The organism is Saccharopolyspora indica (assembly GCF_027853965.1).
Lineage (GTDB): Bacteria > Actinomycetota > Actinomycetes > Mycobacteriales > Pseudonocardiaceae > Saccharopolyspora > Saccharopolyspora indica.
Map to the genome: position 1 here is coordinate 111,479 of NZ_JAQGLB010000007.1, position 55,922 is coordinate 167,400.

Below are 55,922 nucleotides of genomic sequence, written 5' to 3' on the forward strand. Positions count from 1 at the left end.
CTCCGAAATCGCCTCGACCTCGTCGGTCAACTCGTTCAGATGCACGGCGGCACGCTAGCCGCGCGCCCCGACGGCTAGTGGCAGCAGTCGAGGACCTGCGGAGTCCAGTCGCGGGCGAGGACGTCCACCAGGCCCAGATCGGTGATCTTGACGCTGGGCGAGACCGCCAGGGTCAGCGTCGACACGCTCATGAACGGGTTCGCGTGCCGCCACCCCCACGCTTCGAGCGCTTCGCGCACTCGACGGCTGCCCGCCACCGCCTTCGGCGTCGGCTCCGCCGACATGACGCCACCGACGGCCAGCGGCAATCGCGCGACCACGCCTTCGGCGTGCGCGACCGCCACGCCGCCGTCGTCGGCCAGGACCGCTTCCGCGGTGGCGCGCATCGCGCGCCGGGAGGTGCCCAGGGTGACGAAGTTGTGGCTGTCGTGGGCGTAGGTCGTGGTCAGCGCGCCTTCGGCGAGACTCATGCCGAGCACCGGAACGCACGAGGTGTTCGGTCGTCCGTGGCGGTTTCGCACCCAGAGGAGCGCGACTTCGCCCTCCCACCGGACTTCGCCGCCGACGACGTCGAGCGAGACCTCGGCCGCCTGCGTGTAGGTGTCGACCGGATTCACCTGGAGGGCGCGGAACCGGTGCGTGCCGTCCGGCAGGTCGAGGCGCCAGCGGAACTCGTCCGGCTCGATCTCGGCGATCTGCACCGAGCCCGCGAACGGGTGGACGACTTCGGGTTCGGGGTAGGTCGGGATGCCGCCGCGCGCCACCACCGCACCGCCCGCGATCACCGCGTGCACCGCGAAGTCCGCGAGTTCTCCGTCGAGCAGCAGCAGGTCCGCGCGCTTGGACGGGGCGACCACGCCGCGGTCGTACTTGCGCAGGCGTTGAGCGGGGTTCCAGGTCAGGGCGCGCAAGGCGTCCAGCGCGGGGAGCCCGGCTTCAACCGCTCTCCGCCCGATGTGGTCGAGGTGGCCCTTCTCCGCGATGTGGTCGGCGGCGAGGTCATCGGTGACCAGGCACAGCGGCGGAAGTTGCGGCAACGCCGTCAACGCGCCGACGACCTCCGGGAGCAGGCACTTCTCCTGCAGCATCACCGTCATGCCGAGGCGGGCCTTCTCCACCGCGACCTCGGGGGTGTTCTTGGTGTGGTCGGAGTCGATGCCGGTGGCCAGGTAGGCGCTGAGCTCCTCGCCGGAGAGGTTCGGGCAGTGGCCGTCGAGGATCGTGCCGCGCTCCCGCGCGACGCGCACGATGTCGTGCATGCGCCGGTCACCGGCCACCACGGCGCGGTAGTCCATCACCTCGGCGAGCGCGGAAACCCCGTCCCAGCCGAGGAGCTCGTCGATGTCCTCGGGGTCCAGGTGCGCGCCGGAGTACTCCATCCCGGCCAGCGCGGGAACGCACGACGGCACGCCCCACAGCTGGGTCTGCGGGCTGCGCGCGCCCTCCTCGATCATCCACCGCATCGCGGCTTTGCCCGCGACGTTGACGATCTCGTGCGGGTCGGCGAGGACCGTGGTGGTGCCGCGCGGCAGCGTCAGCCAGGCGAACGCGGCCGGGGTGGTGAACGAGCTCTCGACGTGCATGTGCGCGTCGATGAACCCGGGGACGACCAGCCTGCCGCCCGCGTCGATCACCTCGGCGGCCTCCGGCCCGGCCCCCGGCGGCACGACGCCGCTGATCACCTCGCCGGTGACCAGCACATCGGCCTCGAAGACCTCCCCGGTGAACGTCGACACCACGCGTCCACCGGAAATCCGCAGGTCAGCCATATCTCTCCCTCCGGTCAGTGGGCGTTGGTCGCGAAGAAGAACACCAGGAACGGCAGCAGGACCCACATGCCCAGGTGGATGTCCCGGAACCGGCCGGCCACCACCTTGATCAGCACGTAGGCGGTCAGCGCCGCGGCGATGCCGTTGCCGAAGTTGCCCCAGAAGATCGTGCCCGCCACCAGCAGCGTCGCCGGGACCGCCTCGGTCAGGTCGCTCAGGTCGACCTTCTGGAAACCGCGCATCATGCCCAGCCCGACCACCACCAGCACCGGCGCGGTCGCCGCCGACGGGATCATGGTGGCGAACGGCGTCAACAGCAGCAGCACCAGGAACAGCCCGGCGGTGGTCAGCGACGTCAGCCCGGTGCGCCCGCCCGCGTCGGACCCGGCCGCTGACTCGGCGTAGGTCGTGACCGACGGGGCGCCGACCAGCGAACCACCGGTGATGGCCAGCGAGTCGACCAGGAACGTCCGGTTGATGTCGGACTTCTGCCCGGCGCGCTCGGTCAGCCCGATCCGCTCGGTGACCGCGAGCACCACGCCCGTCGCGGAGAACAGCTCCGAGGCGAAGAACGCGAACAGGTACTGCAGGTACTCCGGTCGCAGCGCACCCCAGAGATCGATGTCGAAGGCGACCGGGCCGATCCCGGCCGGGGCCTGGAACCAGTGGTCCGGCAGCTCCGTGACGCCCAGCGGGATGCCGATGACGGTGAGCGCCACGATGCCGATCACGAACGCGCCGGGCACCTTGCGCGCCTGCAACGCCGCGACCAGCACGATGCCGCCCAGCGCGAGCAGCACCTCCGCCGAACCGAGGTCGCCGATCTCCAGGCCGCTCTTGGTCGGTTCGAGCATGCCGGAGAGCTTGAAGCCGACGTAGACGATGAACAGGCCGATCGCGGTGCCGATGGCCTTGCGGATGTTGTCCGGGATGACCTTGGCGAGCAGGCCGCGCAGTCCGAGCAGCGACAGCACGAGGATCGCCACGCCGGACCAGAACACCATGCCCATCGCCACCGGGTAGGGCACGTGCTCCTGCTGGATCAGCGTGGCGGCGACCAGCGCGGTGCCGCCCAGGCCCGGTGCGAGCACGAACGGCATGTTCGCGAAGAAACCGACCGCGGCCGTGGCCAGCACGATCGTCAGGATCGTGCCGGTGGTGGCCGCCTCGTGCGGCACCCCGGCCTTGGCGAGCATGCCGGGGATCACCACGACCGCGTAGGCCGAGGCGAAGAACATGCTCAACCCGGCCAGCAGTTCGGCGCGCACCGTGCTGCCCCGCTCGGCCAGCCCGAACCAGCGGTCCAGCCGCGCCTGCTTCACATCGACCATCGGCCGTGACTCCCTGGTGAGGATTGCAAGCGCTTGCAGTGCAAGCGATTGCAGGGAGGTTAAGCAGCACGGTATGAAGGTGTCAAACGACGTGAGGGAGGACTCGATGGCGCGGCTGGCCGACGTGGCCCGCAAGGCCGGGGTGTCGGTGGCGACCGCGTCGCGCGCGCTGGTGCGGCCGGAGATGGTCGCCGAGCGCACCCGGCAGCGGGTCCGGGACGCCGCGATCGAGCTCGGCTTCCGCTACCACCCGTCGGCCCAGGCCCTGGCGACCGGCCGGAGCCGACTGCTCGCACTGCTGGTGCCGGACCTGACGAACCCCTTCTACGCACCGATCATCGCCGGTGCCCAGCGCGCCGCCGAAGGATCCGGCAACGACCTGCTGGTCGTGGTCACCGAAGAATCACCGGAGCGCGAACGGCTGCTGATCGACCGGCTGCGCGACCGGGTGGACGGCTTCCTCGCGATCGCACCGCGCGGCGCGAGCTCGCTGTTCACCTCGCTGGACGTGCCCATGGTGCTGGTCGACCGGCGAGTGCGCGGAGTGCCGTCGGTGGTCGTCGACACCCCGGGCGGGCTGGGCGAACTGGGCGCGCACCTGGCCGAGCTCGGGCACCGGCGGATCGCCTACCTCGGTGGACCGCGCGGATCGTGGGCCGATCCGCGGCGATTGGAGGGCTTGCAGCGCGGACTGGCCCACGAGGTCGTCGCCTTCGGCCCGCTGCCACCGACTTTCGAAGCCGGCAGCGACATCGTCGACGAACTGCTGGCCAGCGATTGCACCGCGGCGGTCGCGTACAACAGCGCGCTCTTCCTCGGTCTGCTGTACCGCTTGGCGCAGTTGGGCGTCCAGGTGCCGGAGGCGTTGAGCGTCTGCTGCGCGGACAACCTCGCCGGTCTCGGCCTGGCGGTTCCGGAAGCGACCGCGCTGCACGTCCCGGCCGAAGAAGCCGGCTCGGCGGCCGTGGAGATGGTGCTCGCCACCGTCGACGGTCGATCGCCCGAACCGAGGCATCGATCGGTACCGGTGCAGCTGGTCATCGGGAAAACGACCGCAATGCCACGTTGATCCGCCGAACGCAAGGGGCGAATTCACCTGAAGTTCGGGATTCAGCAGCCTCCGTCGTTACATTGCGTGCGGCGATGAGGTAAGAATTCACACGTGTGGACCAGCACCAGATCCGTCGCCGAAGCGCTCGACCACGTCGACGCGCTCGCCGATCTGCGCGTCCGCTACGACCTGCCGCCCGGCCTGATCCGGCTCGACGGCGACAGCGGCGGACCGCTGCGCACCACCCCGGCCCGGCTGCGCCGGTTCGTCATGCACCGGCACGGACCGCACACCGGCCGGCCGCTCGGTGAATCCGAGTGGCGGCGGGAAGCCCGCCTCGCCGCCATCGCGCTCGCCCCGCTGATCGGTGCTGCTCCGAAGGAACTCACCGTCGGCGAATCGACGTCGATCAACCTGTTCAAAGCGCTGCTCGCGGCCTCCCGGCTGCGCCCCGGCCGGCCGATCCTGGCCGTGGGCCGGGACTGCTTCGCCGCGGACCGCTTCCTCGCGCAGTCCGCGGCCGACTTCATCGGTGGCCGCCTGCACCTGTTCAACGACGTGTCCGAGCTCGCCGCGCTCCCGTCCGACGAAGTGGCGGTCGTGGCGCTGTCGCACACCGACCTGCGGACGGGCGCAGTGCGCGATTCCGCCGCCATCACCGCCGAAATCCACCGCCGCGGCGCGCTGGCGCTGTGGGACCTGAGCCACTCGGCCGGTGCGCTGCACGTGGACCTGCACGGCTGGCAGGCGGACTTCGCCATCGGCTGCGGCCACAAGTACCTCGGCGGCGGCGCCGGAGCACCGGCCTACTCGTTCGTCGCCACCCGTCACCGCCGCGCCTTCCCGGTGTGCACGACCGCCGGCGTGCTGCACCCGCTGGCGGACGGCTTCACCGGCTCGGCATCGACGTTGTCGGTGTCCGAACTGCGCACCGGCCTGTCCCTCCTGGCGGGCATCGCCGTGGAGGAGCTGGCCGCGAAGACGGCGAGCCTGGTGCAGCTGTTCCTGGACCGCCTCGACAGCAACTGCGCGGACACCAGGATCGAGGTGCTCCGGCCGCAGGGCCCGACCGGCGCCCAGGTCGTGCTCCGCCACGAGCGGGCCCAGCAGGTCGCGAACGCCCTGTTCGACCGCGACATCGTCGTGGAGAACCCGGCCCCCGACCTGCTGCGCCTGCACTTCGCGCCGTCCTGGCTGCGCTACGTCGACGCATGGGAAGCAGCCGAGCAGCTCCACGCTGCCCTCCACGCCATCGCCTGATGCCCGCTGGTCCGCTCACGCTCCCGTTCCGCGACAGCTGGTGCCAGGAACCAGCGAGACCGCGCTGGAGATGACCTTGCTCGGGAGCCGCACCTGCGGATCCCACAACGCATAGCGGCCATCGGCGTGCCCCAGAACCACGACCGGCCGGTCGAAAGGCGGCGGCGTTCCTTCGAAGGGAACGGGCTTGTCCCGCTCCACCGGGTGGATGCAGACCGAGGTGGGAGCTACGCCGAACCACGGCAGGCGGTCCGCAGCGCGGTTCAGCGGGAGCAGGTACGCCTGGATTCCGGCGTACGGAACCAGCAGCGCGACGGATAGGAGCAGAGCCACCGCGAACGGTGCCGTACTCGCGGCGGAAGCTCCCATCCGTCGCACCACGCCCCAGGCCGCGACCACGAACACCATCGCCAGCAGCAGCAACCCCACGCCCACCGCACCGGAGAGCACCATGTCCGACAACCCGACCTTGACGTCCGTCGGCGCCAAGCCGAACGAAAGCAGGTAGACCGACAGCAGGTGATCCCCCGCGAACGGGATCAACGCGGTCAACCCCAGCGGGATGATCCAGCCCAAGAACCGCCGCAACGACTCGTTGCTGACCGACCGCAGCGCGACCGCACCGAAGAAGCCGCAGAGCAAGGCCATCACCACGGCTGCGACGGGCAGGAGGAAGGCGGTGAGCCACTCGACCAGGGCAGACATGCCGATGAAGCCGAGCATGCCGCTCACCACGTACAACGAGGCGAAACCCGCTGGTTCGAGAATCCCGTGCAACCGCCACCACAACCGGCGATCCGTCCGCTGCGCCACGACGTCGACGACACGACCGGCCAGCCACGGCACGACCGCCAAAGCCGCGGCGTACATCCCACCAGGCCACAGCCAGCCCACCGATACCTGCGGCAACCCGGACCGGGGCATCAAGTTCCCCAGCGCCAGCAGGACGAAAGGCGCCACCGTCACGGCCATGATGCCCACCGCGAAGGCCTCGTCGACGCCCAAGGTCTTGCGGAACACCCGGGGCCGCTGTTGCGGAGCGTAGGAAAGCGACCACACCCGCTTCGCGAGGCGGTAGTGACGATCCACCTCGGCCTGGTCAACAGTCGCGAGCACCGTCGTCCCCGGACGCCGAGCACGCCCATCACGCCGCACCGTCCAAGCCCGATCGGCCGACCGGAGGTCGATACCGGTGTCGGGTTCGTCGATCGCGATCGGGCGTCCTCGCACACCAACCGATGCGAGCACGCTCCGGACCCGTCGGATCGCGATATCGCGCGCCGAATCCCGCATCCCGACCGCGGAAAGCTCGACTTCCACGAGCGGTGACTCCCCACCGAGGTCGGCGTGGCCGACTTCGCGGGTAGCCCATCGGCGACCGGTACACGCGTCGCGAAAGCGCTCGACCTCGACTTCGCCGGGAAGTTCGACCAAGACGCGGAACGAGTGCTCACCCAGCAGGAGCCGACGCCCCGAGGTCCGAAAACTCATGGCCTGTGCCTACCAAGAGCCTTCGTCCCGCTGAGACGTTACGGCGGAAATCGCTCGGTGCTCTTCCGGCGGAAAGGCCGGACGGTGGGGCGGGTTCGGTGCGATAGTGGGTTGGTCAGATTCAGTTGTAGTTCGTCGGCGCCTGGTTGGTCGGTGGAGCGCGTCGGCGTACTCGCTCGTGCGGGTACGGCCGGCTTGCCACCAGGCAGTGCTGCGTCCGTTCCCGATCGAGCCGATCGGAAGGACGACATGGACACCGACCCCTTCGACCTCACCTCCGAGAACTGCTCGCCAGACCCGGAACGGGACACCGCGCTGCTGCTCGACGGTTTCTTCGAGCACCTCGGCGCAACGCTCACCGCGCACGGCTTGCCCGCTGACCTGCTCGACGCCGTGCGGGAACGGCACGCGGAACTACTGGTCATCAATCTCCCTTCTGCCGTCGACGACCTGGCCCGCCAGCACCTCCGGCTGACGTTGGCGCTGGTCGCCGCTTTCGAATCGCTCCGGCCGCCGCTCGGTTCGACGGCCGCTGCCGACGCGGTCCGGCGAGCCTTCGTCGAACCGTTCGGCCCCGCCGTTCGCGAGGCGACCCGGGCGATGCTGGACGCCGCCGAAGACCCGTTCCGGGCCATGGTCGACGTGGCACGCGCCCGCGAAAAGCAGTACTACGGTGCGGGTTTCGAGTTCCGGCACGCCGCGGACGACGACCGGCACTTCCACCAGGACGTGCACCGGTGCCTCTACCAGGAGGTTCTCGCCGAGAACTCCGCGTCCGAACTGGGGCCGGTGCTCTGCTCCTTCGACCAGAGCTGGATCGGGGCCGTCGATCCAGCGGTGCACGGCTTCCGCTTCGAACGTGCCTCCACGATAGCGCTCGGCGGGACGCACTGCCCCTTCCACTTCATCCGGGAGAGCTAAGCCGAAAGGCCGGAAAACCTTGGCCTGCAAGACGATCCGAGAAGTCTGAACGCTGGCCGAATGGCCGATCCCCGCGGCCGTCCCCATCCGGCATCGTCGAAGTCGCACCCGGCGTGCAGGACCTATCCCCCACCCGGCGCGCCGGGTGCGCACGGTGCGGCCACGCCCGCGTAGATCCGCTCCAGCTCGTCGTGCAGTCGGGCCGGGCGCACTTCGGTGGAGCGGAGCTGGCGGGTGGTGGTGCGCATGGTCGACACCAGGCGCTGGGCCTGCTGGAGGTCGTGGGGGTTGTCGCGGACCGCCTTCTCGGTGGCCGCGTCGACCACCCGCTCCAGCACGCTGATCGTCGGCCACCAGCGTTCGGCCTGCGGTGCTGTCGCGGGGTTCATCAGCTGCTGCTGGAGAGCCCCGCGGAGGTCGGCGAGCTGGCGGTAGGTGCGGCGGCGCAGTGCGGGGCGCCCGTGCCGCACCCCGGCCAGCGACTGGGAGACGTACTCCGCCACCGCCGCGACGGCGTCGGCGAACCTGGTCTCCAGCTCCGGCCCGCGGTGCAGCGGGCGGAGCAGGAAACCGACGGCCAGCACGATCGCGCACCCGACGAGGGTGTCGATGAGGCGGGCCGCGGCGTGGAACTCCGCGCTCTGGTTCATCTGCAGCAGGACCAGAGCCGTCACGACCGCGCTGAACAGGCCGTAGTGGCGGTCGATCGCGACCGGCAGCTTGGCGGCCAGCACGACGATGAACGGCAACGACCACCAACCGGGAGGTACTAGGGAGAGCAGCAACAACGCGATCAGAACACCGGCGACGGTGCCGATGGCGCGCAGCACGGTGCGGGCGAAGACCGAGCCTGAGTTCGGTTTGAGCACCAGCGCGGCGGTCAGTGCGATCCAGTACGGCTGGTCGAGGCCTGCGAGCAGGCCGACCCCCTCGGCCAGCGCCAGGCACAGCACCATCCGCAGCACTTGGGCCCAGGTCGAGCGGCCGAAGGTCAGGCGCACGCGCTCGTGCTCGCGGGCTACCTCGGCGCGCTTCGCGATCCGGAACGCACTGACCAGCTCGGCGATGCCTTGGTCCAGGGCCTGCGCCAGCGGTGAGGCGGCGGTGCCCGGGTAGTAGGGCGGCGGTACCTCGCCGGTGCGCATGCAGCGGGCCAGCGTGCGCAAGGCTTCACGGGCGCGCGGTGGAGGGCGTTCTCCTGCGTGGGCCAGGGAGACCGAGGCCTCCACGATCGGTGTGGCGTGGGTGTAGACGAGGTAGAGGCGGTCGCGCACCCGGCTGCGGGACATCGACCCGCCGCCGACCAGCACGTCGTGCGCGGTGTTCAGCGCCTTGGTCAGCTCCTGGCGCGCGGCCACCGGCGTCTCGGCATCCAGCATGCGCAGCGTCGCGTCGAAGATCCCGGCGACCGCGCTGCGCGCCGGTGCCGTGCCGCGGAACGGCCACGTCGCCATGACCAGCGCGAACAGCAGCAGCTCGCCGGCCGCGAACCAGGCGATCTGCTCGCCGGCCGGCAGGCTCGCCGACTGCTCGCCGGTCGCGACGATGCAGAACGTCAGCATGTGCGCGCCGCCCGAGGACCACAGGTCGCCCATCCGGCTGGACAGCACCGACGGCACCGCCACCGCGAGCACGACGGCGGCCGCCCACCACGGCCCGGGTGCGGCGGCTCCGGCGGCGAACCCGAGCGCGCCGAGGACCGCGGCCACTCCGACCCGGCGCAGCCGGTACCGGTACGAGCCGGTCAGGTCCGAGAAGCTCGCGCACAGCGCGCCGATCGAGGCGAGCACCGCCTCCTCGATCCGGCCGGTCAGCAGGCCGATCAGCTGCGGCACGCCGATGCCCAGCCCGACCGCGCAGATGCGCGTCCAGTCGGCGGGGATGGACATCGGGCGCAGCTGCCGCAGCAACCAGTCCGGCAGCTGGAGGTGGCGCAGCGCTCGGCTCGTCAACACGCACCGCCCTTCGGGAGGAGGGGACACGCGCTCCACGCCGAGCGGCTGGGATCTGCGTTCGATTGTCACTCGGTGCGGGCCGGCGCACCGCCGATCGACACCCGCGTCACACCGCGGGCTCGATCACACCCGTCAGGAGAAGGTTCACCCGAACGCAGAAGCCCGCACCCGTCACCGCAGGACGAACGGGCCTCGGCAGCTCACGAGGAAGTCCTAAATGGACCTTCCGTTGAGGGTGCTCAGGATTCTCGTCGCGAGAGAGGTGATGATCAGCCAGAACAGCGCCGCCGCACCGTAGTTGAGCAGCACCTCGAGCTTCGGATCCGCGGGCATGAACAGGTCCTGGAAACCCAGCGCCAGCCAGTCCGCCCAGGACGCCACGAAGCGGGTGATGCCGTTGTCCGGGTTGGCGTTGCCGATCGTCAGGACCACGTGCACCGCCAGCAGTGCGGCGACCGCCGTGCCGAACCACCGGACGACCGTGGTGAGCACTCCGAGCCCCCGGTGCCAGGCCCGGCGGACGTCAGCGCGCCGCACACCGCCCTCGTGCGCCCCGGAGCCGACCTCTTCAGCCACGAGCCCAGTGTGGCACGGCGAACGCGATCAGCCGAAGACCCGGCCGAGCAGTCCACCCACCAGCACCCAGAAGCACGCGGCCAGGCCGTAGTCGAGCAGCACCTGGAGCACCGGGAAGTCCACCGACAGCAGCCCGGGGAAGAACAGCGCCAGCGGCTCGGCCGCCTGCGCCACCGAGCCGACGAACTGACCGTCGCCGGCGAACCCGGTCAGGATGAACAGCAGGTGCATCACCAGCACCGCGGCGAACAGGAAGCCCGCGCCCTGGAACACCACGGCGATCCCGCCGCTGCCCTTCTTCGCCGCCATCAACCCGCTCCCTTCGCGTGAGTCCGCTCTCACTCTGCCAGCTCGCGCGCAGCACACCGACAGCACCGCTCCCACGATGTGGAAAGGGTGGTTGCATGGTGGGCGGCCCATGGGTTTAGCCTGGGTCCGTGGCTCGCGTTCTCCTGCTTCGCCGCCGCGACGGGGTCTGACCGACCGGCCCCTCGTCGCGGGGTTCGAACGCGCCGGTCGTCGGTCCAGACCCGAACCGTGCAGGAGATCCACTCGCATGAGCAACACGTCCCCCGAACCGCAGGCCTCGTTCGCCGACCGGGTGCGCAAGCCGTCCCGTCCCGCGCCCGCCGACCAGCAGCCGTGGAACCCGCAGCAGGGCAGCTCGATGCCGCACCACCGCTACCGCCCGTTCCACCAGCTGGTCGAGAACGTGTCGCTGCCGGATCGGACCTGGCCGGACAACCGGATCACCCGGGCTCCGCTGTGGTGCGCCGTCGACCTGCGCGACGGCAACCAGGCGCTGATCGACCCGATGTCGCCCGCCCGCAAGCGCCGCATGTTCGACCTGCTGGTGCAGATGGGCTTCAAGGAGATCGAGGTCGGCTTCCCGGCGGCCAGCCAGACCGACTTCGACTTCGTCCGGGAGATCATCGAGGACGGCGCGATCCCCGAGGACGTGCGCATCCAGGTGCTCACCCAGTGCCGCCCGGAGCTGATCGAGCGCACCTTCCAGTCCCTGGAGGGCGCGCCGCAGGCGATCGTGCACATCTACAACTCGACCTCGATCCTGCAGCGCCGCGTGGTGTTCCGGGAGGAGCGCGAGGGCATCAAGAAGATCGCCACCTCGGCCGCTGAGATGACGCTGGAGCTGGCGGGCAAGTACTCCGACACCGACTTCCGCTTCCAGTACTCGCCGGAGTCCTACACCGGCACCGAGCTGTCCTACGCCGCCGAGGTGTGCGACGCGGTCACCGAGATCTGGCAGCCCACCCCGGAGCGGCCGGTGATCCTGAACCTGCCCGCGACCGTCGAGATGGCCACGCCCAACGTCTACGCCGACTCCATCGAGTGGATGCACCGCAACCTGGCCCGCCGCGACTCGGTGATCCTGTCGCTGCACCCGCACAACGACCGCGGCACCGGCATCGCCGCCGCCGAGCTGGGCTACCAGGCCGGGGCGGACCGCATCGAGGGCTGCCTGTTCGGCAACGGCGAGCGCACCGGCAACGTCGACCTGGTGGCGCTGGGCATGAACCTGTTCAGCCAGGGCATCGACCCGCAGATCGACTTCTCCGACATCGACTTCATCAAGCGCACCGTCGAGCACTGCAACCAGCTGCCGGTGCACGAGCGGCACCCGTGGGGCGGCGAGCTGGTCTACACCGCCTTCTCCGGCAGCCACCAGGACGCCATCAACAAGGGCCTGGACGCGCTGCGCGACGAGGCCGCCAAGGCAGGCACCTCGGTGGACGACCACCCGTGGGAGGTCCCGTACCTGCCGATCGACCCGAAGGACGTGGGCCGCACCTACGAGGCGGTCATCCGGGTCAACTCGCAGTCCGGCAAGGGCGGCGTCGCCTACATCATGAAGACCGAGCACCAGCTGGACCTGCCGCGCAAGCTGCAGATCGAGTTCTCCAAGGTGGTGCAGGCGCGCACCGACTCCGCGGGCGGCGAGGTCAGCCCGACCGAGATGTGGGACGCGTTCGCCGCGGAGTACCTGGACGCCACCGCGCCGGTGAAGCTGGTGCGGCAGCGGGTCGCCGGGGAGAACGGCAACGAGACCATCACCGCGACCGTGGTCGTGGACGGTGAGGAGCAGGAGATCACCGGCGCGGGCAACGGCCCGGTCTCGGCGTTCGTGGACGCGCTGAGCAGCATCGGCTACGACGTGCGGGTCATGGACTACAACGAGCACGCGCTGACCGCCGGGGACGACGCCCGGGCCGCGGCGTACCTGGAGTGCGCGGTGGGCGACAAGATCTTCTGGGGCGTCGGCGTGGACACCTCGACGATCACCGCGATGCTGCGGGCGGTGGTATCCGCGGTGAACCGCGCGAACCGCTGACCGACGGCGAAAGCGAACGGCCTGCGCACCCCGGGGTGCGCAGGCCGTTCGTTTGTCCACAGGCCTGTGGAGAACTGTGCACAGGCTGTGGACAACTTGGGGAAAGTTGGGGACGGACCACTCGGCCCGGCCTTCTACCAGCGGTGATGACTGGTCACGGAACCTTCGCGTCGGAGTCGGTCTGCTCCTGCTCCTCGGCTTCGTCCGCCTTCTCCGCGCGGCGGCGCACCACGCGCACGATCAGCCAGCCGATCACCACCGTGACCAGCAGGGCGATCCAGGAGAACCGGTGGAACCACTGTCCCGCGACCAGGCCGAACACGTACGCCAGGGTGGTCACCGTGCCCGCCCAGGCGATGCCGCCGGTCGCGTTCGCGATCAGGAACTTGCGGTACTGCATGCCGAGGATGCCGGCCAGCGGGCCGGCCAGGATGCGCAGCAGCGCGACGAACCGCCCGCCGAACACCGCCCAGGCGCCCCAGCGGTCGAACATCCGCTCGGCCTGCCGCACCGGCTTCGGCCCGAAGTGCTTCGGCAGCTTGCGCCCGAGCCAGCCCAGCAGGTTCCGCCCGTAGCGCTTGCCGACCGCGTAGCCGATCGAATCGCCGATGATCGCCCCGCTCGCCGCGACGATGCCGAGCACGATCGGGTTGACGATGCCCTGCGACGCGGCCACACCCGCGCTGACCAGCATGATCTCGCCGGGAAGCGGGATCCCCACGCTCTCCAGGCCGATGATCAACCCCACGACGAGGTAGATCACCCCTGGCGGGACCGATTCCAGCAGTTCGATCATCGAGGTCCGTTCCGGGTCGGGTTCCGCTCGGTCGTCGAGGCTGCGACCGGCCACCGGCCAGAGTACGTATCCGCAGCAGGTGCCGTCGCCGGGAACCCGAATACCGCGCACATCTCTGGCGCGGTCGCGCATCGGGTGTGACCGTAGCCACATCGAGCACCCGCTCGCGAATGTCCGCAGGGGGAGGGCATTTTGCGCATCATCGGCATTCGGCACATACCGGTCGTCGTGCCGTTCCGCGACGCGGAGCAGTGGCCGCCGGGACGGCGCGGGCTGGTCAGCGTGCTGATCGAGATCGACACCGACGAGGGGATCACCGGCATCGGCGAGGCTCCGGCGCACCCGTCGGCGGACATCGTGCTGGCCGTGCTGCGCTCGGTCGAGCGCTTCGCCATCGGCGAGGACCCGTTCCGCACCGAGCGCATCGCGCGGCTCGGCGAGGTCGTCGGCACCTGGCACGCGGTGGGCACCACCAGCCCAGCGCTGGCCGCCATCGACATGGCCTGCTGGGACATCGTCGGCAAGGCCTGCGGCCAACCGCTGGTCAACCTCTTCGGCGGCGCGCTGCGCGAGGAGGTCGAATACCTGCACCAGATCCCGCCCGGCCCGCCCGACCGGATGCGGGACCTGGCCGCGCAGGGCGCCGCTGCCGGGTCCGAGAGCTTCCACGTGCGGGTCGGCGCCGATCTCGACACCGACGTGGAGCGGATCGCGGCCGTCCGGGACGGCATCGGACCCGGCCGGTCGATCCGCATCGACGCGGGCGAAGCCTGGTCACCCGCGACGGCGTTGCGGGCGTTGCGCGCCTTGGTGCCCTACGGCATCGAGTTCGCCGGGCAACCGGTGCCCGCCCGCAACATCCCGGAGATGGCCCGGCTCCGCGCGCACACCGGCACTCCGCTGCTCGCCGGCCCGCTGTGCCGCGCCCAGCAGCTGGAGGTGATCCGGCACGGCGCGGCCGACGCGATCTCGGCGGACAACGCGCTGGACGGCGGGCTGCTGAACCTGAAGCGCTCGGCGGGCATCTGCCAGGCGGCGGGCATCCCGGTCATCAAGCACAGCCTCGGCGAGCTCGGCGTGGCCACCTGCGCGGCGGCGCACCTGATCGCGGCCACCCCGGGCTTCGACCACGCCAACCAGTCCTACCGCGCGCTGCTGTCCGACGACGTGCTCGTCGGCGGCCCGCTGCCGCACCGCAACGGCAGGCTGCGGGTCCCGGACGCACCGGGCATCGGGGTCGAGCTGGACCGCGACCGCCTGGCCCGCTACGCGGAGCTGCACCAGACGTCGGGCGAGGAGTTCGAGCCGGGGCCCTGAGCAGGCGGGTCATACTGCGGTCGTAGTCGGTGACCACCGGAATCAGCGTCCAGTCCGGCCAACACACTCGACCAAAGACGGTACTGCGCGCGCCGTCCGTTCGGCAGCATGGCGTTACGTCGCGGGATGCCAAGCGACGCCCCTGGGGAACGGGGTCAGGGGGACGGGCCGGAGGGGCGGGGGAACAACGTCGGGGACCGGCCCTCCCTCTGTTTCCGGGGTCTGCGGTGTGCTCGGGCACCGGCGCCAACCGCACCTGATCGGCGGATGGCGCGGCCGGTTTGGGGTGGTGACGGAGCCGGTCGGGGACGGGCTGGGTCTGGGTTCAAAGCGGTAGGTGGCCGCCTCGTGGGGGTAGCGATTTCGCCTGAAATTGGCCGCGTTGTCGACGGAGCCTGCGGTGGCGAGGCCGCCAATTTCAAGCGAAATCGGCGAAGCTCGGCACCACCGGGGACGGCCGTGGACATGGTCAGGACCGTGCGTATCGCACCGGGCGCGGGCGGCCGTGCTTGTGGTGGCGACGTCAGAGTTTTCTCCTGAAATTGGCTGCGGTGCCAACCGCCGCTCGCCTCGCCAACGATGCCAATTTCATGAGAAAACGCGCCCGCTCCACAAGCCGACCACCCCACATGATCCCCGAGGGCACCGAGGCACCGATCGCTGTGTCGAAACCACCACCCCACCGCGCGCTCCGTGCGAAAGGCGACCCAAGTCCACCGCCGCGCGGCGGCGTTCCGGATCTTGCTCCGGAGGGCCCCGGCTGGAAGGTTCGGCGGTCGATCCGACCAATCCCGGGAGAGCGGCGGCATGGGCGAGCAGAAGGAACGGATGCTGCGCGGTGAGTGGTACCTCGACGAACCGGACCTGGTCGAGGACCGGAAGCGCTGCTGGCGGGTGCTCGACAGGTTCAACGCGACCGGCGCGGACGACGACGCCGAGCGCCGGAAGCTCCTGGAGGAGCTGTTCGCCGAGTTCGGCCCCGGCGCCTGCGTCCTGCCGCGCTTCACGTGCAGCTACGGCGCGCAGATCAGCATCGGCGCCAACAGCTTCGTCAACAACGACGCCCTCCTCATGGACGACGCCGCGATCACGATCGGCGAGGACGTCCGGATCGGTCCGCGGGCGCAGCTGCTCACCGCCCTGCACCCGCTGGAGGACCACGAGCGGCGTCGCGCCGGATGGGAACGGCCCGCCCCCATCACCATCGGCGACAACGCCTGGCTCGGGGGCGGCGTGATCGTCTGCCCCGGCGTCAGCATCGGCGCGAACGCCGTCGTCGGCGCGGGCAGCGTGGTCGTCCGCGACGTGCCCGAGCGCGTGTTCGCCGCGGGCAACCCGGCTCGGGTGATCCGGCAGCTCTGACCGGGCGCCGAGACGGGCGACGGCCCGGCCTCCGAGGCCGGGGGCCCGCCGCCGTCCCGGTGGGTCAGGCGACCGTCACTCCGCCTTCGGTGGAGTCGGTGGAGCGGCTGAGCTCCTCCCAGGCGTCGAAGTCGTCCTGGACGCGCTGGCGCCCGGCAGCGACCAGGCGCAGCGCGTCCGAGCCGAGCAGGAGGTGCACGGGAGGCTTCGCCACGTCCAGGAGGCTGAGGATGGCCTCGCCCGCGCGATCGGGGTCGCCGATGCCCTGACCCGCGAGGGCCCGGCGGCGGTTCCGGATCGGGTCGAACAGCTCGTCGTAGTCGGCGATGCTGCGCGGTGCGCGGACCAGCGACCTGCCCGCCCAGTCGGTCTTGAACGCGCCGGGAGCCACCGCGGTGACCCGCACGCCGAACTGGGTGACCTCCTGGGCGAGGGTGTCGGTGATGCCTTCCAGGGCGTGCTTGCTGCCCTCGTAGAACGCCAGGCCGGGGAAGGTGGTGTGCCCGCCCATCGAGGTGATGACGAAGATCTGGCCGTCGCGCCGCTCCCGCATGCCGGGCAGGACCGCCTTCACGGTCGCCACCGTGCCGAACACGTTGACCTCGAACTGCTGGCGCAGATCGGCCATCGAAGACTCCTCGAAGGTGCCTTCGAGCCCGTAACCGGCGTTGGCCACGAGCACGTCGATCTGGCCCATTTCCGCTTCGGCGGCCCGCACCACGGGGTCGATCCGGTCCGCGTCGGACAGGTCGAGGATGAAGGCCCGGGCGCGGTCGGGGTGCAGTGCCCGGAAGGCGGCCGCGTGCTGCTCGGTGCGCACGGTGCCCGCGACCCGGTGCCCGGCGGCCAGGGCCCGTCGGGCGATGGCCAGTCCGAGGCCGGTGCTGACGCCGGTGATCAGGAATGTCTTGCTCACTGCGGGTGTCCTTTCGTGGATGGCTGCCAGGCCGCGGGCACGGCGGCATGGACCCCGCGGGATCGCGGGGCCGTGTTCGGGCGGAGGTCAGGCCTCGGCGGCGGTGTCCCGGGCGGTCGCGGCGGGTTCGCTGCCCCAGCTGGCCAGCAGTCGCAGTCGCTCCTGGGACGGCGAGCCGGGTGGCGCGCAGTAGGTGACGAGCGTGTGGCCCGGGTCGGCGACCGGCGTGAAGATCTCGTACTGCAGCTCCAGGTCACCGACGACGGGGTGGCGGAGCCGTTTGAGGCCGGTGCTGCGCTCCCGGACGCGGTGTTCGGACCACCACGCCGGGAACTCGGGCGAGCGCATCATCAGCTCGCCGATCAGGTTGGCGATGCGCTGGTTCCGCGGCTGGGCGGCGGCCGCCAGCCGCAAGCCGTGCACGTAGTCGCGGGCGACGCGTTCCCAGTCGCACCACACCAGGCGAGCGCGCGGATCCAGCAGCGTCCAACGAGCCATGCTGCGCTCCCGGCGCGGCAGCTCGGCCACGTCGGGGAACAGCAACGCCCACAGCGCGTTCCCGCCGACGACGGTGAGGTTCCGGTCGCTGACGAAGGCAGGGGCCAGTTCCATCGCCTCCAGCAGCTGCCGCAGCGCCGGCCGCAGCCGCGCCGAGTGCTCGGCCGGGTCCTTGCGCCCGGCTGCGGTGCCCGCGAGGGCGAACAGGTGCCGCCGCTCGACGTCGTCGAACCGCAGCGCGTCGCAGAGGGCGTGCAGCACCTGTTCGGACGGCTGCCGGGCGCGGCCCTGCTCCAGGCGGGTGTAGTACTCGGTGCTCACCCCGGCCAGCTGCGCGACCTCACCGCGCCGCAGACCGGTGACCCGGCGACCGGCGCCGAACTCGACCGGCAGACCGATCTCGTCCGGCGTGAGCCCGGCGCGGCGGGCCCGCAGGAAGTCGCCCAAGTCGTTGTCGCCCATGCCTCGAGTCTGCTCCGCGCCCGGACGATCACCAAGGGCGTGGCTGGCCCTGCCAGTACTACGCAGCAGGTCGGGCGTTCGGGTTCTTCCGCTGGGCGAGGCGTGTGAAGTTGTGGCGGCCGCCGTTGCCCGAACCACCCGATCGGTGTACCGAACTTGATGATGGGTGGCGCACGGGGTTCAGTCAGGCACCGGAAAGACCGCAGTGCCGAGGTGAACATGTGGCCGATCGAAGACCCGTGCGAGCAGTTGCGGTGGCGCATCCCGTGCCGCCCGCCCGCGACCGAGAACGTGTCCGTGCTGGTGGTGGGTGATCGGGTCGCCGTCGTGCTGCCGCCGGGGGAAACGCTGGTGTTCACCGCGGACGAGGCCGACGGGCTCGCCGCGCTGCTCGACAAGGCCGTCGGGTTCGCCACGAACCGGTAGGAGGGTGCCGCGTGGGACTGATCGACACCGACCTCAGCTTCGATCCGCGCGACCCCTACTTCCCCGCCCCCGGCGCGACCGGCGTCGAGTGGGCACTGCAGGTGTTCACCACCACCAACGGGTACGGCCTCGACGCCGGTGCCCGGCTCAGCGACGACCGGCGGCACCTGCACGCCGACCGGTACTCCCGGCTCGGCCAGCAGCAACCGGTGGCGGCGGGTTCGGTCGACGTCGAGGTGACCGACGACGGCGGCGTACTCCAGTGGTCGATCGCGGCGCGCCACGCGGAGCCGATCAAGTCCGTCAAGCTGCTGCTGCGCGGTCTGCCGCCCGAGCAGCTGCGCGCCGGGTGGTGGGCGCCGAACACCGGGCGCGGCTGGGCGCACGGCGTCGACGGCCGGCGGTTCCAGCTCGAATACCCGGGCCCGGACTGGGCGACGCCGTGGGTGGCCGCGGGCACCGAGCAGAGCGGGTTCGTGCTCAGCGTCCGGGATCCGCTGGTGCGGCGGCAGATCCTGCACGTCCACCAGCCGCGCTACGCGCCGGGCCCGATCGCGGAGCTGGTGCACCTGCCGATGGCCAGCGCGCGCACGACCAGCTACCAGGTGCCGCCGATCCGCCTCCGGCTCGGCACCGACGCGCGCACCGCGGACGCCGACCTGGACGAGCACATGACCTTCGTGGAGCGCGTCCACGACCTGCGGCCCTGGCGCACCCGGCCGGACGTGCCGGCGTGGATGCGCGACATCGCGCTGGTGGTGACGTTGCACGGCCAGCACTGGACGGGCTACGTGTTCAACACGTTCCCGCAGATGGCCGAGGCGCTGAGCTTCGTCGCGCAGCACATCGAACCGCACCGCGTGCTCGCCTACCTGCCCGGCTGGGAAGGCCGCTACTACTACGACTACCCGCGGTACCGCCCCGGCGAGGACATGGGCGGCGCCGAGGGTTTCGCCGCGCTCACCCGCTTCGCGCGGCAGCTGGGCGTGCGGCTGATGCCGATGTACGGCGGGCACGGGGCGAACGTCGTCCAGTACCCGCCGTGGGAGCAGGCCGTGCTGCGCAACGACACCGACCGGTACGCGGAGCTGCTGAACCGGCCGGACTGGGACGGCGACCGGGTCGGCGAGGGCGACCAGGTGTTCCTCAACCCCGGCGAACCGCGGTTCCGCGCGCACCTGGTGGAGTCGATCTCCGCGACGGTGCGCGACTTCGGCGTCGACGCGGCGTTCCTGGACACCCTCGGCTTCTGGTTCAACGATCCGCGCCACGACGTGGTCGAGGGCTACCGGCAGCTGGTCGGCGAGCTGCGCGACCGCCACCCCGAGCTGGTGCTGGCGGTGGAGGGCTGGTGGGACGCCCTGTCGGCGGTCTTCCCGCTGAGCCAGCAGTGGTACGGCATGGACCGCGACCTGCGCAGACCCCGCGTGCTCACCCGCTACGCCCGCACCACCGCCCACCTCGCGGAGGGCACTCCTGGCCCGGGCAGCACGGGCGTGCACGAGAAGGGCTTCCTGCACCGCCCGGCCGACGTCTTCCACGAGGGCCACATCCCGGTCGTCGGCATCGTGGACACGACGCTGCCCGCCCAGGCCGACGAGGTCGCCGCGATCTGCCGCTGGGCCGCCGAGCACGCCCCGGCCTAGCGCGCCGGCGTGTTACGAGATCCGGACATCGCCCCAACGCCGCCAAGACATCCGCTCGCGAGGATCGAACGCGTCCACGAGGACACCTGGCGAACGATGAGAGGCGGAACAACCGTGAAGCGCAAGAACATCAAGCGGGGCACGCTGGCCGGTGCCGGTATCGCGATCGCGCTGGTCGCCGCGGGCGGCGTGGCCTTCGCGACGGCGGGCGGGCAGGGCACCGCCGTGACCGACCCGGGTTCGAAGCCGGTGAACCTCCGCATCACCGCGGTGGACTACGAGATCTCGCACGTCGGGTGGAGCGCCGAGGGCCAAGGGGGGCTCGGCACGCTCGTCGAACCCAACTCGGTCGTGGAGCTGCGCAGCTACGACTGGCCCGGCCACGACATCACCGACGAGCAGTTCTACGTCACCAACGCCGCAGGTGAGCGCGAGCTGATCGCGAGCTACCCGCAGCCCGCCGATGGCCAGCTGCTGGACTGCGTCGCTTCCGGCACCGCGGACGAGCCCGAGGTCGAGTGCACCTCGAAGTGACGCAGCAGACCGGGTGGGGGCCGTGCCGCCCTCACCCCGTCCGTCCTTTGCGGACTTGTTGCGCGCTCGGACATCAGTGCCGGGACATTCGCGCACGCATCGGAAGAGAACGTTGAACACCGGTCGCTGCCGTTGGAAGTGTGCCAGTCGACCTCGAACCGACCTGATCCAACAGGATCGAGCAACGAGACACATGAATGATGCCAGAGGAGATTCCGCCGCGCACCGCAGCGGGAGCGTCGCGTCTCCGGTGCGAGTCATCGGCGCGACATCGGCGCGCCCGGTGCGGGAGAACGCGCTCGCCGAAGCCGTCGTCGACCTCGACGCCATCGCGCACAACACCGAGCTGATCGCTCGTGCCGCTGCCCCCGCCGCCGTCATGGCGGTGGTGAAGGCCGACGCCTTCGGGCACGGCATGGTGCCCGTGGCCCGCACGGCGCTGGCGCACGGCGCGAGCTGGTTGGGCGTCGCGACTTCCGCGGAGGCGCTTCAGCTGCGCGCAGCCGGTATCGGTGCACCCTTGCTGAGCTGGGTGCACAGCCCGCACGAGGACTTCCGGCCCGCGCTCCTGGCCGATGTCGACCTCTCGGTGTCCTCGGCGGAGGTGCTGGAGGCGATCTCCTGCTGCGCCGCGGAGCTCGGCGTGCGCGCGACGATCCACCTCAAGGTCGACACCGGGCTGAGCCGCGGCGGGGCCGCGGAGCCGGACTGGCCCGCGCTGGTGCGGCGCGCCAGGTGGCTGGAGCGCAACTCGCTGGTGCGCGTCCGGGGCGTGTGGTCGCACCTGATCAGCGCGGACGATCCGGGTGGCGGGCACACCGCCGAGCAGGTCGAGCGCTTCGACGCCGCCGTCGCCGCGGCCCGGGCCGCGGGGCTCGATCCCGAGCTGCGCCACCTGGCCAACTCCGCGGCTGCGCTGGACGCGCCGCGCACCCACTACGACCTCGTCCGGCCCGGCATCGGCCTGTACGGGGTGGAACCGGTGGCCGGGAAGGTCTTCGGGCTCCGGACCGCGCTCACCCTCCGCGCGCGAACGATCCTGGTCAAGGAGGTTCCCGCCGGTACCGGTGTTTCGTACGGGCACGACTACGCGACGGCCCGGGACGGCAGGCTGGCGCTCGTGCCGCTCGGTTACGCCGACGGCGTGCCGCGGCAGGCCAGCGGCCGGGGCGAGGTGCGGATCCGCGGACGCCGGTACCCCATCGCCGGTCGCATCGCCATGGACCAGTTCGTGGTCGACCTCGGTCAGCACGCCGCGGACGTCGGCGCGGAAGTGGTGGTGATCGGCGGGGACGGGCCCGCGGTCACCGAGTGGGCCCGGTGGGCGGGCACCCTCCCGCACGAGATCTACACCGGCATCGGCAGCCGGGTCGCCCGTCGCTACATCGGTGAACGCACCGCTCACCTGTCGTTTGGGGAAACTTGTGTCGCATGAGGGAAACGTCCGGGTGGCCGTCGTGTTCGGCGGCAGGAGCAACGAGCACGACGTGTCCTGCGGGTCGGCCGCCAGCGTGCTGGCCCACCTGGACCGGCGGCGCTACGACGTCGTCCCGGTCAAGATCGAACCCGACGGTTCGTGGATCGTCGGGAAGGACGACCCGGGCCTGTTCACGGCGGCCGATCACCGCGCGCGCTCGTTCCTGGTCGACGACTTCGCGCGGGTCCACGGCGGAGGAGCGCAGGCGCTCAGCGGAATTCCGCGCGCGCTGGAGCAGATCCAGGACTGCGACGTGATCTTCCCGGCGCTGCACGGCCCGTACGGGGAGGACGGGACGCTCCAGGCGATGCTGCACATGTGCGGCATCCCCTTCGTCGGCAACCACGTGCTGGCCAGCGCCGTCGGGATGGACAAGGAGTACGCGAAGAAGCTGCTGGCGGCCGCGGGCCTGGCCGTGGCCGACGGCGTCGTCCTGCGCGATGAGCGGGATCGCCTGCCCGCCGCCGACGAGGAACGCCTCGGCCTGCCGGTCTACGTCAAACCGGCGCGCTCCGGATCCAGCGTCGGGGTCTCGCGCGTGGACACCTGGGAGGCGCTGCCCGCAGCCATCGCGGACGCGGCCCGCAGCGATCGGAAGGTCCTCGTCGAGGCAGCCCTGACCGGCCGGGAGATCGACGTCGGGGTGCTCGAACGGCCGGACGGATCGATCGAGGTCAGCCCGCCGCTGGAGATCCGGCTCGCCCCGCACCAGCGGTTGTTCGACCACGACGCCAAGTACACCGACTCCGGCACCACCTTCGAGGTGCCCGCGCGCTTGGACCCGGAGATCACCGAGCACCTCCGCGAGCTGTCGCTGCGCGCGTTCGCCGCGCTGGAGTGCTCCGGGCTGCTGCGCGTCGACTTCTTCGTGGCCGACGACGGCACGGCGACGATCAACGAGGTCAACACCTTCCCCGGTTTCACGTCGAGCTCGCAGTACCCGCGGATGTGGCAGGCCGTCGGCCTGGGATACGCCGAGCTGCTGGACGTGCTGATCGAGACGGCCCTGCGACGAGCGGGGCGGCGCAGCACCAGCGCCCTCGCCGCCAACCCGAGCTGATTGTCCGATGTGGACGATCTCCGGCACGCACGTCACGGGGTGATTTCCGTTGCGCAGAACGGCTGATCAGCAGAGCACGGTGCGCCTCCGCTTCACCGGAGACCTCCGCGACCACGCCGCCGCACCGGAACGGCACGCGTGGGCGGACGTCGCCAAGGGCGCGTGCATCGTGCTCGTCGTGCTGTGGCACGTGATCATGAAGCACTACCTGCAGGTCGACTGGCGCATCTCACTGCCCTTCCCCGGCATCTGGGGCACCTTGGGCGAGCAGCTCCTGCCGCTGCGGATGCCGCTGTTCTTCGCGATATCGGGCCTCTTCGCGGCTCGGGCGGTGGCGCGGCCGTGGCGGGTCCTCGGCCGCACGAAGCTGGCCAAGTTCTACTACCTCTACGTGGTGTGGCTGGTCGTCCACACCGCGCTGCTCTCGCTGGTGCCGGATTTCGACACCGCGCGCGCCACCGGGCCCCACGAGTTCTTCCGGCAGCTCACGATCGACCCGTCGAACCTGTGGTACCTCTACGCGCTGGCCCTCTACTTCGCGGTGGCCAAGCTGACCCGCCGGGTCCCCGCGCCCGTCGTGCTGGTGGCGGCGTTCGCGCTGTCCGCCGCGGCCTCCGCCGAACTGATCCCGCTGCCGGGCGACCGCGAGGGCGTCTACCAGAACCTGGTCTTCTTCCTGGCCGGACTGCACGGCAAACCGATCGTCGAGCGGGTGGCCGCCACGGCCGGCTGGCTGCGGTTCTTCGCCATCGCCGTGCCCTACCTGGGCGTGCTCGCGCTGATCCAGCACTTCGACGCCAAGACCTGGTTCGGGCTGTGGCCTGCCGCCAGCTTCATCGCCGTGTTCCTCGGGGTGACCGCAGCAGGCCTGGTCACGCGCTGGTCGGCGCTGACCGGGGCGCTCGCCGGCCTCGGTCGGCGGACACTGCCGATCTACGTCGTGCACATGCCGCTGCTGGCCCTGCTCCACCTGGCTCTCGTCGACGTGCTCTCCCGCGCCGATCCCACCGCGCAGACGGTGCTGGCCACCATCGAACCCGCCGTGCTGACCGCCGTGGTCGTGGCGCTCTGCCTGCTGATCCACCGGTTCCTGCCCACCAAGTGGATCTTCGACCTGCCTGCTCCCGCTAAGCCCAGCCCGCTTCCACCGACCGGCGGCAGTCGTCCGGGTCGTCGCCCGCGCTGACGAACAGCGCGGTCAGCATGGGCACCGCGTTGGCGAGCGCCTGCTGCGGCAGCGGGCCGGTGGTGACCAGCGAGGCGAGCCCGTGGCCGATCGCCCAGCCCTGGATCGCCAGCCGCAGCGGATCGACGTCGTCCCGGAAGCGGCCGATCTCCTTGGCCCGATCCGCGGCGCGGACGAGGCTGTGCAGGGTTTCGTCGGCGGCGTCGGCGTCTTCGAGCTCGAAACCCGCGTCGAACATGACCCGGTACAGGTCGGGGCTCGCCACCGCGTTGGCCGCGTAGGCGGCGCCCAGCGCGGCGAGGTCGCGCACCGGGTCCGAGGTCGTCGGGACCTCGGAGAGCTTGGCCGCGAGGCGCGTGAAGCCCTCCTGCCGCAACGACTTCCACAGGCCGTCCATGCCGCCGAAGTAGGTGTAGACGGCCATCGTCGACACCCCGGTGCCCTCGACCAGCGCGCGGAGCGTGACCGGCTGCCGGGTCCGGAGCATGTGCGCGGCCCGCTCCAGCAGCCGGGCGCGAACCTCGGGATCTTTCGCCCTCGCCATGGCATCAGATTACATAACATCGCTATGCTTCCGCCGTTCGCATCTCCCGAGGAGGAATCCGTGTCCGTGGAACTGGTCAACCCCGACTGCCTGCCGAAGCCCGAGGCGTACCGCCAGCTGTCCATCGCCAGCGGGTCGAAGCTCGTCTTCCTCGCCGGGCAGGTCGCCCGCGACGCCGACGGCACGCCGGTCGGCGGCGGCGACCTCGCCGCGCAGGTCGAGCAGTGCTACCTCAACATCGGCCGGGCGCTGACCGAGATCGGCGCGTCCTTCGACGACGTCGCGAAGCTGACCGTCTACGTCGTCGACTGGGCGCCCGAGAAGATGCCGCTGCTGGGCGAGGGCGTCGGCCGGGCGGCCGCGAAGCTCGGCATCGACCCGGTCAAGCCGATCACCCTGCTCGGCGTCGCGGCGCTGGGCGAGCCGGACCTGCTGGTCGAGGTCGAGGCCACCGCGGTCGTCGAGTAGCTACCGGCTGGTGACGGTCTCGGCCTCGGCCACCAGGGCGTCGAGGACGAGTTGGACGGCCGGGCGTTCGGTGGCCCCGCGCCGGGCGACGACCTCGATGTTGCGGCCCGCTCGGACACCGCTGAGCGGGCGCAGCGCCACCGTGCGGAGGTTCGCCGAGTACCGGGGCAGCAGCGCGACGCCGAACCCGTCGGCGACCAGCACTTCGGTGATCCTGAAGTCGTTGATGCGCTGCACGACCTTCGGCCGCACGCCGGTGCGGACGGCCAGCGAGCGCAGCACGTCGTCCACCGGGAACCCGACGTCCACGCTCAGCCACGGCTCCCCCACCAGCTCGGCGGGTTCGACGCGCTCCTTCGCGGCCAGCGGATGGCCGAGCGGGAGCGCGACGTCCAGCGGTTCGCGCAGCAGCGGCGTGATCGTCGTGCGCTCGCCGTCGAACGGCGGCGCCTGGTCGTCCCGGTGCGCGACCACCAGGTCGAAGTCCGCGGTCAGCCCCGGGACCTCCACCGGCGTCATGTCGACGTCGCGGCACTCCAGCCGCACCTTGGGGTGCGCGCTCATCCGCCGCAGCAGGCCGGAGAGCAGCAGGAACGCGCCGGACGGGAAGATCGCCACCCGCACGACGCCCCGCGGTGTCGACCGGTAGCTGTCCAGCTCCGCCTCGGCGCGGTCCAGCGCTGCCAGCACCTCGTCCGCTCTCGCGGCCAGGCTCCAGCCGGCATCGGTGAGCCGCAGCCCGCGCCCGGCGGGCTCGGTCAGCTGGACGCCGACCTCGGCCTGCAGCGCCCGGATCTGCTGCGAGACGGCGGACGGCGTGTAGGAGAGGGCCCTGGCGACAGCGGTGACGGTCCCCCGGTCGGCCAGCTCCCGCAAGAGCCGCAACCTCCGAACGTCCATGGCGGAAGGCTACGCGGGGAAGGTGTGCAGGATCGACCCTGGTCAGGACCGCGAGCGCGGTCAGTCGCGCCTGCGGCCGACCGGATCGCCGTCCCGGATGCTGGATGTCCATGAAGGACTTCTGCACGCTTGGTGCAATTAGTGTTGCTTGTTCTTCACAGTTGGGCGGCGCAAGCTTGGTGCGTGAATCCCCGAGATCGTTCGCTGGCCGTGCTCGTCGCCGTGCTGTGGGGCGCCAACTTCATCGCCCTCGACTTCGGGCTCGGCCACTTCCCGCCGTTCTTCTTCGCCGCGCTGCGCTTCGCCGTGCTGCTGCCGGTGCTGTTCTTCGTGCCGCGGCCGGACGTGCCGTGGAAGTGGCTGCTCGGCTACGGGCTCTTCTTCGGCGCCATGCAGTTCGCGTTCCTGTTCGTGGCGATGAACATGGGGATGCCGACCGGTCTGGCCTCGCTGGTGCAGCAGGCCTCCGCACCGTTCACCGTGGCGCTCGGGGCGCTGCTGCTGCGGGAGCGGATCACGCCGCTGCAGATCATCGGCATCCTCACCGCGGTGCTCGGGATGGTGGTGATCGGCTGGAACCGCGCGCAGAGCGCCGCCCTGCTGCCGATGCTGATCACCTTGTGCGGCGCCTTCTCGTGGGCGCTGGGCAACCTGTGCGCGCGGAAGGCCAACCCGCCGAACCCGCTGCACCTGACGCTGTGGATCGCGATCGTGCCGCCGCTGCCGATGTTCGCGATGTCGGCCGCCTTCGAAGGGCCGACGGCCGGGTTGCAGGCGCTGACGACGGTCTTCGACTCGACCACCGGCTGGTACGCGCTCGCCGGGCTCGCCTACACCTCGCTGCTGGCGACGGTCATCGGCTCCGGGCTGTGGACGACGCTGATGGGCCGCTACCCGGCGAGCCGGGTGGCACCGTTCTCGCTGCTGGTGCCCGTCGTCGGGTTCACCACCGCGTGGCTGGTCCTGGGCGAGCACCCGCACCCGGTCGAGCTCGCCGCGGGCGCGGTGGTCGTCACCGGAGTCCTGCTCGGCAGCCTGAACCTCAAGAAGCGCCGAGCCCCGGAACCAGCCCTCGAACGGGTGTAGGTCAGAGCCTGTCAAATGGCCGGTCTGCGTGGCGGTGCGGGTGGCGGAACCTGAGTGCTTCCCTGGACTGCGGGTGCCCCTCCTGATGTATGACCAATACACGGCGGAGGGGCCGTCCTCGCCAGGAAACCACTCAGAACCCGCGGCGGTGCAAGCTGCATACCCACTCCAAGCGGCTTCGCCGCTTATAAGGCGCGGACGGCTACGCCGACAGTGCCCTCAGCCTCGACGGGCGCCGCTGCGCTCGAAGTCCGGGTTGCAGACGTGGATGCCGTTGCCCTCCGGGCAGTCGTAGGACACCAGCGCGCGGCCGGACTCGGCCACCAGGCGATCCGCTGTCGCGGCCACCAAGATCGCCCGATGGTCGCAAGCCGTGCACCGCTGCGCGCTGCTGTACCTCACCCGTAACCTCCCGTTCACGCCTGACCGATCATCCTATGTGGACAGGATCGGCCGCGGGGCCGGAACGGGTCAACTCGCCGGGCTGATGCCCAGGTCGCCGAAGTCCGCCGGGTCGACCGCCTCGGCGACCACCTCGTGCGGCTGCAAGCTGCCGTCGCGGATCTCCTCGGCGTAGTGGCAGGCCACCCGGTGGCCGGGCTTCAGCTCGCGCAGCGCGGGCCGCTCGGTGTCGCAGCGGTCGGGCTGGCGCCACGGGCAGCGGGTGTGGAAGCGGCAGCCCGCGGGCGGGTTGGCGGGCGAGGGCAGGTCGCCGGAGAGCAGGATCTGCTCGCGCTCGTCCTCCACCGTCGGGTCCGGCACCGGCACCGCCGACAGCAGCGCCTTCGAGTACGGGTGCAGCGGCTCCGCGTAGAGGTCGTCCGATGTGGACTCCTCCACGATGCCGCCCAGGTACATCACGCCGACCCGGTCGGCGATGTGCCGCACCACCGCCAGGTCGTGCGCGATCACCAGGTAGGTCAGGCCGAACTCGGCCTGCAGGTCCTCCAGCAGGTTCACCACCTGCGCCTGCACCGAGACGTCCAGCGCGGACACCGGCTCGTCGGCCACCACCAGCTCCGGCCCCACCGACAGCGCGCGGGCGATGCCGATGCGCTGCCGCTGGCCGCCGGAGAACTCGTGCGGGTACTTGCGCAGCGAGGTCGTCGGCAGGCCCACCGCGGAGAGCAGCTCGCGCAGCCGCTTGTCGGTGGCCTCCCGGTCGGTGCCCATGCCGTGCGCGCGCATGCCCTCGACCAGCAGCGACTGCACCGACTGCCGCGGATCCAGCGAGGACAGCGGGTCCTGGAAGACCATCTGCATCCGGCGGCGCATCCGGCGCAGCGGCTCGCCCTTCATCCCGGACAGGTCGACGCCGTCGAACACCACCTTGCCGCCGGTCGGCTTCTCCAGCCGCAGCACCGCGCGCCCGAGCGTCGACTTGCCGCAGCCGGACTCCCCGACCAGGCCGTAGGTCTCACCGCGCCGGATGCGCAGCGACACCCCGTCCACGGCGTAGACGTGCCCGACCGTGCGGTCCAGCACCACGCCGCGCTTGATCGGGAAGTGCACCGCGACGTCCTCGACGTCGACCAGCACGTCCTGGGAATCCCCGGCGGTGTCCAGGATTTCTGTCATGACGCCTCCACCGGGGTCTGTGCTTCGCGCACCGGGTTGTGGCAGCGCAGCAGGCGCGCGCCGACGTCGATGCTCACGTCCGGGGTCTGCTGCTCGCAGACCTCCAGGGAGTTCGGGCAGCGCGGGCAGAACGCGCAGCCCGCGTCCCACGGGATGTTGTCGCTGACCGAGCCCTTGATCGGCGACAACCGCTGGCCGCGCGGGGCGTCCAGGCGCGGGATGGAGGCCAGCAGCCCGGCGGTGTACGGGTGCCGCGGGCGCGCGAACAGCTCGTGCCGCGCGGCGCGCTCCACCACCCGGCCCGCGTAGAGCACGTTCACCTCGTCGCAGAGGCCGGCCACCACGCCCAGGTCGTGCGTGATCATGATCAGCGCGGTCTCGGTCTCGGCCACCAGCTCCGAGAGCAGCCGCAGGATCTGCGCCTGGATCGTCACGTCCAGCGCGGTGGTCGGCTCGTCGGCGATCAGCAGCCGCGGCTTGCAGGCCAGCGCCATCGCGATCAGCGCGCGCTGGCGCATCCCGCCGGAGAGCTGGTGCGGGTACTCGTTGAGCCGCCGCCGCGGGTCCGGGATGCCCACCCGGCGCAGCAGGTCCTCGGCCTCCGGCATCGCTTCCTTGCGCGAGAGGCCGCGGTGCCGCTCGATGACCTCCGAGACCTGCAGCCCGATCGACACCACCGGGTTCAGCGAGGTCAGCGGGTCCTGGAACACCATGCTCAGGTCGCTGCCGCGGCGCTGGTCGAGCTCCCGGCGGGACAGCGAGAGCAGGTCGGTGCCGTCGAAGCGCACCGAGCCGGAGACCTCCGCGCCGCGGGTCGGCAGCAGGCCCATGATCGCCAGCGAGGTGACCGACTTCCCGCAGCCGGACTCGCCGACCAGGCCGACGGTGCGGCCGGGTTCGACGTCGAAGGAGATGCCGTCCACGGCGGTCACCGGCGGCTCGCCCTTGCGGGCGAAGACGACCGAGAGGTCGCGGACTTCCAGCAGTGCCATGATTTTCCTCCGTCAGCGCCGGCGCTTCGGGTCCAGCGCGTCCCGCAGGGACTCGCCGACCAGGGTGAAGCCGAGGGCGACCAGGATGATGCAGCTCGCCGGCCAGAACGCCAGCTGCGGGTGCGAGTCGATGATGTTCTGCGCGCCGCCGAGCATCTGGCCCCACTCCGGGACCGAGTCGTCGGCCGCGCCGAGGCCGAGGAAGGACAGCGCCGCCGCGTCGATGATCGCCACCGCCAGCACCAGCGTGGCCTGCACGATCACCGGGCCGAGCGCGTTCGGCAGCATGTGCCGGAACACGATCGAGCTCTCCTTCACGCCCAGCGCCCGCGCCGCCAGCACGTGATCGCTGGCGCGCTGCGCGAGCATCGTGCCGCGCAGCAGGCGGCCGAAGATCGGCACCTGCACGATCGCCACCGCCAGGATCACGGTGAACTGGCTCTGCTGCGCGAACAGCGCGCCGATCGACACCGCCAGCAGCAGCGACGGCACCGACAGCATCACGTCCACGACCCGCATGACCAGCGAGTCCACCCAGCCGCCGAACGCACCGGCCACCACGCCCAGCACCAGGCCGCCGCCGAGACCGATCACGGTGGCCAGCACCGCGACCAGCAGCGTCTGCTGGGATCCCAGCAGCAGCCGGGAGAACAGGTCGCGGCCGTACTGGTCGCCGCCCAGCGGGAAGCCCTCCTGCGGCGGCGGGATGGTGTTCTCCGCGCGGGAGACCTGGTCGACCAGGACCCGCAACGCCGGGTCGTGCGGCGCCAGCAGCGGCGCGAGCAGCGCCACCAGCACGAACACCGCGATGATCACCGCGCCGACCACGAACACCGGGTTGCGCTTGAGCCGCCGCCACGCCGACGCCGCCAGGCTCACCCCGGCATCCGCCGAGGCCTCCGCCAGCGCGTCGATGCGCTCCTTGCGCTGCGATTTCAGAGCCATGACCTCACCGTGTCCGCAGTCGTGGGTCGATCAACGCGTACGAGAGGTCCACCAGCAGGTTGACCAGCACGTACATCATCGCCGAAGCCAGGATCACCACCTGGAGCACCGGGAAGTCCTTGCGCTCGAAGCCCAGCGCGACCGCCTGCCCGATGCCCGCGATGTTGAACACCCGCTCGGTCAGCACCGCACCGGCCAGCAGCGCACCGGTCTGCAGGCCGATCGTGGTGACCACCGGCAGCATCGCGTTGTGCAGGATGTGCCTGCGGCGGATGACCATCGAGGCCAGGCCCTTCGCCCGCGCGGTGCGCACGTAGTCCTCGTCCATCACGTCCAGCACCGCGGCCCTGGTGATCCGGAAGATCACCGCGAACGGGATGGTGGACAGCGCGATGGCGGGCAGGATCAGGTGCACGAAGGAGTTCCACGCGGCATCCCACTCGCGGGTCAGCAACCCGTCGAGGATGTAGAAGCCGGTGACCCTGGTGGCGTCCAGCCCGGCGTCCTGGCGGCCGGAGGCGGGCAGCACGCCCAGCTGGACGGCGAACACGAACTTCAGCAGGAACGCCAGGAAGAACACCGGCACCGCGACGCCGACCAGCGACCAGGTGATGCTCAGGTTGTCCAGCCAGCTGCCGCGCTTGCGGGCGGCCAGGTAGCCCAGCGGGATGCCGATGGCCACGGCCAGCAGCAGCGCCAGGATCGAGAGCTCCAGCGTCGCCGGGAAGCGGGTCAGGAACACCTCCATCGCGGGCGTGCCGGGCTGCACGCCGGTGGAGGTGCCGAAGTCACCGGTGGCGGCGCGGCCCAGGAACCGCAGGTACTGCACGAACAGCGGCTGGTCCAAGCCGAGATCTGCTTCGAGCTGCGCCCGCGCCTCCGGCGTGGCGCGGTCGCCCAGCATCGCCGACACCGGCCCGCCGGGCAGCGAGCGCAGCCAGGCGAACAGCAGGATCGACAGGACGAAGACGACCAGCACCAGCTGCGCCAGTCGCCGGATCGTGTAGCGGAGCACGCAAACCCCCGTTGCTCAGTTCGGCAGCGAGCGCGACTTCGCGCGAAACCGACGGGCCCCGTGCGGGAGCCGCGCCGGTTTCGCGCGAAATCGTCAACTCACTGGCCCGAGATGCTCACCGAGGCGAACTCTTCGGCGGTCAGCGGCGAGGTCTGCAGGCCCTGCACCTCGGCGCTCGTCACGATCGCCGGCGGCGAGTGCGACAGCGGGATGGCGGGCAGGTACTCGGACATCAGCTTGCGGTTGATGTCCTGGTACATCTGCTCGCGCTTGGCCTCGTCCGGCTCGGCGTCGGCGGCCTTCAGCTGGTTCGCCAGGTCCGCGCCCCACGGCGAACCCGCGGTGTAGAAGCGGTTCTCGGTGGTGCCGAAGAAGGTGCCGATGAAGTTGTCCGGCGTGTTGTAGTCACCGGTCCAGCCGAGCAGGAAGATGTCCGCCCTGGCGTTGTCGACGTCGTCGATGTAGCCGCCGTTCCACGGCTTGCTGACCGGGTTCACGGTGATGCCCGCGGCGCGCAGGTTCTCGGCCAGCGCGTTGTAGATGCCCTGCGGGTCCGGCATGTACGGCCGGGTCACCTCGGTGGGCCAGTAGAAGTTCACCGTCAGGTTCGGCACGCCCGCCTCGGCGAGCAGCTGCTTGGCCTTCGCCGGGTCGTGCGGGTACTTCTGCACGTCGTCGGCGTAACCGTCCACAGTGTCCGGGTAGAACTGGGTGGCGACCGAGGCGCCCTCCGGCAGGTTCGCCTTGACCAGCGTCTCGCGGTCCAGCGCGTAGGCCAGCGCCTGGCGCACCTTCACGTCCTTGAGCGCCGGGTTGTTCTTCTGGGTGATGCCCAGGTACATGATGTTGAACGGGTCGCGGACCTGGACGTTGTGCCCGGCGTCGCGCAGGGCCTTGAGGTCGGCGGCGTTCGGGAAGTCGTAGCCGTCGATGGCGCCCGACTCCAGCTCCTGCTTGCGGACCGTCTCGTCCGGGATGATGCGGAAGATCAGCTCGTTGAGCTTGGCCTTCTCGCCCCAGTACTCCTCGTTGCGGACCAGCTTGATGGTGCCGTTGCCCTCGTCGTAGGAGGAGAACTTGAACGGCCCGGTGCCGGTCGGCTGCGAGCGCGAGTACTCCGGGTAGACGAAGCTGTCGCCCTGGGCCTGCACGTCGTTGGCCTTGTACTTCTCCATCGCCGTCGGCGACTGCATGCTGAACGACGGGAGCCCGAGGATGTCCGGGAACTTCGAGCTGGCGCGGGTCAGGTGCACCACCGCGGTCGCCGGGTCGGGCGAGTCGCAGGACTGGTACAGCGACGGCGTCGCGCCGTCGGAGAACCCGCCGAAGTTCTCGATCCAGTAGTAGGACAGCGCCTGGTTCTGCCCGGCGCCCTTCTGGTCGAACATGCGCTGGAAGTTCTTGCACACCGCTTCGGCGTTGAAGTCGGTGCCGTCGTGGAACTTCACGCCGGTGCGCAGCTTGAACGTCCAGGACTTGCCGTCCGGGGTGTGCTCCCAGCTCTCCGCGAGCTCCGGCTCGACGTCGGCGGATCCGGGCTTGAACCCGACCAGACCCTCCATGATCTGCCGGCTGACCCGGAAGGTCTCGCCGTCGGAGGCGTAGAAGGGGTCGAACCCGTCGGGCGCACCGGCCGCGCCGAAGGTGAGCGTGCCACCTTCACCGCCACCGGCCTCGCGCTGCGATTGCGCGCACGCGGCCAGCGAGGTGGCCGCGACGAGCGCGACGCCGGCAGTGGCGACGCGGCGCCGCGTGGTGCGCGCCGCCGATGGAGCTCTACTCATGGAAGCACCCCGTGTGTCTCAGGTCTCAGAGTGACGTGAGACTAACGCGCACCATGCGTTCGATGGAGTCCCGGAAGTTACGATCCGACTACTTAGGGCTACCTAATGAACCGATCGATATCCGACGATCACCCGCCCGGACCAGCGACTTCTCCTACTTGCCGCCAGGGCAACTCCGGTGCGGAGTTCCGGCAAATACGGGAAAAACGTAAACAACCGGCGAACGCAGAAGCCGCCTGGCAACGGCGTGCGTTCGCCAGGCGGCTTCAGAGGTTCCGGGCTAGAGCGCCCTGCGGCCGGACAGCGCCCTGCCGAGGGTGAGCTCGTCGGCGAACTCCAGGTCGCCGCCCATCGGCAGACCCGAGGCGAGCCGGGTGACCGTCAGACCGGGGAAGTCGCGCAGCATCCGGACCAGGTAGGTCGCGGTCGCTTCGCCCTCGGTGTTCGGGTCGGTCGCGATGATCACCTCGGTGATGTCGTCCTTGCCGATGCGGGCCAGCAGCTCGCGCACCCGCAGCTGGTCCGGGCCCACCCCGGACAACGGGTCCAGCGCCCCGCCGAGGACGTGGTAGCGCCCCTTGAACTCGCGGGTGCGCTCGACGGCCAGCACGTCCTTGGGCTCCTCGACGACGCACACCAGCGCCTTGTCGCGGCGGACGTCCCGGCAGATGCGGCAGGTGGTCTCCTCGGAGACGTTGCCGCAGACGTCGCAGAACACCACGCCTTCCTTGACCTTCTGCAGCACTTCCTGCAGCCGGGTCACGTCCGCGGGCTCGGCCGCGAGCAGGTGGAAGGCGATGCGCTGCGCGCTCTTCGGACCGATGCCCGGCAACCTGCCGAGCTCGTCGATCAAATCCTGTACCGGACCTTCGTACACTTCTCGCTCGTTTCCAGGGCCTGCGCGATCCCAGCCGGAACCGCGCTCGAAGCTGGCGGTGGGATCACATGCCCGGCAGGGACAGGCCGCCGCCGAGGCCGCTGGTCAGCGGGCCCATCTTCGCCGCCTGCAACTCCTGCGCCGCGCGGTTGGCGTCGCGCACCGCGGCGACGACCAGGTCGGCCAGCGTCTCGGTGTCCTCCGGGTCGGCCGCCTTCGGGTCGATGGTGAGCCCCTTCAGCTCACCGGCGCCGGTCACCGTCGCGGTCACCAGGCCGCCACCGGCGCTACCGGTGACCTCCGCCTCGGCGAGCTCCTGCTGCGCAGTCATCAGCTGTTCCTGCATCTTCTGCGCCTGTTCCATGATCTGCTGCATGTTCGGCTGGCCACCTGGCTGCACGGTGCTCCTCCTCGTCTCGCGGGACCCGCGCCCACGAGCACGGGGTACCCCACCAGCCTAGAGCCTGTTGGTGGCCGTTTTGCGCAGCGGTGCGGGTGGCGGAACCTGAGTGCTTCCCCGGACTGCGGGTGCCCCTCCTGATGTATGACCAGACCCCTGGGCTCGGCGGGTCGGGCGTGACAGGGTGTCGGCATGGCGCTGGACATCGTGCGGTTGCTGGAGCTCACCAGCTGGCGGGCCTTCGACGTGACCGGCACCGGGCGGGTGCTGGCCGGATCCGACGAGTCCGGCTCGACGCAGCTGGTCGAGCTCGCCGACGGCGCGAGCACCCGGCTCACCGCGCTGTCCGGCGCCGTGACCGGCCGCTACTTGCCCGGCGAGCGCGCGGTGGTGGTGCAGCACGACACCGACGGCGACGAGCGCGGCCAGCTGTCGCTGCTGCGCCTGGACCAGCCGCGACCGGGGCCGCAGCGACTGCCCGAGTTATGTCCGCTGGTCCGCGATCCCGAGCACGTGCACCGGCTGCTGGACGTGCTGCCGGGCCGGATCGTCTACAGCACCAACCGCCGCAACGGCGTCGACTTCGACGTGATCGTCCGCGAGGTGGCCACCGGCGAGGAGCACGTCGTCTACGACCAGGGCGGCATGGTGCTGGAGGTGGCGGCCGACGGCCACCGCACCGCGCTCACCGTGCCCGGCGGCCCGCCCATGTCCGACCAGCTGGTGGTGGTCGACGCGGGCCGGGTGCGGACGCTGACCGGCCGCGAGGTGGCCGCCAGGCACACCAACGTCCGCTGGTTGCCCGGCGGTTCCGGGCTGATCACCACCACGAACTTCGAGCGCGACCGCACCGGCGTGGCCCGCATCGACCCGCGCACCGGGGCCCGGACCTGGCTGGTGACCTCCGACGAGCACGACCTGACCGGCTGGCTCTCGCCGGACGGCGCGACGCTGCTCGTGCAGACCAACGACGACGGCGCCGGCCGGCTGGCGCTGCACGACGCGACGACCGGCGAACGGCGGCACGAGGTCCGCCTTCCCGCGGACGGCTGGTGCGCGTTCCCGCTGCCGCAACCGGTGTGGTCACCGGACTCGCGGTTCATCGCGCTGACCTTCACCGCACCGGCGGTCCCCGGCGACGTGCTGCTGGTGGACGCGGCCACCGGCGAATGCCGCCCGCTGACCGACTCCGCCGCGCAGCTCGACGGCGAGCTGCCGGTGCAACCGACCACCCACCGGGTGCCCACCCGCGACGGCGAACGGCTGCCGTGCTTCCGGTACGCACCGGCGCAACCCGATCCGGAGCTGGCCGGATCCGCCGTGCTGATCGTCCACGGTGGACCGGAGAGCCAGTCGGTGCGCGGCTTCAACCCGATCGTCCAAGCACTCGTCGCGCAGGGCCACGAGGTGCTGGTGCCGAACGTGCGCGGCTCCACCGGCTACGGCAAGCGCTGGTACTCCGCCGACGACGGGCGCAACCGGCTGGAAGCGGTGGCCGACCTCGCCGACCTGCACGACTGGCTGCCCGCGATCGGCCTGGACCCGCGCCGCGCGGCGCTGTGGGGCGGCTCGTACGGCGGCTACATGGTGCTGGCGGGCCTGGCTTTCCAGCCGGAGCGCTGGGCGGCGGGCGTCGACATCGTCGGCATCTCGTCGCTGGTCACGTTCCTGCAGAACACCGCGCCCTACCGGCGAGCGCACCGCGAGCGCGAGTACGGCTCGCTGGTCGCCGACGCGGACTTCCTGCACGAGGCCTCACCGCTGACCGAGGTCGCGGCGATCGCGGCACCGCTGTTCGTCCTGCACGGCGCGAACGACCCGAGGGTGCCGCTGTCGGAAGCGGAGCAGATCGCCGCAGCGGTCCGCGCGAAGGGCCTGGAGTGCGAGCTGCTGGTCTACCCGGACGAAGGCCACGGCCTGGCCAAGCGCGCCAACCGCCTGGACGCCTACCCGAAGGCCCTCGCCTTCCTGGCCCGCCACCTCGCGAGGCGTTGACGCTCGGGCGTGGTGTCAGTTGTCGATCCGGCGGGCGCCGAGTTCGCGCTCGAAGAGCTCGACCGCGGCCGCTTCCGGGTCCGGGCCGATCGGGGTGTTGGCGTCGTACGGGGAGGACTCGGCGAGCATCGCCTCCGGGTCCTCCTCGTCGTCGCTGGGCGACGGCTTCGGCGCGGGCTCCGGTTCCGGCGGCTTGACCGGCTCCGGCGGCGGGACGTAGTCCGGCGGCGGGGGCTCCTCGTCCGGCGGCTCAGGTGGCGGCGGGATGTCGTCGGGCTCCGGCGGGCGCGGCACCGTGCCCTGCCGGGGCGCCTGCGCGCGGGCCTGCGACGGACGCGTCGGCTGAGCGCTCGGACGACCGCCGGGTGCCTGGCCGTTCGGCTGCTCGCCCGCCTGCTCGGCGGCCGCGGTCGACCGGCGCTGCAGAGGCTGCTTCGGCGCAGCCGGACGCGCCGGAGCGGGCGGCGGAGCCGCACCGGCCTCGACGCACTGGATCTCCCACTCACCGGGGTGGGAGATGATCTGGCCCAGCGCTTGCCGCACGAAGTCCAGCCGCCGCTGCTGGGCGAACTGCTTGACCAGCCCGGACGTCGGCATCGACAGCACGACCACGCCGTCGTCGACCCTGATCTCCTGCACGGTGGCGTTGAGCAGCAGCGCCTGCGTCGGCCGGTTCAGCTTCGCGACGGCCTGCAGCACGTCGTTCCACACCTGCCGCGTCTTCGCCGCGTCGAACGCGGCAGGCGCGGCTCCCGCCGCCCCGCCGCCCGGCGGCTCCGCGCTGCTCCGCTGCTCCGCAGCTGCGCTCGGCTGCGCCGCGGCAACGCTGCGCTGCTCCGCAGCTGCGCCTTGCTCCGCACGACCGGCGCCTTGCGGCTGCGCCGCAACGGCACCTTCCGCCGCCCCGCTCCGCGGCTGCTCACCTTGCGGCTGCGCCGCAACAGCTCCACCGGCGGCGCTCCGCTGCTCCGCGGCTGCGCTCGGCGCGGCTGCGCCTCGCGGCTGGGCGTCGTTGCGCTCGGTGGCTTCCGCCGCTGCGCGCTCGTGCGGGCGCTGGAAGACCCGGCGCGGCCGGGAGTCGCCGTCCACCGCTGCCGCGGCTTCCGGCTGGGGCGCGGGTGCTGCGCCGTCGCTCGGCGCGATGACGCCTCGGCGTTCGATGCGCTCAAGTCGTTGCAGCAGCGCGGTTTCCGAGTCCGAGACCGCCGGGAGCATCATCCGGGCGCAGAGGAGTTCCAGCAGGAGGCGGGGCGCGGTGGCGCCGCGCATCTCGGACAGTCCGGTGTGGACGATCTCGGCGAAGCGGGACAGGGTCGCCGGGCCGAGATCGTCGGCCTGGCGCCGCATCCGGTCCAGCTCGTCGCCCGCCGCTTCCACCAGGCCGCGGTCGGCCGCGTCCGGCACCGAGCAGAGCAGCACCAGGTCGCGGAGCCGGTCGAGCAGGTCGGAGCCGAAGCGGCGCGGGTCGTGGCCGGCTTCCACCAGCCGGTCGACGGTGGCGTAGACGGCCGCGGCGTCGTTGCCGGCGAGCGCGTCGACCATGTCGTCGATCATGGCCACGTCGGTGACGCCGAGCAGCGCGATCGCCCGCTCGTAGGTGACGCCCTGGTCGGTCGCGCCCGCCAGCAGCTGGTCGAGCACGCTCAGCGTGTCGCGCGCCGAGCCGCCGCCCGCCCGGATGACCAGCGGGAACACCGCGGGCTCCACCTGCACGCCTTCGTCGGCGCAGATGCGCTCGACGAGCTCGCGCATCACGCCGGGCGGCATCAGCCGGAACGGGTAGTGGTGGGTCCGGGACCGGATGGTGGTGAGCACCTTGTCCGGTTCGGTGGTGGCGAAGACGAAGATCAGGTGTTCCGGCGGCTCTTCGACGATCTTCAGCAGGGCGTTGAAGCCCTGCGTGGTGACCATGTGGGCCTCGTCGATGATGAAGATCCGGTACCGCGACTGGGCGGGCGCGTAGAAGGCCCGGTCGCGCAGTTCGCGGGTGTCGTCGACGCCACCGTGGCTGGCCGCGTCGAGCTCCACGACGTCGACGCTGCCGCCGCCCTCCGGGGCCAGCGAGACGCAGGAGTCGCACTCGCCGCACGGGTCGGCCGTCGGGCCCTGCGCGCAGTTCAGCGACCGCGCGAGGATGCGCGCGCTGGAGGTCTTGCCGCAGCCGCGCGGCCCGGAGAACAGGTAGGCGTGGTTGATCCGGCCGGAGGACAGCGCGGTCCGCAGCGGCTCGGTGACGTGTTCCTGCCCGACGACCTCAGCGAAGGTCGCCGGCCGGTACTTGCGGTAGAGGGCGAGCGCCACGACCAGAACCCTACGCGGTACGACTGACAGGACCCGAACGGCCCGGGAAAAGTAAGGGGACCCCGTGCACCCGCCAGAGCCCGCTTACCCTTGCTGCCTTCCGGCCCTGGGGGAGTTCACAGGATGGACGTCGCACGAGGTCCACGGACAGTGTAACCCGACGCCCCGGGCACTCCGCGAGGAGGCCTCGATCACTGATCGCCGGTCGTCCGCCGCAGCGCCTAGCGCTGGTGGGCGAACCGCCGCGCATCGGCCACCGGGGAACTGGTGTACGAGCCCGGGGCGAGGCGGTGCTGCACGCTGCGCAGCCAAGCCGCCGCCGTGTGGAGACTGCCTCCCGCGCTGGCGGCGAAGATCCCCAGCGGGATGATCAGGGCGTAGCTGATCTGCTGCCAGGACTCGGCCACCTCCGGCGCCAGCAGCCCCGTCATCCGCAAGATCGTCACGGTGAGCCACACGGCCAGGTTGAGGATCACCGCGCTCAAGCCGATCCACAGCCAGCGACGGGCGTTGAGGTAGGCGCGAGCAGCCTCACCCAGGACAGCTCCGAACCCGGCTGCCGGATCGCCCTGGGAATCGTTGATCGACATGGAGCGAGCCTGGCATCCGGCACGCCCGCCCGTAACTCGATCGCGCACATCCGTCCCCCGCCGCTGGATCGGCGGCCCACGCCGCGCTCACCAGGCGCGGGCGGCTGCGCCGACGGCGCCCTCACTGATCGCCGGTCATCCGGCGCAGCGCCGCCACGTGCCCGGCGTAAGCCGCCTTGCCCTGGTCGGTGAGGCGGAACCAGGTCCGCGGCCGCCGCCCGACGGCTCCCTTGCTGATCTCCAGGTAGCCGGCGTCCTCCAGCGCCCGGGAGTGCTTCGACAGCATCGAGTCGCTGAGCTCGGTCGAGTCCCTGACCACCTTGAACTCCACCCAGTCCGCCCCGGTCAGCAAGGCGCAGATCGAGAGCCGGGGCAGCGGGTGGATGACGGGGTCGATCACAGTCGCACCTGCCCCGCCGCGATGTCGCGACCGATGCCCCGGTAGACGTTCCGGATCGCGAAACCGGCCGCGATCCCGCCGAGCACCGCCACCGCCAGCGCGGCCGCGCCGAGCCCGTTCAGGTTCAGCACCAGCACGCCGCCCGTCCCCACCATCAGCGCGCCGACCTGCAGGAGCACCGTCCGCGCGACCGACGGGTACGCGGCCGAGGTCCGCGCGGGCAGCCGCACTCCGATCAGCCTCGGCACCAGGAACGCCGGGCTGCACAGCACGGCGATCCCGAACGCCTGCCCGATCGCACCGACCACCCCGAACCCGGTCGTGTAGAGCAGCGGCGCGGCCAGCAGCACCGCCGCGCCGACGGCGTAGAGCAGCACGTACCAAGCAGGAAGCCGCAGCTGCCCGGCGAGCTTCGCCCGCTGCCGCTCGACCTCGCCCAGAGCCGATTCCGCCTCGCCCATCGCCAGCTCCCCTCCGTTTACTTTCCAACTGGAAAGTACTTTACAACCGTTCGCGCAGTGGTCAACCCCGACACCAAACCCGACGACGGGCGGTGAGCGGCCGCCTGCTAGGCTTCCGCACGGAGGATTGGCCGAGCGGCCTAAGGCGCACGATTGGAAATCGTGTTGGGTTAATAGCCCTCACGGGTTCGAATCCCGTATCCTCCGCGCTGAGACGGATGCCCTCGCGAGTTTCTCGCGGGGGCATTCTTCGTTCTGGGTGCGAAAAAACGCCCCGGCCGGAGCCGGGGCGTCTTCGCGGTGCTGGTCAGCGGACGGTGAAGCGGGCGATCTGCGGGTCGTGGTCGCTGGCCTGGTCGGCGAACTCCGCGTTGATGTGCACCAGGTCGTAATCGGCCTTCAGCGATGGCGTGGCCAGGATGTGGTCCAGCTGCTGGGAATTGCCCTCGTAGACGTACGAGTAGCGCTCCAGCGGGGGCAGGGCGTCGGCCAGCGGCACGAGCGCGCCGCCCTCGGTCAGGCGCTGGACCGCCGGGGCGAAGCCGTAGTCGTTGAGGTCGCCGAGGACCACCACGTGGGCCTGGTCGTCGATGGCCAGCGCTTCGTCGACGAAACCGCGCACCGCCTGCGCCTGCTTCTCGCGCTGCGGCTCGGAAACGCGCTCCGGCGGCTGCAAGCGGCCGTGCAGCGGCTGGTCGCCGCCCTTGGAGTTGAAGTGGTTGGCCACCACGAGCACGGTCCGGCCGCGGAAGACGAACTCGCCGGCCAGCGGCTTCCGGCTGGCCGTCCAGGCGTCGTCGGCCGGGTCGATGCGGCCCGGCGAGGCGCTCAGCCCCACCCGGTCGCCGCGCTCGACCGGGTGCACCGGCGTGGTCGCGTCACCACCGGGCCGGTCCACGAAGGACACCCGCGCCGGGTTGTAGAGGAACGCCACCCGGATGTTGCCGCCGGGCTGGCCGCCATCGGCGTTGTTCTGCGGGTCGATCTGGCGCCACAGGTAGCGCGGGCCGCCCGCCGCCGCGATCGCGTCGGTGAACCGGCGGAGCGTCTCGTCGGCGGCCACCACGCCGTTGTCGTTCGGTCCGCTGTCGTCCTGGACCTCTTCCAGCGCGACGACGTCCGGCGCGGCCAGGTGCTCGACGACGCCCTGCGCGAGCCGGTCGAACTTCACCTGGTCGTTGTCCGGCGCCAGGTTCTCCACGTTGTAGGTGGCGATCGCCAGCTCGTCCTCGCGCTGCGGGCGGGTGGATTCGGGCCGCAGCTCGCCGGGCTGGTGCTCACCGAGGCTCGTGGCCTCCAGGACGTAGCCGCCGAAGCGGGAGTAGTCCAACGGGCCCTCGGTGGCGCCGCGCAAGCGGTCTCCGACGTTGGCCGCGGGGAACTCGCCGTCGGCCAGCGACTCGACCTTGAGACGCCCGGCGTTGGGGTCGGCGTAGCCGGTGTAGGTGGCGCCGCCGCGGCTGTTGGCGTTCTGCTCCGGCTTGGTGGTGATCCACAGGGCCCGGTACGCGTCGGTCGGCCCGACCACCCGCGCGTCGTCCACCCGCAGCAGCATGCCCTCGCGCGACTCGTAGTAGTCCAGCGCGTAGCGCTGCGGTTCCAGCTCCCGCTTGTCGATGTTGCCCTCCAGCGGCGCGAACTCGCCGGGCACCGCGTCCGGGCCGACCACATCGGCGGGCACCTCTCCCCGGCCGGTGATCTGCCAGCTCGCCTCGACCAGCTCGGTCACCGACTGGTTCGCCGTGGTCTCCGGCGTTTCACCGCTCGCGGTCGGGTAGTGCTCGGTGACCTTCCCGTCGACCACCACGGCATCGCCGACGGCGACTGCGGGCGTTTCCTTCCCGGTGAAGACGAACAAGCCCTCGCTGGTGCGCGGATCGCCGTCGGGTTCCGGGTCCTGGAACCAGAACCCGCGCACCGAGCCGTAACCGCGGACGCCGGTGACGACACCGGCGACCCCGGTCACCCGCTGGCCGTCGAGCGGGGACACCCGCGCGGTGCCCTGGACGTCGTGGATCCGAACGACCGGTTCGGCGGCGGCCGCGGGTGCCAGCGACAGCAGCACCCCGGTAGCGACGAGCAGTGACGTGACGCGCACTCCGGCTTCCCCTCGCCAAGCGACATGATCGACGAGAAGCTACCCGCCCGAAGCGACCAGCGACACACGATCACGTGAACATCGCCGCGCTCGCCCGCTGAGTAGTTCCACGCTTCCCCGGCGCGCGGCGGTCGGCTGGACTGGGCGGCGTGATCTCCGACGGGAACACCACCGCGCCGATCGGGGCGCGGATCCTGGTAGCCCTCGCCACCTGCGCGGCGCTGGTGCCCTGGTCGCTGTTCTGCCTGGTGCTGCTCGGGTTCTCCGCGATGTGCACGGACGACTTCGACAACTCCGACTGCGCCGAGGCGATGAGCATCCCGATCGCGCTCGGTGTCCTGGGCCTGGTGGTCGCCGCGGTCCAGCTGGTCGTGGCGCTGCGCGGCCGGACGACGAAATCGGTGCTGCTGCGCGGCATTCCCGCGCTCGTCCTGGCGCCGGTCGGGCTCTACGCGCTGTTCGCGATCTTCGTCTGGTAGCAGAAAGGGCCGGTCCTCGGTGAGGACCGGCCCTTCGCGAGCGGTAGCGGTGGGATTCGAACCCACGGTGGCTGTTAACCACACGCGCTTTCGAGGCGCGCTCCTTCGGCCGCTCGGACACGCTACCGCCGACTAGGCTACATGTTCGGGCTCGCGCACCCCGCAGCGGGGTCAGCGCCAGGCGCGGAGGGCGTCCGCCAGGGCGACCCTGGCCCGGAACAGGCGGCCGCGCACCGCTTGCTCACCTGCGCCGACGCGCCGGCCGATCTCCTGGTAGGACAGCCCGTCGATCTCCGCGAGCAGCCAGACCTCGCGCTGCGGGGACGGCAGGGCGGCCAGCGCGTGCAGCAGGTCCAGCACGCCGGCGGCCGCTTCGGCCGCTCGCTGCGGGTCGGCCAGGGGCGCGCAGCCCGCCATCGAACGCTGCTCCGGCACCGACCACACCGGCTCGGTGCGGCGGGTGCGCCTGGCGCGCAGGACGATCAGGCAGCGGCGGCGCACGACCTGGAACAGCCAGGTCCGCAGCGCGGCCGGTTCGACCAGCTCCCCGGCCCGCCGCCACACCGTCACGAACGCTTCCTGCACCACGTCCTCGGCGTCGGCCCGATCGCCCAGCATCCGCAGCGCCAGGCGCAGCAGCGAAGCCGAGCAGCGGTGCACCAGTTGTTCGAACGCCTCGTCGTCACCAGCGGCGATGCGTTCTGCCAGCACCGCATCGGTCGGCTCCACGTCACTCCCCTGCAACGCGATGGGTCCGCCCCGGCGAAGCGGAGCGGACCCATCGTCACAGGACCCGGTCCCGATGGAGGCCCGGACAGGCCACCCGAACCGGTGGAATATTCCTTACTTGTCGTCGTCGCGGAGGCGGTCCTTCACGTCGTCCACGGCCCCGGCGGCGCGGTCCTTGATGTCCTGACCGGCCTCCTTGGCCTCGCCCGACACCTTGTCGCGCTGACCGGAGCGCTTCATCTCGTCGTTCCCGGTGGCCTTGCCGAGGGATTCCTTCGCCTTCCCGGCCAGCTGCTCCGCCTGGTGCTTGGCCTTGTCGAACACACCCATCGGTCACTCCGTTCCTACGGGGAACACGTGCACCCGGTCGGGTACCCGGACCGCGCCCAACATCACGGGTCAGTGGTCCGCGTCACTCCGGTGGGTGGTGAAGAACTGCTCCAGCAGCGCGGCGCACTCGTCGGCCAGCACGCCGCCGACCACCTCGGGCCGGTGGTTCTGGCGGCGGTCGCGCACCACGTCCCACAGCGAGCCGACGGCACCGGTGCGCGGCTCCCAGACCCCGAACACCACTCTGGCCACCCTGGCCAGCACCAGCGCACCCGCGCACATCGTGCAGGGCTCGACCGTGACCGCGATCGTGCAGCCCTCCAGCCGCCAGCCGTCGCCGTGCGCGGCGGCCGCGGCGCGCAGCGCGAGGATCTCGGCGTGCGCGGTGGGGTCGTGGAGGGCTTCCCGCTGGTTGTGCGCCGCGGCCAGCACCCGGCCGTCCGGGCCGACCACCACCGCACCGATCGGGACATCTCCGGTGGACGGCGCTTCGGCGGCGACCCGCAGCGCGGCCCGCACCAGCTCGACGTCACCGGCGCGGAAACCGGACTCGCTCACTGCTCCAACTTCTCCAGCAGCTTCTCGAAGTCGTCCCCGAAGCCGCAGCGCTGGGCGATCATGACCAGCTGCTCGTCGGGGTAGAGGTCGACCTCTTCGATGATCACCAGCAGCTCGCCCTCGGGCAGCCCGAGGTCGGACAGGACGGCCAGGTTGCCCTCCGGCCAGACCTCCTCGTCGTCCTCGTCGGGCGGTTCGACGCGCAGCAGGTCGAGGACATCGGCGGCGATGTCGTAGTCCAGCGCCGCGGCCGCGTCCGACAGCAGCAGGTCAACCCCGCCGGGCACCGGCCGGATCAGCACGAAGAACTCGTCGTCCACATTGCACATGCCGAACACCGCGCCGGTGGAACGCAGCTCGCGCAACGCCGTGATCGAGGCGTCCAGGCCGGTCAACGCGGTTCTGTCCATCGCGCTGCACCGCCACCGCCCGTCTTCCCGCACCACGGCGACGGCGAAGCCCGAGACCGGCTCCTGCACCGTCATGGGGACACCGTAGAGCGTGCGAACGCCACCCGAAAGCACTATTGCGCGCTCGTAACCTTCTGAGCACCGAATGCCGCTCAACCGGGTGTGCCTTAACCGGACGGGGTCGGGCAGGATGGGTGAATGCGTGCCGTGTGCGTGATCGGACTGGGACTCATCGGCGGCTCGGTGCTGCGGGCCGCCACCGCCGCCGGACGCCCCGCCTGGGGCAGCACCGCCTCCGAGGACGACGCCGCCGCGGCGCGGGCGGGAGGCTTCGACGCCGTCGAGATCGACGAGGCGCTGCGCCGGGCCGCCGCCGAGGACGCGCTGATCGTCGTGGCCACGCCGCTGACCGCTGTCCGCGGCGTGCTGCGGAAGATCGCCGAGCACGCGCCGCGGGCGTGGCTGACCGACGTGGTCAGCGTCAAGGACCCGGTCGCGGCCGAGGTGCGCAGCGTGCTGCCCGAGGCCCGCTACGCCGGTGGGCACCCGATGGCCGGGCTGTCCAGCTCCGGCTGGGCGGCCGGTTCCGGTGAGCTGTTCTCCGGTGCCGCCTGGGCGGTGACGCTCGAGGAGGACACCTCGCTCGAAGCGTGGCGGGAGGCCGCTCAGCTGGCGCTGGACTGCGGCGCGCAGGTGGTGCCCACCTCCGCCGCGGCGCACGACTCCGCCGTCGCCCGGATCTCGCACCTGCCGCACGTGTTCGCCGCGGTGCTCGCGGCCACCGGCGCCGACGGCGGACCGCTCGCGCTGTCGCTGGCGGCGGGCTCGTTCCGCGACGGCACGCGGGTCGCGGGAAGCTCGCCCGATCTGGTGCGGGCCATGACGGAGGGCAACCGCAACGCCCTGCTCGACGCGGTCGACGACGCCCTCGGCCGACTGGGCGCGGCCCGCGGTTCGCTCGCCTCGACCGGCGGGTTGAAGTCCACTGTGGATGCCGGGTACGACGCCCGCCGCTACCTCGACGACCTGGCGACCTCCGACCGGACGAGCACGACCGTCCGCCTCGACGCCACCGCCCCGGAGCGCCTGCGCGAGATCGGCGAGATCGGCGGCCGGGTCGTCGCGCTCACCGCCGACACCGCCGAGATCGAGATCCCCACCGCCGCCTGACGCGACTTCAATGGAAATCAGGTCCACGAGTTCAACGGAAGTTGCGGATCACCGGCGTGTCGCCCCACGATAAAAACGGGATCCCGCAGCCAGACGGCGTCTGAGGTTCCGCCACTTGCACCGCCACGCAGGGCGAGCCTGGAAAACCTCGAAGCGCGAAGAGAGGCCGCCCTGTGCGTGGGGCGGCCTCTCCATGATCCGCTCCGACCACTGCCGCACCGGGACGGCCCTCACCAGGTCCCGTGCCGCAGCGTGGGTCGGGCGGCGATGTTCAGGTGTCTACCGCTCGGGCTTCTCCTGGCCCAGGAACTCCTTGCCCTTCGCCACGGCCTGATCGATCTGCTCCTCGTGGCCGAACTTCTCCTTGGCCTTGTCCGCGGCCGCGTCCAGCCCCTGCTCGACCTTGTCGCCGTGCTCCCGGCCCAGGTCCTGCAGCCGGTCCTTGAAGTCTCCGAGTCCCATGGTGCTCCCCTCCAGGTCACGGGGTAAGTCCCCGGGCTACGCACGCCGAACGTAAGCCCGGTGCGCGCTGCGTGCAGCCCGTCAGGATCGCGTTAACACCTTCGGGGGTTCTTGCCCGGGCGCGGCGAAGAGCGCTACCGTTCGCTCATGACCGGATGACCAGATTTCAAATCCGGTCACGGAGTCAGAACACCGGAGGTGCCCCGTGACGCAGCCCACCGAACGTGCCGACCGCATCCTCGACGCGGCAGGCGAGCTCATGGTCCGGTTGGGCTACCGGAAGGTGACCATGGAGGACGTCGCCCGCCAGGCGGGCGTCGGGAAGGGCACCGTCTACCTGCACTGGCGCACCAAGGAGCAGCTGTTCGAGTCGCTCATCCAGCGGGCGGCGATGTCGCTGCTCAGCGAACTGGCAGCGGACCTGCGCCGCGATCCGCGGGAGATCCAGCCGCACCGCTTCATGCGCTCCGCGTACCTCATCACCCAGCGCCACCCGCTGCTGCGGGCGCTGGCCACCGCGGACAAGGAGCTGCTCGGAAACCTCACGAACTCCCCGGTGCGCAGCCGGGAGAGGGAGATCTCCGACCGGTACAACGCGCTGATCATCAAGCACGGCCTGGTGCGCGAGGACATCCCGCACCTGGTCTACGCGATGAACGCGACGAACACCGGCTTCTACGCCGTCGGTTCCATCCCGCACGACGCGCCGGACATCGACGACGAGACGGCGGCCGACGTCCTGGCCCACACCGTCCGGCACGCCTTCGAACCCGAAGGCGACCCCGATCCCGCTTCGCTGACCTCGGCCGCGAACGAGATCGCCGACCTGTTCGACGAACTGACCAAGACCTACCGGGAGCGGATATACGCCGCCCCCGGAACCGAGCGGGGTTGATCCCACCGCTCGACCACCACGGAAAGGGGCAACAGATGACGACCCTCGCCGACACCTGGGGAATAAACGAGGCGCAGTTCTGGCTGCGCGGTGTTCGCCCGGAGAAGCCGGTGGAGCACGACGAGGCGGCGGGCATGTGGAACGTCTACGGATACCCCGAGATCCTGCAGGCGCTGAGCGACCACGCCACCTTCTCCTCCGCCACCCAGCGCCTGGTCCCGGAGACCGGCGACAGGTTCTCCGAGGGGAACCTGGTGCAGATGGACCCGCCGGAGCACCACAAGCTGCGCAAGCTGGTCAGCCACGCCTTCACCCCGAAGGTCGTCGCGGATCTGGAGCCCCGCATCGCCGAGCTCACCCACGAGCTGCTCGACGCGATCCCCGGTGACCGCACCGAGCTGGTCGCCGACCTCGCCTACCCGCTGCCGGTCATCGTGATCGCCGAGCTGCTGGGCGTGCCGAGCAGCGACCGCGGGCTGTTCAAGAAGTGGGTCGACGCGATGTTCGACAGCTCCGACCAGTTCTCGCTCAAGGAGCAGACCAAGGAGCAGGAGGAGTACGTCGCCAAGGCCATGGACCAGGTCCAGCAGCTGACCGACTACCTGGTCGAGCACGCCCAGGAGCGGCGCAGGCAGCCGCGGGAGGACCTGCTGTCCAAACTGGTCCTGGCCGAGGTGGACGGAGTGCGGCTCACCGACGCCGAGGTGGCCAACTTCGGGATGGTGCTGCTCATCGCCGGGCACATCACCACCACGATGCTGCTGGGCAACACGGTGCTGTGCCTGGACGCCCACCCCGACCAGTTCGCCAAGCTGCGCGCGGACCGGTCGCTGGTGCCCAGCGCCATCGAGGAGTCGCTGCGCTTCTTCAGCCCGTTCGCGGCCGTGTCGCGGGCGACCAGCCACGCGACCGAGCTGGGCGGGCAGGTCATCCCGGCCGACCAGCTGGTGCTGCTCTGGGTGGCGGCGGGCAACCGGGATCCGCGGCAGTTCACCGACCCGGACGTCTTCGACATCACCCGCGAACCGAACTCGCAGGTCGCCTTCGGCCGCGGCATCCACTTCTGCCTGGGCGCCCCGCTGGCCCGGTTGGAAGGACGGGTGGCGCTGAACATCCTGCTGGAGCGCTTCCCGAACCTGCGGACCGATCCGGCCGACGCTCCGGAGTTCCTCCCGAGCCCGGCGATGACCGGCGTGAAGCGGCTGCCGCTGCTCCTCTGAGACGGGGTCGGGGGACCCACCGGTGGAGCGGGCGGACCGGGGACCGTCCGCTCCACCAACCCGTTCACGCAGGCACCGCTTCGCGTTCGCTCGCGGCGACCGGCTCAGCGACCGGCATCCGCCAGAACAGGGCGAGGGCCAGCACGGCGACCACGGCCGATGCCGGGCCCAGCGCCCACCAGCCCCACTGCGCGGCGACCGCGCCGCCGGTGATCCCGCCGAAGCCCATGCCCAGGTAGAGCGCGGAGGAGTTGAACGCGATCACCACCGCGGCGCCGGAGGGCGTCGACGAGATCAGCCGGTGCTGGACGGCGGGCATGATCCCCCAGCCACCGAGCCCCCACAGCACCAGCAGCGCTCCGGTGGCCATCAGCGAACCGCCCGCCAGCGGCAGGAAGGCCAGGCCGGCGGTGAGCAGCAGCAGCGAACCCGCGATGCCGACGCCCGAACCGAAGCGGTCGGTGATCCGGCCGACGACCGCGTTGCCCATCGCACCCGCGACCCCGTAGACGAACAGCAGCACGCCGAGCGTGCCCGCGCCCGCGCCGGTCAGCGCGGACAGCATCGGCGAGGCGTAGGTGTAGGCGGCGAAGTCGGCGAGGGAGGCGAGCATCGAGACCACCAGCACCCGCACGACGGTGCGGTTGCGCAGCACCGAGATCCGCTCGCCGAGCCGCATCGCAGGCGGCGCCGGGACCGGCGGCAGCGCCAGCAGGGCCGTCGAGGCGAGCACGCCGAGCCCCGCGATCATCCAGAACAAGCCCTGGTACCCGACGGATTCCTCCAGCAGGACGCCCAGCGGTACGCCGATCACCGTGGCCAGCGTCAGCCCGCCGAGCACCATCGACACCGCGCGGCCGCGGCGGTCCAGCGGCACCAGGTCGGCGGCGATCACCACCGCGGTCGGCGTGAACAGGCTCGCGCCCAGCGCGCCCAGCACGCGCGCGGCGGTGAGGGTGCCGAAGTCCGGCGCGAGCGCGGTGGCGATGTTGCCCACCACGAACAGCGCCAGCGACAGCCACAGCAGCCGTCTGCGCTCCCACCGTCCGACCGCGGTGGACAGCACCGGTGCGCTGATCGCATAGGTGAGGGCGTGCACGGTGACCAGCTGGCCCGCGGTGGTCACCGGCACTCCGACGTGCTCGGCGATCGCCGGGAGCACCCCGGCGACCAGGTAGGACCCGGTGTTGATGACGAAGGTGCCGACGGCGAGCACCAGGAGCCGGAAGTGCATTGGCTTCCCTCGGGATGGCGGGGCGGGCAGGGCAGCACGGATCGCGCGACGACCCGCGGGCCGATCGCGTGGAGCTGGGAGACCGCGGCCTCGTCAGGGCACGACGGGGCCGGCGGAGTGGAGTGTTCGGTTGGGGATGACCCTGCAACTGCGGACGGCCAAGAAGGCCAGACCCGTTCTCGGTGTCGGGTGGAACGACGGCCGCAACTCCGGCCGCACCCGGCATTTCGATCGAGTCCCCACGCGCGTTAACACGCGTGATCCGGATCACAAGCGACGCGGCGTCGCCTCATCCTCATCGACGCGAAACACCTTGTGCCGCAACGCTTTCGAGAAGGTGAGCGCTACTCATGACCGACCGGTCGCTGCCGGTTTGCGGTTTCCGCAAAGAACTTTGCCGCTCCGGTCGAGGTCCGGGCAGATTGGCGGCAGCGAACACGACCGAGGTGAGGATTCATGGACCAGCAGTTCTGGGACGACCGGTACCGCAGCCACGACCAGCTCTTCAGCGGAGCGCCCAACGCGGTGCTCGTCGCCGAGGCGAGCGATCTGCCGCCCGGGCAGGCGCTCGAAGTGGGCTGCGGCGAGGGCGCCGACGCGGTCTGGCTGGCGCGGCGCGGCTGGCGGGTCACCGCGATCGACATCTCCCGGGTGGCCCTGGAACGCGCCGCCGCGACCGGTGCGGACCTCGGCATCTCGTGGCAGCACGGCGACCCGATGACCACGCCGCCGCCTGCCGGCGCGTTCGACCTGGTCTCCATCCAGTACTTCCCGCTCCGGCGCCAGCCCGGGCACACCGCGCTGCACGGCCTGCTGGCCGCCGTCGCCCCGGGCGGCACGCTGCTGTTCGGCGCCCACGCCCCCGAGGACGTGCCCTCGAACGCGGACTTCGACCCCGACGACTACTACCAGCCCGCCGACATCGCGGCGCTCCTCGACGACGACTGGACCGTCCTGGTCAACGAGAAGCGCCCGCGCCCGACTCCCCCGCCCGCGGGCACGCACCACATCAACGACACCGTCCTGCGGGCCCGGCGCGGCCCGGTCAGGTGACACCGGCCGGCAATTCGCTTGTTCCGGCGGCGCGGTCTGGGAGATTCTGCGCGGCATGAGCAATGCCACCGACACCTTCGCCGCCTGCCTGCGCGGGCTGGACGTGCCCGGTCAGGTCGTCGAGTTCGGCACCGAGGTGCCGACCGCCGCCGCGGCCGCCGAACAGCTCGGCTGCGAGGTCGGCGCGATCGCCAACAGCCTCGTCTTCACCTGCGACGACGAGCCGCTGCTGATCATCGCCAGCGGCGCGCACCGGGTGGACACCAAGCACGTCGCGCGGCTGCTCGGCAGCGGCCGGATCCGGCGCGCCACCCCGGAGTTCGTGCAGGACGCCACCGGTCAGCCGGTCGGCGGCGTCGGGCCGGTGGGGCATCCGCAGCCGATCCGCACGGTGGTGGACCGGATGCTCGCCGATCACCCGGTGGTGTGGGCGGGTGCGGGGACCAAGCACGCGATGTTCCCGACGACCTTCGACGAGCTGGTGCGGATCACCGGCGGCCTCCCCTCCGAGGTGGAGACACCCTGAACGCACGGTTTCCGCTGTTCAGGACCCGTGAGTGGTTTGTGGGGCTATAACACCCCAAACCACTCACGGTCTTTCACCTGCGGAAACCGTGCGTTCATCGCGGGAGCAGCTGCTCAGACGCCGGGGTCGAAGCGGCCGTCGATCGCCGTCCAGCCGCCCTCCACCAGCTGCAGGCTGCCGGTCACGTAGGACGAGGCGTCCGAGGCCAGGTACACCACGGCACCCGCGATCTCCTCCGCCTTCGCCCACCGCTGCAACGCGGTCTTGCGCGCGTACGCGCCGTACCAGGCCTCGTCGGACTTGATCTGCTCGGTCAGCGGCGTCTCGAACGGGCCCGGCGCGATGGCGTTGACCCGCACGCCCCGCGGCCCCAGCTCCGCGGCCAGCGCGCGGGACAGCTGCACCACACCGGCCTTGGTCGCGGCGTAGATGCCCTGGCCCGGCTCGACCACCTCGGCCCGGAAGCTGGCGAAGGCGATGATGCTGCCGCGCCCGCGCTCGGCCATCCGCGCGCCGAACTCGCGCAGCAGCCGGTAGGTGCCCTTCAGGTTGACGTCGACGACGCGCTCGAACTCCTCGTCGGTGGTGTCCACCAGGCGCTTCCGGACGTTGATGCCGGGCGTCACGACCAGCACGTCCGCGTCGGCCTCGGTCTCCGCGAGCTCGCGGATCTGCGCGCTCTCGCGCACGTCCAGCTCACGCCGGATCGCCTCGTGGCCGAGCTGCCGGATCGACTCCGCGGTCCCTTCCGCACCCGCGGCGTCCACGTCCGCGACCACCACCCGCGCGCCGAACTCGGCCAGGGCGATCGCGCTGGCGCGCCCCAGCCCGCTACCGCCACCGACGACCACGGCCTTGCGCCCGTCGAGCTGGAAGAGATCGGCCGCCATGAACTACCTCCCGACCGTCCACAAGGGACGTGAGTGCAGATCCGATCGGCAGATCATTCCTCCTCGGACAGCACCAGGGCAAGGGTGAACCCGTCGTGCCCCTTCGCCCCGACGGTCTGGATCGCGGTCGCCATCGCGCGCGGTTCGGCGGCGAGCAGCTCGTGGAACCGGCGCACGCCCTGGATCTCCGCGTCGAGGTCGGCCTCGTCGACCACCGCACCCCGGCGCACCACGTTGTCCACGACCACCAGCCCGCCGGGCCGCGTGAGCTCGAGCGCCCACCGGAAGTACTCGGGGACGTTGGGCCGGTCGGCGTCGACGAAGACCAGGTCGAAGGTCTCCCCGGCCAGCTCCGGCAGCGTCTCCAGCGCCGCTCCGACGCGCACCTCCGCGAGCTCGTCGAGCCCGGCGCGGGCCAGGTTGGCGCGCGCGATCTCGGCGTGCGCCGGGTTGTGCTCCAGGGTGACCAACCTGCCGTCCGCCGGGAGCGCGCGGCCGAGCCAGATGGTGCTGTACCCGGCCAGCGTGCCGATCTCGAGGATGCGGCGGGCCCGCACCGTCCGGGCCAGGACCTGCAGGTACCTGCCCTGCAACGGCGAGACCGCGACGTGCGGGAGCCCGGCTTCGTCGGCGGCCCGCCGCGCGGCGATCAGCACCGGGTCCTCCGGCGCGTACCGCTCGACCAGGTATTCGTCGACAGCTGTCCACTGCTCTTGTGCCATACCGAGTTGCTTACTCCGCCCCTCAGCTCGCCGCGAGGGCATCGCTGCCGCGAAAAGTGTTGCGATAAGCACTCGGCGACACCCCGAGGGCCACCTGCAGGTGCTGGCGCAGCGACGCCGCCGTGCCGAACCCGGCGTCGGCCGCGACCCGCTCCACCGGCAGATCGGTCTCCTCCAGCAGCTGCCGCGCCCGCTCGATGCGCTGCTGGGTGAGCCACTGCAGCGGCGAGATCCCCACCTCGTCGCGGAACCGCCGGGTGAAGGTCCGCACGCTCATCGCCTCCTGCGCGGCCAGTTCGCGCAGCGACAGCGGCCGGTCCAGGTGCTCCAGCGCCCAGGCGCGGGCCCGCCGGGTGGACGAGATCTGCGGTTCCGGCACCGGGCGCAGGACGTACTGGGCCTGGCCGCCGTCGCGGTGCGGCGGCACGACGGTCATGCGCGCGACCTCGTTGGCGACCGCCGCGCCGTGGTCGCGCCGGATCATGTGCAGGCACAGGTCGATCCCGGAGGCCTCGCCCGCCGAGGTGAGCACGTCGCCGTCCTCGGTGTAGAGCACGTCGGGGTCGAGCTGCACCGCGGGGAAGAACGCGCGGAAGCGGTCGCTGGAGATCCAGTGCGTGGTCGCCCGGCGGCCGTCCAGCAGGCCCGCGGCGGCCAGCACGAAGGCCCCGGTGCAGATCGAGGCGATGCGCGTGCCCGGCCGGATCCGGTCGAGCGCGGCGGCCAGCTGCGGGCCGAGCCGCCCCTCGGTCTCGGTCTCGTCGTACTCGTGGGTGGCCAGGACGATCACCGTGTCGGCGCCGTCGAGCGCCTCCGGGCCGTGCTCGACGCGGATCGGGAAGTCCGCGTCGGTGCGCACTTCGCCCGGGGTGAGCGCGCAGGTCGTGACCTCGTACAGCGGCTCCCCGCCGGGAGTGCGCGCGCGGCCGAACAGCTGGTGCACCAACCCCAGCTCCATCGGCATGACTCCGTGCCGGACCAGTACCGCGATGCGATGCATGGCCTGATTCTTGCACATATTGGCCATCGGGCCACTCGTTCCGGGGTGCCGCACCGAGCAGGGTCGGAGGGCATGAGAACCGATGTGCACCGCGCCTGGTGGGTAGCCGCCGTCACCGCCCTGGTCGTCGTCGCCGCAGGTGCCTGCGCCACCACCGCGGGCCTGCTGGTGACCCCGATGCACCGCGAGTTCGGCTGGTCGCACGGCACCATCGGGATCGCGGTGTCGGCGAACATGGTGCTGTACGGGCTGACCGCGCCGTTCTCCGCCGCGCTGGTGGACCGCTTCGGCATCCGGCGCACGGCGGTGGGGGCGCTGTCGCTGATCGCCGCCGGAGCCGCGATCACCACGGCCGTTTCCGCGCCCTGGCAGCTGATCGCCGGCTGGGGCGTGCTGGTCGGGATCGGCTGCGGTGGGCTGGCGACGACGTTCGCCGCGACCGTCGCGCACCGCTGGTTCGCCGCCCGGCGCGGCCTGGTGACCGGTGCCCTGACCGCCGCCACCGTCGTCGGCCAGTTCGCGTTCCTGCCGGTGATGTCCTGGGTGATCGACCACTTCGCGTGGCGCTCGGCGACCGTCGCGCTCGCGCTGATCGCGCTGGCCGCGGCACCGCTGGCCTGGTCCGCCTTCCGCGACCACCCGGCCGACCTCGGCCTGCGCCCGTACGGCGCGACGGCATTCGAACCGAAGCCGCGACCCGAACCCGGCGCCGCCCGCCGAACGCTCCGCGTGCTGCTCGACTCCGCGCGGACCGGCCCGTTCTGGCTGCTGGCAGGCACTTTCGCGATCTGCGGCGCCTCCACCAACGGGATCATGTGGACCCACTTCGCCTCCGCCGCGCACGACCACGGCATGCCGACGACCATCGCCGCTTCGGTGCTGGCGGTCATCGGCGTGGTCAACGTGGCGGGCACGGTCGCCTCCGGCTGGCTCACCGACCGGTTCAGCCCCCGGCTGCTGCTGGCCGGCTGCTACGGCCTGCGCGGGACGTCCCTGCTGTTCCTGCCGTCGCTGCTGGCACCGACGGTGCAGCCCGGGATGATCGCGTTCGCGGTCCTGTTCGGCCTGCTCGACGTCGCCACGGTCCCGCCGACGATCGCCCTGTGCCGGGAGATCTTCGGCGCGGACGGCGCGATCGTCTTCGGCTGGGTGAGCACGGCCCACCAGCTGGGCGCCGGACTGGTGGCGCTCGGCGGCGGCGTGGCGCGCGACCTCATGGGCACCTACGACGCGGTGTGGATCAGCGCCGCGGCCCTGTGCGCGATGGGTGCCCTGCTGGCCGCGACGATCAGGCGGACCGCGGTTCGAACGGCGTAGAAAAGCGCCCGGCCGGAATCCCGGCCGGGCGCTCCTGGGAAGGGTCAGCCGCCGATCCGGGTCAGCTGCCACTCCTGGCCGATGCCGTCGCGGGCCCACTGGACGTCGA

General features: G+C 71.3%; 57 protein-coding genes, 2 tRNA genes and 1 other RNA gene (2 of these 60 running past the window's edge). 23 read left to right on the forward strand and 37 right to left on the reverse strand.

What is annotated here, in order from left to right:
- The 3 genes in view from OU416_RS17545 to OU416_RS17555 are tightly spaced (at most 29 nt apart) and all read right to left on the reverse strand, a layout consistent with a single transcriptional unit that may run on beyond the window.
- A protein-coding gene (locus tag OU416_RS17545) for a nucleoside triphosphate pyrophosphohydrolase family protein (protein WP_270928060.1) crosses the window boundary here: on the reverse strand, window positions 1–45 show its start. It extends 288 nt beyond the left edge of the window; only the first 45 of its 333 coding nucleotides appear in the window; its start codon is at window positions 43–45; its stop codon lies beyond the left edge, outside the window.
- Window positions 46–74: 29 nt separating this feature from the next.
- The gene (locus tag OU416_RS17550; protein ID WP_270928061.1) at window positions 75–1,769 is read right to left on the reverse strand and encodes an adenine deaminase; all 1,695 of its coding nucleotides are present in this window, start codon (window positions 1,767–1,769) and stop codon (window positions 75–77) included.
- 14 nt (window positions 1,770–1,783) lie between these two features.
- On the reverse strand, window positions 1,784–3,100 hold the full coding sequence (locus OU416_RS17555; RefSeq protein ID WP_270928062.1) for an NCS2 family permease: 1,317 nt from the start codon (window positions 3,098–3,100) through the stop codon (window positions 1,784–1,786).
- Window positions 3,101–3,179: 79 nt separating this feature from the next.
- On the opposite strand from OU416_RS17555, the gene OU416_RS17560 reads away from it, so the two are divergent.
- Both OU416_RS17560 and OU416_RS17565 read left to right on the forward strand, forming a co-directional pair.
- Entirely contained in the window at window positions 3,180–4,169 is a 990-nt protein-coding gene (locus OU416_RS17560) for a LacI family DNA-binding transcriptional regulator (protein WP_270928063.1), read from the forward strand.
- A gap of 93 nt (window positions 4,170–4,262) precedes the next feature.
- A complete protein-coding gene (locus OU416_RS17565; protein ID WP_270928064.1) occupies window positions 4,263–5,411 on the forward strand; it encodes an aminotransferase class V-fold PLP-dependent enzyme in 1,149 nt (382 codons plus the stop codon).
- Between the two features lie 15 nt (window positions 5,412–5,426).
- Here OU416_RS17565 and OU416_RS17570 read toward each other — a convergent pair whose 3' ends face one another.
- Window positions 5,427–6,527: a hypothetical protein gene (locus OU416_RS17570; RefSeq protein ID WP_270928065.1), complete on the reverse strand. Its 1,101-nt coding sequence runs from the start codon at window positions 6,525–6,527 to the stop codon at window positions 5,427–5,429.
- Between the two features lie 624 nt (window positions 6,528–7,151).
- On the opposite strand from OU416_RS17570, the gene OU416_RS17575 reads away from it, so the two are divergent.
- On the forward strand, window positions 7,152–7,823 hold the full coding sequence (locus tag OU416_RS17575; RefSeq protein ID WP_270928066.1) for an L-2-amino-thiazoline-4-carboxylic acid hydrolase: 672 nt from the start codon (window positions 7,152–7,154) through the stop codon (window positions 7,821–7,823).
- A 122-nt stretch (window positions 7,824–7,945) separates the two neighbouring features.
- Here OU416_RS17575 and OU416_RS17580 read toward each other — a convergent pair whose 3' ends face one another.
- The 3 genes from OU416_RS17580 to OU416_RS17590 form a co-directional block, all read right to left on the reverse strand.
- Window positions 7,946–9,778, reverse strand: coding sequence for an FUSC family protein (locus tag OU416_RS17580; RefSeq protein ID WP_270928067.1), 1,833 nt, complete (start codon window positions 9,776–9,778; stop codon window positions 7,946–7,948).
- Window positions 9,779–9,991: 213 nt separating this feature from the next.
- Window positions 9,992–10,354 carry a hypothetical protein gene (locus OU416_RS17585; protein WP_270928068.1) on the reverse strand — a complete coding sequence of 121 codons (363 nt, stop codon included), beginning with the start codon at window positions 10,352–10,354 and terminating at the stop codon, window positions 9,992–9,994.
- Window positions 10,355–10,381: 27 nt separating this feature from the next.
- Window positions 10,382–10,663 carry a hypothetical protein gene (locus tag OU416_RS17590; protein ID WP_270928069.1) on the reverse strand — a complete coding sequence of 94 codons (282 nt, stop codon included), beginning with the start codon at window positions 10,661–10,663 and terminating at the stop codon, window positions 10,382–10,384.
- A 247-nt stretch (window positions 10,664–10,910) separates the two neighbouring features.
- Here OU416_RS17590 and leuA point away from each other — a divergent pair, with 247 nt between their 5' ends.
- Complete coding sequence (leuA, locus tag OU416_RS17595; RefSeq protein ID WP_270928070.1) at window positions 10,911–12,704, forward strand: 2-isopropylmalate synthase; 1,794 nt, start codon at window positions 10,911–10,913, stop codon at window positions 12,702–12,704.
- A 154-nt stretch (window positions 12,705–12,858) separates the two neighbouring features.
- Here leuA and OU416_RS17600 read toward each other — a convergent pair whose 3' ends face one another.
- Complete coding sequence (locus OU416_RS17600) at window positions 12,859–13,500, reverse strand: DedA family protein (protein WP_270928250.1); 642 nt, start codon at window positions 13,498–13,500, stop codon at window positions 12,859–12,861.
- A 192-nt stretch (window positions 13,501–13,692) separates the two neighbouring features.
- Here OU416_RS17600 and OU416_RS17605 point away from each other — a divergent pair, with 192 nt between their 5' ends.
- Window positions 13,693–14,817, forward strand: coding sequence for a mandelate racemase/muconate lactonizing enzyme family protein (locus OU416_RS17605; protein ID WP_270928071.1), 1,125 nt, complete (start codon window positions 13,693–13,695; stop codon window positions 14,815–14,817).
- Window positions 14,818–15,624: 807 nt separating this feature from the next.
- Window positions 15,625–16,179 carry a sugar O-acetyltransferase gene (locus OU416_RS17610; RefSeq protein WP_270928072.1) on the forward strand — a complete coding sequence of 185 codons (555 nt, stop codon included), beginning with the start codon at window positions 15,625–15,627 and terminating at the stop codon, window positions 16,177–16,179.
- Between the two features lie 64 nt (window positions 16,180–16,243).
- Here OU416_RS17610 and OU416_RS17615 read toward each other — a convergent pair whose 3' ends face one another.
- On the reverse strand, window positions 16,244–17,095 hold the full coding sequence (locus tag OU416_RS17615; RefSeq protein WP_270928073.1) for an oxidoreductase: 852 nt from the start codon (window positions 17,093–17,095) through the stop codon (window positions 16,244–16,246).
- An 87-nt stretch (window positions 17,096–17,182) separates the two neighbouring features.
- On the reverse strand, window positions 17,183–18,055 hold the full coding sequence (locus OU416_RS17620; protein WP_270928074.1) for a helix-turn-helix transcriptional regulator: 873 nt from the start codon (window positions 18,053–18,055) through the stop codon (window positions 17,183–17,185).
- Window positions 18,056–18,274: 219 nt separating this feature from the next.
- Here OU416_RS17620 and OU416_RS17625 point away from each other — a divergent pair, with 219 nt between their 5' ends.
- The 6 genes from OU416_RS17625 to OU416_RS17650 all read left to right on the forward strand — a co-directional run bounded on the left by OU416_RS17625 (window position 18,275) and on the right by OU416_RS17650 (window position 24,384).
- A complete protein-coding gene (locus OU416_RS17625; RefSeq protein WP_270928075.1) occupies window positions 18,275–18,481 on the forward strand; it encodes a hypothetical protein in 207 nt (68 codons plus the stop codon).
- Window positions 18,482–18,492: 11 nt separating this feature from the next.
- Entirely contained in the window at window positions 18,493–20,127 is a 1,635-nt protein-coding gene (locus OU416_RS17630; RefSeq protein ID WP_270928076.1) for an alpha-amylase family protein, read from the forward strand.
- Between the two features lie 114 nt (window positions 20,128–20,241).
- The gene (locus OU416_RS17635; protein ID WP_270928077.1) at window positions 20,242–20,661 is read left to right on the forward strand and encodes a hypothetical protein; all 420 of its coding nucleotides are present in this window, start codon (window positions 20,242–20,244) and stop codon (window positions 20,659–20,661) included.
- A 193-nt stretch (window positions 20,662–20,854) separates the two neighbouring features.
- The gene (gene alr, locus OU416_RS17640; RefSeq protein ID WP_270928078.1) at window positions 20,855–22,096 is read left to right on the forward strand and encodes an alanine racemase; all 1,242 of its coding nucleotides are present in this window, start codon (window positions 20,855–20,857) and stop codon (window positions 22,094–22,096) included.
- Complete coding sequence (locus OU416_RS17645; RefSeq protein ID WP_270928079.1) at window positions 22,086–23,198, forward strand: D-alanine--D-alanine ligase family protein; 1,113 nt, start codon at window positions 22,086–22,088, stop codon at window positions 23,196–23,198. Before alr ends, OU416_RS17645 begins: the two co-directional genes overlap by 11 nt.
- Before the next feature lie 49 nt (window positions 23,199–23,247).
- The gene (locus OU416_RS17650; RefSeq protein WP_270928080.1) at window positions 23,248–24,384 is read left to right on the forward strand and encodes an acyltransferase family protein; all 1,137 of its coding nucleotides are present in this window, start codon (window positions 23,248–23,250) and stop codon (window positions 24,382–24,384) included.
- On the opposite strand, the gene OU416_RS17655 is transcribed toward OU416_RS17650, so the two are convergent.
- Window positions 24,326–24,928: a TetR/AcrR family transcriptional regulator gene (locus tag OU416_RS17655; protein ID WP_270928081.1), complete on the reverse strand. Its 603-nt coding sequence runs from the start codon at window positions 24,926–24,928 to the stop codon at window positions 24,326–24,328. The genes OU416_RS17650 and OU416_RS17655 overlap by 59 nt on opposite strands.
- A 60-nt stretch (window positions 24,929–24,988) precedes the next feature.
- On the opposite strand from OU416_RS17655, the gene OU416_RS17660 reads away from it, so the two are divergent.
- Window positions 24,989–25,396 (forward strand): RidA family protein, encoded by a 408-nt coding sequence (locus tag OU416_RS17660; RefSeq protein WP_270928082.1) that lies wholly within the window; start codon window positions 24,989–24,991, stop codon window positions 25,394–25,396.
- Here the strand turns inward: OU416_RS17660 and OU416_RS17665 are convergent, their stop codons facing one another.
- On the reverse strand, window positions 25,397–26,296 hold the full coding sequence (locus OU416_RS17665; protein ID WP_270928083.1) for a LysR family transcriptional regulator: 900 nt from the start codon (window positions 26,294–26,296) through the stop codon (window positions 25,397–25,399). It lies immediately after the preceding gene.
- Window positions 26,297–26,479: 183 nt separating this feature from the next.
- Here OU416_RS17665 and OU416_RS17670 point away from each other — a divergent pair, with 183 nt between their 5' ends.
- On the forward strand, window positions 26,480–27,382 hold the full coding sequence (locus tag OU416_RS17670) for an EamA family transporter (protein ID WP_270928084.1): 903 nt from the start codon (window positions 26,480–26,482) through the stop codon (window positions 27,380–27,382).
- Window positions 27,383–27,601: 219 nt separating this feature from the next.
- On the opposite strand, the gene OU416_RS17675 is transcribed toward OU416_RS17670, so the two are convergent.
- From OU416_RS17675 to OU416_RS17710, 8 genes are all read right to left on the reverse strand, one after another.
- Window positions 27,602–27,784, reverse strand: coding sequence for a hypothetical protein (locus OU416_RS17675; RefSeq protein WP_270928085.1), 183 nt, complete (start codon window positions 27,782–27,784; stop codon window positions 27,602–27,604).
- Between the two features lie 69 nt (window positions 27,785–27,853).
- On the reverse strand, window positions 27,854–28,960 hold the full coding sequence (locus OU416_RS17680; protein ID WP_270928086.1) for an ABC transporter ATP-binding protein: 1,107 nt from the start codon (window positions 28,958–28,960) through the stop codon (window positions 27,854–27,856).
- The gene (locus OU416_RS17685; protein WP_270928087.1) at window positions 28,957–29,952 is read right to left on the reverse strand and encodes an ABC transporter ATP-binding protein; all 996 of its coding nucleotides are present in this window, start codon (window positions 29,950–29,952) and stop codon (window positions 28,957–28,959) included. The genes OU416_RS17680 and OU416_RS17685 overlap by 4 nt, the downstream gene beginning before the upstream one ends.
- A gap of 12 nt (window positions 29,953–29,964) precedes the next feature.
- Complete coding sequence (locus OU416_RS17690; protein ID WP_093158113.1) at window positions 29,965–30,897, reverse strand: ABC transporter permease; 933 nt, start codon at window positions 30,895–30,897, stop codon at window positions 29,965–29,967.
- 4 nt (window positions 30,898–30,901) lie between these two features.
- Window positions 30,902–31,912 carry an ABC transporter permease gene (locus OU416_RS17695; protein WP_270928088.1) on the reverse strand — a complete coding sequence of 337 codons (1,011 nt, stop codon included), beginning with the start codon at window positions 31,910–31,912 and terminating at the stop codon, window positions 30,902–30,904.
- Between the two features lie 98 nt (window positions 31,913–32,010).
- Window positions 32,011–33,696 carry an ABC transporter substrate-binding protein gene (locus OU416_RS17700; RefSeq protein WP_270928089.1) on the reverse strand — a complete coding sequence of 562 codons (1,686 nt, stop codon included), beginning with the start codon at window positions 33,694–33,696 and terminating at the stop codon, window positions 32,011–32,013.
- A gap of 280 nt (window positions 33,697–33,976) precedes the next feature.
- Window positions 33,977–34,573, reverse strand: coding sequence for a recombination mediator RecR (gene recR / locus OU416_RS17705; RefSeq protein ID WP_093158117.1), 597 nt, complete (start codon window positions 34,571–34,573; stop codon window positions 33,977–33,979).
- 64 nt (window positions 34,574–34,637) lie between these two features.
- Window positions 34,638–34,973: a YbaB/EbfC family nucleoid-associated protein gene (locus OU416_RS17710; protein ID WP_270928090.1), complete on the reverse strand. Its 336-nt coding sequence runs from the start codon at window positions 34,971–34,973 to the stop codon at window positions 34,638–34,640.
- 192 nt (window positions 34,974–35,165) lie between these two features.
- Between OU416_RS17710 and OU416_RS17715 the strand changes: the two genes are divergently transcribed.
- Window positions 35,166–36,968 (forward strand): alpha/beta hydrolase family protein, encoded by a 1,803-nt coding sequence (locus tag OU416_RS17715; RefSeq protein WP_270928091.1) that lies wholly within the window; start codon window positions 35,166–35,168, stop codon window positions 36,966–36,968.
- A gap of 15 nt (window positions 36,969–36,983) precedes the next feature.
- Here the strand turns inward: OU416_RS17715 and OU416_RS17720 are convergent, their stop codons facing one another.
- The 5 genes from OU416_RS17720 to OU416_RS17740 form a co-directional block, all read right to left on the reverse strand.
- A complete protein-coding gene (locus OU416_RS17720) occupies window positions 36,984–39,269 on the reverse strand; it encodes a DNA polymerase III subunit gamma and tau (RefSeq protein ID WP_270928092.1) in 2,286 nt (761 codons plus the stop codon).
- Window positions 39,270–39,320: 51 nt separating this feature from the next.
- An RNA gene (gene ffs / locus OU416_RS17725) (signal recognition particle sRNA small type) lies at window positions 39,321–39,415 on the reverse strand.
- A gap of 75 nt (window positions 39,416–39,490) precedes the next feature.
- Window positions 39,491–39,859, reverse strand: a complete 369-nt coding sequence (locus OU416_RS17730) for a hypothetical protein (RefSeq protein WP_270928093.1) — start codon at window positions 39,857–39,859, stop codon at window positions 39,491–39,493.
- A gap of 121 nt (window positions 39,860–39,980) precedes the next feature.
- Window positions 39,981–40,259: a winged helix-turn-helix domain-containing protein gene (locus tag OU416_RS17735; RefSeq protein WP_270928094.1), complete on the reverse strand. Its 279-nt coding sequence runs from the start codon at window positions 40,257–40,259 to the stop codon at window positions 39,981–39,983.
- The gene (locus OU416_RS17740; RefSeq protein WP_270928095.1) at window positions 40,256–40,720 is read right to left on the reverse strand and encodes a hypothetical protein; all 465 of its coding nucleotides are present in this window, start codon (window positions 40,718–40,720) and stop codon (window positions 40,256–40,258) included. Before OU416_RS17740 ends, OU416_RS17735 begins: the two co-directional genes overlap by 4 nt.
- A 121-nt stretch (window positions 40,721–40,841) precedes the next feature.
- Here OU416_RS17740 and OU416_RS17745 point away from each other — a divergent pair.
- A tRNA-Ser gene (locus tag OU416_RS17745) sits at window positions 40,842–40,927 on the forward strand.
- 100 nt (window positions 40,928–41,027) lie between these two features.
- On the opposite strand, the gene OU416_RS17750 is transcribed toward OU416_RS17745, so the two are convergent.
- On the reverse strand, window positions 41,028–42,818 hold the full coding sequence (locus tag OU416_RS17750) for an endonuclease/exonuclease/phosphatase family protein (RefSeq protein ID WP_270928096.1): 1,791 nt from the start codon (window positions 42,816–42,818) through the stop codon (window positions 41,028–41,030).
- A 149-nt stretch (window positions 42,819–42,967) separates the two neighbouring features.
- Here OU416_RS17750 and OU416_RS17755 point away from each other — a divergent pair, with 149 nt between their 5' ends.
- On the forward strand, window positions 42,968–43,297 hold the full coding sequence (locus OU416_RS17755; RefSeq protein WP_270928097.1) for a hypothetical protein: 330 nt from the start codon (window positions 42,968–42,970) through the stop codon (window positions 43,295–43,297).
- Between the two features lie 41 nt (window positions 43,298–43,338).
- Here OU416_RS17755 and OU416_RS17760 read toward each other — a convergent pair.
- The 5 genes from OU416_RS17760 to OU416_RS17780 form a co-directional block, all read right to left on the reverse strand.
- Window positions 43,339–43,424, reverse strand: a tRNA-Ser gene (locus OU416_RS17760).
- Window positions 43,425–43,468: 44 nt separating this feature from the next.
- Window positions 43,469–44,026 (reverse strand): RNA polymerase sigma factor, encoded by a 558-nt coding sequence (locus tag OU416_RS17765; RefSeq protein WP_270928098.1) that lies wholly within the window; start codon window positions 44,024–44,026, stop codon window positions 43,469–43,471.
- Window positions 44,027–44,140: 114 nt separating this feature from the next.
- Entirely contained in the window at window positions 44,141–44,356 is a 216-nt protein-coding gene (locus OU416_RS17770) for a CsbD family protein (protein ID WP_270928099.1), read from the reverse strand.
- A gap of 69 nt (window positions 44,357–44,425) precedes the next feature.
- Complete coding sequence (locus OU416_RS17775; protein ID WP_270928100.1) at window positions 44,426–44,914, reverse strand: nucleoside deaminase; 489 nt, start codon at window positions 44,912–44,914, stop codon at window positions 44,426–44,428.
- Window positions 44,911–45,399: a tRNA adenosine deaminase-associated protein gene (locus OU416_RS17780; protein ID WP_270928101.1), complete on the reverse strand. Its 489-nt coding sequence runs from the start codon at window positions 45,397–45,399 to the stop codon at window positions 44,911–44,913. Before OU416_RS17780 ends, OU416_RS17775 begins: the two co-directional genes overlap by 4 nt.
- A gap of 123 nt (window positions 45,400–45,522) precedes the next feature.
- Between OU416_RS17780 and OU416_RS17785 the strand changes: the two genes are divergently transcribed.
- Window positions 45,523–46,494, forward strand: coding sequence for a prephenate dehydrogenase (locus OU416_RS17785; protein WP_270928102.1), 972 nt, complete (start codon window positions 45,523–45,525; stop codon window positions 46,492–46,494).
- 279 nt (window positions 46,495–46,773) lie between these two features.
- Here the strand turns inward: OU416_RS17785 and OU416_RS17790 are convergent, their stop codons facing one another.
- Window positions 46,774–46,956 (reverse strand): antitoxin, encoded by a 183-nt coding sequence (locus tag OU416_RS17790; RefSeq protein WP_270928103.1) that lies wholly within the window; start codon window positions 46,954–46,956, stop codon window positions 46,774–46,776.
- Between the two features lie 205 nt (window positions 46,957–47,161).
- Between OU416_RS17790 and OU416_RS17795 the strand changes: the two genes are divergently transcribed.
- Window positions 47,162–47,851, forward strand: a complete 690-nt coding sequence (locus tag OU416_RS17795) for a TetR/AcrR family transcriptional regulator (RefSeq protein WP_270928104.1) — start codon at window positions 47,162–47,164, stop codon at window positions 47,849–47,851.
- A 35-nt stretch (window positions 47,852–47,886) separates the two neighbouring features.
- Window positions 47,887–49,071, forward strand: coding sequence for a cytochrome P450 (locus tag OU416_RS17800; RefSeq protein WP_270928105.1), 1,185 nt, complete (start codon window positions 47,887–47,889; stop codon window positions 49,069–49,071).
- A 64-nt stretch (window positions 49,072–49,135) separates the two neighbouring features.
- Here the strand turns inward: OU416_RS17800 and OU416_RS17805 are convergent, their stop codons facing one another.
- Window positions 49,136–50,305 carry an MFS transporter gene (locus OU416_RS17805; RefSeq protein WP_270928106.1) on the reverse strand — a complete coding sequence of 390 codons (1,170 nt, stop codon included), beginning with the start codon at window positions 50,303–50,305 and terminating at the stop codon, window positions 49,136–49,138.
- A gap of 456 nt (window positions 50,306–50,761) precedes the next feature.
- Here OU416_RS17805 and OU416_RS17810 point away from each other — a divergent pair, with 456 nt between their 5' ends.
- Both OU416_RS17810 and OU416_RS17815 read left to right on the forward strand, forming a co-directional pair.
- Entirely contained in the window at window positions 50,762–51,358 is a 597-nt protein-coding gene (locus OU416_RS17810; RefSeq protein ID WP_270928107.1) for a class I SAM-dependent methyltransferase, read from the forward strand.
- 55 nt (window positions 51,359–51,413) lie between these two features.
- A complete protein-coding gene (locus tag OU416_RS17815; RefSeq protein ID WP_270928108.1) occupies window positions 51,414–51,884 on the forward strand; it encodes a YbaK/EbsC family protein in 471 nt (156 codons plus the stop codon).
- A gap of 113 nt (window positions 51,885–51,997) precedes the next feature.
- Here the strand turns inward: OU416_RS17815 and OU416_RS17820 are convergent, their stop codons facing one another.
- Genes OU416_RS17820 through OU416_RS17830 form a run of 3 tightly spaced genes read right to left on the reverse strand, consistent with a single transcriptional unit; the run spans window position 51,998 to window position 54,523 of the window.
- A complete protein-coding gene (locus tag OU416_RS17820; protein ID WP_270928109.1) occupies window positions 51,998–52,774 on the reverse strand; it encodes an SDR family NAD(P)-dependent oxidoreductase in 777 nt (258 codons plus the stop codon).
- Window positions 52,775–52,827: 53 nt separating this feature from the next.
- Window positions 52,828–53,496, reverse strand: coding sequence for an O-methyltransferase (locus tag OU416_RS17825; protein WP_270928110.1), 669 nt, complete (start codon window positions 53,494–53,496; stop codon window positions 52,828–52,830).
- A gap of 22 nt (window positions 53,497–53,518) precedes the next feature.
- A complete protein-coding gene (locus OU416_RS17830; RefSeq protein ID WP_270928111.1) occupies window positions 53,519–54,523 on the reverse strand; it encodes a GlxA family transcriptional regulator in 1,005 nt (334 codons plus the stop codon).
- Window positions 54,524–54,568: 45 nt separating this feature from the next.
- Between OU416_RS17830 and OU416_RS17835 the strand changes: the two genes are divergently transcribed.
- On the forward strand, window positions 54,569–55,813 hold the full coding sequence (locus tag OU416_RS17835; protein WP_270928112.1) for an MFS transporter: 1,245 nt from the start codon (window positions 54,569–54,571) through the stop codon (window positions 55,811–55,813).
- A 44-nt stretch (window positions 55,814–55,857) separates the two neighbouring features.
- Here the strand turns inward: OU416_RS17835 and OU416_RS17840 are convergent, their stop codons facing one another.
- On the reverse strand, window positions 55,858–55,922 hold the 3' portion of the coding sequence (locus OU416_RS17840) for a hypothetical protein (protein WP_270928113.1). The gene runs 448 nt beyond the window's last position; 65 of the gene's 513 nt are visible here — the last part of the coding sequence; its start codon lies off the right edge, out of view — the gene reads right to left on this strand; it ends in the stop codon at window positions 55,858–55,860.

Bases quoted from the DNA above. Each gene is read 5' to 3' on its own strand.
- OU416_RS17825 (WP_270928110.1), bottom strand. From the start codon at position 53,496: ATGGCACAAGAGCAGTGGACAGCTGTCGACGAATACCTGGTCGAGCGG.
- leuA (WP_270928070.1), top strand. From the start codon at position 10,911: ATGAGCAACACGTCCCCCGAACCGCAGGCCTCGTTCGCCGACCGGGTG.
- OU416_RS17620 (WP_270928074.1), bottom strand. From the start codon at position 18,055: ATGGGCGACAACGACTTGGGCGACTTCCTGCGGGCCCGCCGCGCCGGG.
- OU416_RS17800 (WP_270928105.1), top strand. From the start codon at position 47,887: ATGACGACCCTCGCCGACACCTGGGGAATAAACGAGGCGCAGTTCTGG.
- alr (WP_270928078.1), top strand. From the start codon at position 20,855: ATGAATGATGCCAGAGGAGATTCCGCCGCGCACCGCAGCGGGAGCGTC.
- OU416_RS17805 (WP_270928106.1), bottom strand. From the start codon at position 50,305: ATGCACTTCCGGCTCCTGGTGCTCGCCGTCGGCACCTTCGTCATCAAC.
- OU416_RS17730 (WP_270928093.1), bottom strand. From the start codon at position 39,859: ATGTCGATCAACGATTCCCAGGGCGATCCGGCAGCCGGGTTCGGAGCT.
- OU416_RS17835 (WP_270928112.1), top strand. From the start codon at position 54,569: ATGAGAACCGATGTGCACCGCGCCTGGTGGGTAGCCGCCGTCACCGCC.
- OU416_RS17715 (WP_270928091.1), top strand. From the start codon at position 35,166: ATGGCGCTGGACATCGTGCGGTTGCTGGAGCTCACCAGCTGGCGGGCC.
- OU416_RS17785 (WP_270928102.1), top strand. From the start codon at position 45,523: ATGCGTGCCGTGTGCGTGATCGGACTGGGACTCATCGGCGGCTCGGTG.
- OU416_RS17575 (WP_270928066.1), top strand. From the start codon at position 7,152: ATGGACACCGACCCCTTCGACCTCACCTCCGAGAACTGCTCGCCAGAC.
- OU416_RS17780 (WP_270928101.1), bottom strand. From the start codon at position 45,399: ATGACGGTGCAGGAGCCGGTCTCGGGCTTCGCCGTCGCCGTGGTGCGG.
- OU416_RS17600 (WP_270928250.1), bottom strand. From the start codon at position 13,500: ATGATCGAACTGCTGGAATCGGTCCCGCCAGGGGTGATCTACCTCGTC.
- OU416_RS17815 (WP_270928108.1), top strand. From the start codon at position 51,414: ATGAGCAATGCCACCGACACCTTCGCCGCCTGCCTGCGCGGGCTGGAC.
- OU416_RS17625 (WP_270928075.1), top strand. From the start codon at position 18,275: ATGTGGCCGATCGAAGACCCGTGCGAGCAGTTGCGGTGGCGCATCCCG.
- OU416_RS17665 (WP_270928083.1), bottom strand. From the start codon at position 26,296: ATGGACGTTCGGAGGTTGCGGCTCTTGCGGGAGCTGGCCGACCGGGGG.
- OU416_RS17770 (WP_270928099.1), bottom strand. From the start codon at position 44,356: ATGGGTGTGTTCGACAAGGCCAAGCACCAGGCGGAGCAGCTGGCCGGG.
- OU416_RS17700 (WP_270928089.1), bottom strand. From the start codon at position 33,696: ATGAGTAGAGCTCCATCGGCGGCGCGCACCACGCGGCGCCGCGTCGCC.
- OU416_RS17830 (WP_270928111.1), bottom strand. From the start codon at position 54,523: ATGGCCAATATGTGCAAGAATCAGGCCATGCATCGCATCGCGGTACTG.
- OU416_RS17820 (WP_270928109.1), bottom strand. From the start codon at position 52,774: ATGGCGGCCGATCTCTTCCAGCTCGACGGGCGCAAGGCCGTGGTCGTC.
- OU416_RS17690 (WP_093158113.1), bottom strand. From the start codon at position 30,897: ATGGCTCTGAAATCGCAGCGCAAGGAGCGCATCGACGCGCTGGCGGAG.
- OU416_RS17550 (WP_270928061.1), bottom strand. From the start codon at position 1,769: ATGGCTGACCTGCGGATTTCCGGTGGACGCGTGGTGTCGACGTTCACC.
- OU416_RS17555 (WP_270928062.1), bottom strand. From the start codon at position 3,100: ATGGTCGATGTGAAGCAGGCGCGGCTGGACCGCTGGTTCGGGCTGGCC.
- OU416_RS17590 (WP_270928069.1), bottom strand. From the start codon at position 10,663: ATGGCGGCGAAGAAGGGCAGCGGCGGGATCGCCGTGGTGTTCCAGGGC.
- OU416_RS17610 (WP_270928072.1), top strand. From the start codon at position 15,625: ATGGGCGAGCAGAAGGAACGGATGCTGCGCGGTGAGTGGTACCTCGAC.
- OU416_RS17680 (WP_270928086.1), bottom strand. From the start codon at position 28,960: ATGACAGAAATCCTGGACACCGCCGGGGATTCCCAGGACGTGCTGGTC.
- OU416_RS17740 (WP_270928095.1), bottom strand. From the start codon at position 40,720: ATGGGCGAGGCGGAATCGGCTCTGGGCGAGGTCGAGCGGCAGCGGGCG.
- OU416_RS17685 (WP_270928087.1), bottom strand. From the start codon at position 29,952: ATGGCACTGCTGGAAGTCCGCGACCTCTCGGTCGTCTTCGCCCGCAAG.
- OU416_RS17655 (WP_270928081.1), bottom strand. From the start codon at position 24,928: ATGGCGAGGGCGAAAGATCCCGAGGTTCGCGCCCGGCTGCTGGAGCGG.
- OU416_RS17790 (WP_270928103.1), bottom strand. From the start codon at position 46,956: ATGGGACTCGGAGACTTCAAGGACCGGCTGCAGGACCTGGGCCGGGAG.
- OU416_RS17810 (WP_270928107.1), top strand. From the start codon at position 50,762: ATGGACCAGCAGTTCTGGGACGACCGGTACCGCAGCCACGACCAGCTC.